This is a genomic window from Exiguobacterium sp. GL_137 (assembly GCF_057834585.1).
In genome coordinates this window covers 1072312-1129982 of record NZ_CM174406.1, presented here as the reverse complement: position 1 = coordinate 1129982, position 57671 = coordinate 1072312, and the positions used below count along the sequence as shown (strand labels likewise).

57 protein-coding genes and 1 other annotated feature (2 of these 58 only partly in view) are annotated in these 57671 nt (G+C 48.6%); of the genes, 16 read left to right on the top strand and 41 right to left on the bottom strand.

Features of this window, described 5'->3' with window-relative positions; genetic code table 11:
• The 6 genes from AC3IRK_RS05810 to yneA all read right to left on the bottom strand — a co-directional run.
• Positions 1–563 carry the 5' end (the start) of an ABC transporter transmembrane domain-containing protein gene (locus AC3IRK_RS05810; protein WP_131502970.1) on the bottom strand. The gene continues 1195 nt to the left of window position 1, outside the view, so only the first 563 of its 1758 coding nucleotides appear in the window; the start codon lies at positions 561–563; its stop codon lies off the left edge, out of view.
• Positions 564–681: 118 nt separating this feature from the next.
• Positions 682–912 carry a YneF family protein gene (locus AC3IRK_RS05805; RefSeq protein ID WP_012370001.1) on the bottom strand — a complete coding sequence of 77 codons (231 nt, stop codon included), beginning with the start codon at positions 910–912 and terminating at the stop codon, positions 682–684.
• Positions 913–1020: 108 nt separating this feature from the next.
• Positions 1021–3009, bottom strand: coding sequence for a transketolase (gene tkt / locus AC3IRK_RS05800; RefSeq protein ID WP_131502971.1), 1989 nt, complete (start codon positions 3007–3009; stop codon positions 1021–1023).
• Between the two features lie 195 nt (positions 3010–3204).
• Positions 3205–3441 (bottom strand): DUF896 domain-containing protein, encoded by a 237-nt coding sequence (locus AC3IRK_RS05795; RefSeq protein WP_012369999.1) that lies wholly within the window; start codon positions 3439–3441, stop codon positions 3205–3207.
• A gap of 112 nt (positions 3442–3553) precedes the next feature.
• The gene (locus tag AC3IRK_RS05790; RefSeq protein WP_026828734.1) at positions 3554–4207 is read right to left on the bottom strand and encodes a YneB family resolvase-like protein; all 654 of its coding nucleotides are present in this window, start codon (positions 4205–4207) and stop codon (positions 3554–3556) included.
• Positions 4208–4252: 45 nt separating this feature from the next.
• Positions 4253–4540: a cell division suppressor protein YneA gene (gene yneA / locus AC3IRK_RS05785; RefSeq protein ID WP_026833384.1), complete on the bottom strand. Its 288-nt coding sequence runs from the start codon at positions 4538–4540 to the stop codon at positions 4253–4255.
• A gap of 210 nt (positions 4541–4750) precedes the next feature.
• On the opposite strand from yneA, the gene lexA reads away from it, so the two are divergent.
• From lexA to glpK, 4 genes are all read left to right on the top strand, one after another.
• Complete coding sequence (gene lexA, locus AC3IRK_RS05780; protein WP_426355002.1) at positions 4751–5365, top strand: transcriptional repressor LexA; 615 nt, start codon at positions 4751–4753, stop codon at positions 5363–5365.
• Between the two features lie 30 nt (positions 5366–5395).
• A complete protein-coding gene (locus tag AC3IRK_RS05775; protein ID WP_426355000.1) occupies positions 5396–5866 on the top strand; it encodes a metal-binding protein in 471 nt (156 codons plus the stop codon).
• 186 nt (positions 5867–6052) lie between these two features.
• The gene (locus AC3IRK_RS05770) at positions 6053–6757 is read left to right on the top strand and encodes an MIP/aquaporin family protein (protein ID WP_131502972.1); all 705 of its coding nucleotides are present in this window, start codon (positions 6053–6055) and stop codon (positions 6755–6757) included.
• A gap of 37 nt (positions 6758–6794) precedes the next feature.
• Complete coding sequence (gene glpK, locus AC3IRK_RS05765; protein ID WP_131502973.1) at positions 6795–8312, top strand: glycerol kinase GlpK; 1518 nt, start codon at positions 6795–6797, stop codon at positions 8310–8312.
• A gap of 105 nt (positions 8313–8417) precedes the next feature.
• Here the strand turns inward: glpK and dhaM are convergent, their stop codons facing one another.
• Genes dhaM through dhaK form a run of 3 tightly spaced genes read right to left on the bottom strand, consistent with a single transcriptional unit; the run spans position 8418 to position 10367 of the window.
• On the bottom strand, positions 8418–8783 hold the full coding sequence (dhaM, locus tag AC3IRK_RS05760; protein WP_131502974.1) for a dihydroxyacetone kinase phosphoryl donor subunit DhaM: 366 nt from the start codon (positions 8781–8783) through the stop codon (positions 8418–8420).
• Positions 8780–9379, bottom strand: a complete 600-nt coding sequence (gene dhaL / locus AC3IRK_RS05755) for a dihydroxyacetone kinase subunit DhaL (RefSeq protein WP_131502975.1) — start codon at positions 9377–9379, stop codon at positions 8780–8782. Before dhaL ends, dhaM begins: the two co-directional genes overlap by 4 nt.
• A gap of 19 nt (positions 9380–9398) precedes the next feature.
• Complete coding sequence (dhaK, locus tag AC3IRK_RS05750) at positions 9399–10367, bottom strand: dihydroxyacetone kinase subunit DhaK (protein ID WP_489170491.1); 969 nt, start codon at positions 10365–10367, stop codon at positions 9399–9401.
• A gap of 166 nt (positions 10368–10533) precedes the next feature.
• On the opposite strand from dhaK, the gene AC3IRK_RS05745 reads away from it, so the two are divergent.
• Together AC3IRK_RS05745 and AC3IRK_RS05740 are read left to right on the top strand one after the other, a co-directional pair.
• The gene (locus AC3IRK_RS05745) at positions 10534–11229 is read left to right on the top strand and encodes an AzlC family ABC transporter permease (RefSeq protein WP_131502977.1); all 696 of its coding nucleotides are present in this window, start codon (positions 10534–10536) and stop codon (positions 11227–11229) included.
• A complete protein-coding gene (locus AC3IRK_RS05740; RefSeq protein WP_131502978.1) occupies positions 11214–11540 on the top strand; it encodes an AzlD domain-containing protein in 327 nt (108 codons plus the stop codon). The genes AC3IRK_RS05745 and AC3IRK_RS05740 overlap by 16 nt, the downstream gene beginning before the upstream one ends.
• A gap of 85 nt (positions 11541–11625) precedes the next feature.
• On the opposite strand, the gene AC3IRK_RS05735 is transcribed toward AC3IRK_RS05740, so the two are convergent.
• From AC3IRK_RS05735 to hflX, 6 genes are all read right to left on the bottom strand, one after another.
• A complete protein-coding gene (locus AC3IRK_RS05735; protein WP_188005316.1) occupies positions 11626–11895 on the bottom strand; it encodes a GNAT family N-acetyltransferase in 270 nt (89 codons plus the stop codon).
• On the bottom strand, positions 11895–12107 hold the full coding sequence (locus tag AC3IRK_RS05730) for a (4Fe-4S)-binding protein (protein ID WP_131973105.1): 213 nt from the start codon (positions 12105–12107) through the stop codon (positions 11895–11897). Before AC3IRK_RS05730 ends, AC3IRK_RS05735 begins: the two co-directional genes overlap by 1 nt.
• 91 nt (positions 12108–12198) lie before the next feature.
• Positions 12199–13545 carry a type I glutamate--ammonia ligase gene (gene glnA, locus AC3IRK_RS05725; RefSeq protein WP_114596190.1) on the bottom strand — a complete coding sequence of 449 codons (1347 nt, stop codon included), beginning with the start codon at positions 13543–13545 and terminating at the stop codon, positions 12199–12201.
• Positions 13546–13590: 45 nt separating this feature from the next.
• The gene (locus AC3IRK_RS05720) at positions 13591–13989 is read right to left on the bottom strand and encodes a MerR family transcriptional regulator (RefSeq protein ID WP_012369985.1); all 399 of its coding nucleotides are present in this window, start codon (positions 13987–13989) and stop codon (positions 13591–13593) included.
• 140 nt (positions 13990–14129) lie between these two features.
• Positions 14130–15407: a methionine gamma-lyase family protein gene (locus tag AC3IRK_RS05715; protein ID WP_131502983.1), complete on the bottom strand. Its 1278-nt coding sequence runs from the start codon at positions 15405–15407 to the stop codon at positions 14130–14132.
• Positions 15408–15409: 2 nt separating this feature from the next.
• Complete coding sequence (hflX, locus tag AC3IRK_RS05710; protein WP_188005315.1) at positions 15410–16651, bottom strand: GTPase HflX; 1242 nt, start codon at positions 16649–16651, stop codon at positions 15410–15412.
• Between the two features lie 136 nt (positions 16652–16787).
• On the opposite strand from hflX, the gene AC3IRK_RS05705 reads away from it, so the two are divergent.
• On the top strand, positions 16788–17762 hold the full coding sequence (locus AC3IRK_RS05705) for a tyrosine-type recombinase/integrase (protein ID WP_114596192.1): 975 nt from the start codon (positions 16788–16790) through the stop codon (positions 17760–17762).
• Positions 17763–17825: 63 nt separating this feature from the next.
• Here the strand turns inward: AC3IRK_RS05705 and hfq are convergent, their stop codons facing one another.
• The 4 genes from hfq to AC3IRK_RS05685 form a co-directional block, all read right to left on the bottom strand.
• Entirely contained in the window at positions 17826–18077 is a 252-nt protein-coding gene (gene hfq / locus AC3IRK_RS05700) for an RNA chaperone Hfq (protein WP_114596193.1), read from the bottom strand.
• Positions 18078–18123: 46 nt separating this feature from the next.
• Positions 18124–19062: a tRNA (adenosine(37)-N6)-dimethylallyltransferase MiaA gene (gene miaA, locus AC3IRK_RS05695; RefSeq protein WP_131502985.1), complete on the bottom strand. Its 939-nt coding sequence runs from the start codon at positions 19060–19062 to the stop codon at positions 18124–18126.
• 451 nt (positions 19063–19513) lie between these two features.
• Complete coding sequence (locus AC3IRK_RS05690) at positions 19514–20512, bottom strand: ABC transporter permease (RefSeq protein ID WP_131502986.1); 999 nt, start codon at positions 20510–20512, stop codon at positions 19514–19516.
• Entirely contained in the window at positions 20505–21425 is a 921-nt protein-coding gene (locus AC3IRK_RS05685) for an ABC transporter ATP-binding protein (protein WP_131502987.1), read from the bottom strand. Before AC3IRK_RS05685 ends, AC3IRK_RS05690 begins: the two co-directional genes overlap by 8 nt.
• Before the next feature lie 126 nt (positions 21426–21551).
• Between AC3IRK_RS05685 and AC3IRK_RS05680 the strand changes: the two genes are divergently transcribed.
• Positions 21552–22316, top strand: coding sequence for an SGNH/GDSL hydrolase family protein (locus tag AC3IRK_RS05680; RefSeq protein ID WP_131502988.1), 765 nt, complete (start codon positions 21552–21554; stop codon positions 22314–22316).
• Between the two features lie 62 nt (positions 22317–22378).
• Here AC3IRK_RS05680 and AC3IRK_RS05675 read toward each other — a convergent pair whose 3' ends face one another.
• Positions 22379–22735 carry a DoxX-related protein gene (locus AC3IRK_RS05675; protein ID WP_131973107.1) on the bottom strand — a complete coding sequence of 119 codons (357 nt, stop codon included), beginning with the start codon at positions 22733–22735 and terminating at the stop codon, positions 22379–22381.
• A 193-nt stretch (positions 22736–22928) separates the two neighbouring features.
• Here AC3IRK_RS05675 and AC3IRK_RS05670 point away from each other — a divergent pair, with 193 nt between their 5' ends.
• Both AC3IRK_RS05670 and AC3IRK_RS05665 read left to right on the top strand, forming a co-directional pair.
• Entirely contained in the window at positions 22929–24077 is a 1149-nt protein-coding gene (locus AC3IRK_RS05670; RefSeq protein ID WP_489170490.1) for a S1C family serine protease, read from the top strand.
• A 78-nt stretch (positions 24078–24155) separates the two neighbouring features.
• Positions 24156–25403 carry a lysine N(6)-hydroxylase/L-ornithine N(5)-oxygenase family protein gene (locus AC3IRK_RS05665; protein WP_426354990.1) on the top strand — a complete coding sequence of 416 codons (1248 nt, stop codon included), beginning with the start codon at positions 24156–24158 and terminating at the stop codon, positions 25401–25403.
• A 61-nt stretch (positions 25404–25464) separates the two neighbouring features.
• Here AC3IRK_RS05665 and AC3IRK_RS05660 read toward each other — a convergent pair whose 3' ends face one another.
• Together AC3IRK_RS05660 and AC3IRK_RS05655 are read right to left on the bottom strand one after the other, a co-directional pair.
• The gene (locus AC3IRK_RS05660) at positions 25465–26325 is read right to left on the bottom strand and encodes a DUF4003 family protein (RefSeq protein ID WP_131973108.1); all 861 of its coding nucleotides are present in this window, start codon (positions 26323–26325) and stop codon (positions 25465–25467) included.
• 130 nt (positions 26326–26455) lie between these two features.
• Positions 26456–28168, bottom strand: a complete 1713-nt coding sequence (locus AC3IRK_RS05655; protein WP_131973109.1) for an ABC transporter ATP-binding protein — start codon at positions 28166–28168, stop codon at positions 26456–26458.
• 215 nt (positions 28169–28383) lie between these two features.
• On the opposite strand from AC3IRK_RS05655, the gene AC3IRK_RS05650 reads away from it, so the two are divergent.
• A complete protein-coding gene (locus AC3IRK_RS05650) occupies positions 28384–29817 on the top strand; it encodes a C40 family peptidase (protein WP_131973110.1) in 1434 nt (477 codons plus the stop codon).
• A 44-nt stretch (positions 29818–29861) separates the two neighbouring features.
• Here the strand turns inward: AC3IRK_RS05650 and AC3IRK_RS05645 are convergent, their stop codons facing one another.
• Positions 29862–31049, bottom strand: coding sequence for a helix-turn-helix domain-containing protein (locus tag AC3IRK_RS05645; protein WP_131502995.1), 1188 nt, complete (start codon positions 31047–31049; stop codon positions 29862–29864).
• 121 nt (positions 31050–31170) lie between these two features.
• On the opposite strand from AC3IRK_RS05645, the gene AC3IRK_RS05640 reads away from it, so the two are divergent.
• Entirely contained in the window at positions 31171–32442 is a 1272-nt protein-coding gene (locus AC3IRK_RS05640; RefSeq protein ID WP_131973112.1) for an MFS transporter, read from the top strand.
• Positions 32443–32465: 23 nt separating this feature from the next.
• On the opposite strand, the gene AC3IRK_RS05635 is transcribed toward AC3IRK_RS05640, so the two are convergent.
• Complete coding sequence (locus AC3IRK_RS05635) at positions 32466–33479, bottom strand: LLM class flavin-dependent oxidoreductase (RefSeq protein ID WP_131973113.1); 1014 nt, start codon at positions 33477–33479, stop codon at positions 32466–32468.
• Positions 33480–33641: 162 nt separating this feature from the next.
• Between AC3IRK_RS05635 and AC3IRK_RS05630 the strand changes: the two genes are divergently transcribed.
• From AC3IRK_RS05630 to AC3IRK_RS05620, 3 genes are all read left to right on the top strand, one after another.
• On the top strand, positions 33642–34130 hold the full coding sequence (locus tag AC3IRK_RS05630) for a pyridoxamine 5'-phosphate oxidase family protein (RefSeq protein ID WP_131502998.1): 489 nt from the start codon (positions 33642–33644) through the stop codon (positions 34128–34130).
• A 126-nt stretch (positions 34131–34256) separates the two neighbouring features.
• Complete coding sequence (locus AC3IRK_RS05625) at positions 34257–35228, top strand: cation diffusion facilitator family transporter (protein ID WP_131502999.1); 972 nt, start codon at positions 34257–34259, stop codon at positions 35226–35228.
• On the top strand, positions 35225–35512 hold the full coding sequence (locus tag AC3IRK_RS05620; protein ID WP_489170489.1) for an MGMT family protein: 288 nt from the start codon (positions 35225–35227) through the stop codon (positions 35510–35512). Before AC3IRK_RS05625 ends, AC3IRK_RS05620 begins: the two co-directional genes overlap by 4 nt.
• 43 nt (positions 35513–35555) lie before the next feature.
• Here the strand turns inward: AC3IRK_RS05620 and AC3IRK_RS05615 are convergent, their stop codons facing one another.
• The 9 genes from AC3IRK_RS05615 to AC3IRK_RS05575 form a co-directional block, all read right to left on the bottom strand.
• A complete protein-coding gene (locus tag AC3IRK_RS05615) occupies positions 35556–36068 on the bottom strand; it encodes a pyrophosphohydrolase domain-containing protein (RefSeq protein WP_131973115.1) in 513 nt (170 codons plus the stop codon).
• A 79-nt stretch (positions 36069–36147) separates the two neighbouring features.
• Positions 36148–37794 (bottom strand): aromatic amino acid hydroxylase, encoded by a 1647-nt coding sequence (locus AC3IRK_RS05610; protein WP_489170488.1) that lies wholly within the window; start codon positions 37792–37794, stop codon positions 36148–36150.
• A 59-nt stretch (positions 37795–37853) separates the two neighbouring features.
• Positions 37854–38057: a binding site (T-box leader), on the bottom strand.
• A 64-nt stretch (positions 38058–38121) separates the two neighbouring features.
• Positions 38122–39267, bottom strand: a complete 1146-nt coding sequence (locus AC3IRK_RS05605; RefSeq protein WP_114596212.1) for an FUSC family protein — start codon at positions 39265–39267, stop codon at positions 38122–38124.
• 117 nt (positions 39268–39384) lie between these two features.
• Positions 39385–41319 carry a PTS fructose transporter subunit IIABC gene (locus tag AC3IRK_RS05600; protein ID WP_131503003.1) on the bottom strand — a complete coding sequence of 645 codons (1935 nt, stop codon included), beginning with the start codon at positions 41317–41319 and terminating at the stop codon, positions 39385–39387.
• A 16-nt stretch (positions 41320–41335) separates the two neighbouring features.
• Positions 41336–42256 carry a 1-phosphofructokinase gene (gene pfkB / locus AC3IRK_RS05595; RefSeq protein ID WP_131973117.1) on the bottom strand — a complete coding sequence of 307 codons (921 nt, stop codon included), beginning with the start codon at positions 42254–42256 and terminating at the stop codon, positions 41336–41338.
• The gene (locus tag AC3IRK_RS05590; protein WP_012369959.1) at positions 42253–42999 is read right to left on the bottom strand and encodes a DeoR/GlpR family DNA-binding transcription regulator; all 747 of its coding nucleotides are present in this window, start codon (positions 42997–42999) and stop codon (positions 42253–42255) included. Before AC3IRK_RS05590 ends, pfkB begins: the two co-directional genes overlap by 4 nt.
• A gap of 231 nt (positions 43000–43230) precedes the next feature.
• Entirely contained in the window at positions 43231–44058 is an 828-nt protein-coding gene (locus tag AC3IRK_RS05585) for a fumarylacetoacetate hydrolase family protein (RefSeq protein WP_131973118.1), read from the bottom strand.
• 99 nt (positions 44059–44157) lie between these two features.
• Positions 44158–45603 carry a SulP family inorganic anion transporter gene (locus AC3IRK_RS05580; protein WP_214853870.1) on the bottom strand — a complete coding sequence of 482 codons (1446 nt, stop codon included), beginning with the start codon at positions 45601–45603 and terminating at the stop codon, positions 44158–44160.
• Positions 45604–45672: 69 nt separating this feature from the next.
• Positions 45673–46581: a TetR/AcrR family transcriptional regulator gene (locus AC3IRK_RS05575; protein ID WP_114596216.1), complete on the bottom strand. Its 909-nt coding sequence runs from the start codon at positions 46579–46581 to the stop codon at positions 45673–45675.
• A 164-nt stretch (positions 46582–46745) separates the two neighbouring features.
• Between AC3IRK_RS05575 and AC3IRK_RS05570 the strand changes: the two genes are divergently transcribed.
• Complete coding sequence (locus tag AC3IRK_RS05570; RefSeq protein WP_131973120.1) at positions 46746–48221, top strand: DHA2 family efflux MFS transporter permease subunit; 1476 nt, start codon at positions 46746–46748, stop codon at positions 48219–48221.
• 50 nt (positions 48222–48271) lie between these two features.
• On the opposite strand, the gene nrdG is transcribed toward AC3IRK_RS05570, so the two are convergent.
• The 8 genes from nrdG to mutS all read right to left on the bottom strand — a co-directional run.
• The gene (nrdG, locus tag AC3IRK_RS05565; protein WP_131503007.1) at positions 48272–48730 is read right to left on the bottom strand and encodes an anaerobic ribonucleoside-triphosphate reductase activating protein; all 459 of its coding nucleotides are present in this window, start codon (positions 48728–48730) and stop codon (positions 48272–48274) included.
• Positions 48705–50543 carry an anaerobic ribonucleoside triphosphate reductase gene (locus AC3IRK_RS05560; RefSeq protein ID WP_131503008.1) on the bottom strand — a complete coding sequence of 613 codons (1839 nt, stop codon included), beginning with the start codon at positions 50541–50543 and terminating at the stop codon, positions 48705–48707. The genes nrdG and AC3IRK_RS05560 overlap by 26 nt, the downstream gene beginning before the upstream one ends.
• Before the next feature lie 267 nt (positions 50544–50810).
• On the bottom strand, positions 50811–52850 hold the full coding sequence (locus AC3IRK_RS05555) for an ATP-binding protein (RefSeq protein ID WP_131503009.1): 2040 nt from the start codon (positions 52848–52850) through the stop codon (positions 50811–50813).
• A 63-nt stretch (positions 52851–52913) separates the two neighbouring features.
• Entirely contained in the window at positions 52914–53489 is a 576-nt protein-coding gene (locus AC3IRK_RS05550) for an AAA family ATPase (RefSeq protein WP_131503010.1), read from the bottom strand.
• Positions 53490–53533: 44 nt separating this feature from the next.
• Complete coding sequence (locus AC3IRK_RS05545) at positions 53534–54214, bottom strand: LrgB family protein (RefSeq protein WP_489170487.1); 681 nt, start codon at positions 54212–54214, stop codon at positions 53534–53536.
• Positions 54207–54596: a CidA/LrgA family protein gene (locus AC3IRK_RS05540; protein ID WP_131503012.1), complete on the bottom strand. Its 390-nt coding sequence runs from the start codon at positions 54594–54596 to the stop codon at positions 54207–54209. The genes AC3IRK_RS05545 and AC3IRK_RS05540 overlap by 8 nt, the downstream gene beginning before the upstream one ends.
• A 176-nt stretch (positions 54597–54772) precedes the next feature.
• On the bottom strand, positions 54773–56596 hold the full coding sequence (mutL, locus tag AC3IRK_RS05535; RefSeq protein ID WP_214853876.1) for a DNA mismatch repair endonuclease MutL: 1824 nt from the start codon (positions 56594–56596) through the stop codon (positions 54773–54775).
• Positions 56597–56610: 14 nt separating this feature from the next.
• On the bottom strand, positions 56611–57671 hold the final stretch of the coding sequence (mutS, locus tag AC3IRK_RS05530) for a DNA mismatch repair protein MutS (protein ID WP_489170486.1). Its footprint extends 1471 nt past the window's final position; the window shows 1061 of its 2532 coding nt (coding positions 1472–2532); its start codon lies off the right edge, out of view — the gene reads right to left on this strand; it ends in the stop codon at positions 56611–56613.

Below are 57671 nucleotides of genomic sequence, written 5' to 3'. Positions count from 1 at the left end.
TCGTGGAATCGGGAGTGCAGCATCTTCCCGTACCGTGACGTCAAATAAACCATCAGCGGCATCGGTAACAACGAAACAAGCGTCAGTTTCCAACTGATCGTCGTAATCATCGTGATGATGACGAAACTGCCCATCGTCACGGAATCGACGAGTGTCAAAATACCGGCTCCTGCCGTCATCGAGACGGCTTGTACATCATTCGTCGCATGAGCCATCAAATCCCCGCTGCGGTACTTCTTGTAAAATGATTGATCCAGGTCCGAAAAATGACCATATAGCTGACTTCGCAACAACCGGCCGAGCCGGATCGACGCTCCGAAGATGTAAAACCGCCAAAAATAACGAATCACATAGGTCGATACCCCGATCAACACCAGTGTCGCGACCAGTTTCCATAAATCATTTTTCGTCAAACTGCCTTCGCTCAGTCCGTTGACCGTCGAACCGATTACTTTCGGCGGAATCAGTTCCAGTCCGGCAACAAAAATTAAAGCAATGATGCCTAAACTGTATGCTTTCCATTCGAGTCGGAAAAACCAACTCAGTTTCCTGAAGACTCCCATACAAGTCCCCCCTTTTTAAATCGATTGAGTATTTCTAATAGTCTCACATTTTAGATTAGCCATCTTCCTAAAAAATAGCAAACAAAAGGAGACCAAATTGGTCTCCTTTTACAAGTCGTTATTTTTTCGGTGATTTCATTGAACCACTCATTGAACGCATCACTTGGTTGACTTTCTTTTGTGATGGCTTTTGACCCATTTGCATCATCAATGTCTTAATCATATCTTCGTTGATTGGTGGGTTTTGCTCCAAATAGTTCATCATGTATCGACGAGCGATATAAAAACCAAGGGCGACACCAGCTACCAAGCAAAGAAGGGCAATTAAAATCCAAATCCATGTAGCCAAGTTGCTTCCTCCTCTAACTTCAAACGTCGCTTTTTACTATACTATAATTTAAAGCCTTTGCATAGATAATGCAAAAAAAAGGTGCGCGCGTTTGCGCACCTTTCTTCATTAACCGAGTTGCTTGACTGTGTTCAAGACATTTTCGACAGACATGCCGTACTCTTTTAACAGAAGATCTCCAGGAGCCGAAGCACCAAAGCGATCGATTCCGATGACTTGTCCTTCTGTTCCTACATATTTATACCAACCGAGTGAAGCACCGGCTTCAATCGCAAGACGCTTCGTGATGCGTTTTGGTAAAACTGATTCTTTGTATTCTGCTGATTGCGCTTCAAACAATTCCCATGATGGAAGTGAAACGACTGCTGCCGTTTCGCCAAGTTCTTTTTGTGCTTCGACTAACAGATGCACTTCAGAACCTGTTCCCATTAAGATTGTATCCGCTTTGTTGATGTCACCCGCAATGACGTATCCGCCTTTTTCAGCGCCTTCAACCGTCGTACCTTCAAGTTCAGGTAATCCTTGACGTGTCATGACGAGAAGTGTCGGTTTGTTTGTTGATTGAACGGCTGTTTTCCATGCGGCAATCGTTTCTTTCCCATCTGCCGGACGGTAAACTGTCAAGTTCGGCATCGCACGGAAACTCATCAAGTGTTCAACCGGCTCGTGTGTTGGACCATCTTCACCAACAGCAATCGAGTCATGTGTCAGGACGAAAATCGACTGGATACCCATCAACGCTGCTAAACGAACTGCAGGACGGAGGTAATCCGAGAATACGAAGAATGTCGCACCGTAAGGAATGACACCACCGTGTAACGCCATACCGTTGACAGCTGCTGCCATCGCAAACTCACGCACACCAAACCAGATGTTACGGCCGCTTGGATCGATGTCGAAGTCAGCTTCGCCTTTGAGCATCGTGTTGTTTGATCCTGCTAAGTCAGCTGAACCACCGAAGATTGACGGGATGTTTTTCGCAAGAGCGTTCAAGACTTCACCACTTGTCTGACGTGTCGCTTTTTTCGATGTCAGATCATATGTTGGCAGGTCTGCTTCCCAGTTGCTTGGCAATTCGTTGTTGATGGCTTGAACAAGTTCAGCATGCAATTCTGGATGCGCCGCTTTGTATTGTTCCATTTTCTCAGTCCATGCTGCTTCTGTATCAGCACCACGTTTGACAATGCGTTCTTCGAACAAGTCTTTGACTTCTTCCGGGACGTAGAATTCTTCGTGATCCCAAACGTAGCTTGCTTTCGTCAACTTGATTTCCGCATCTCCGAGTGGTGCACCGTGTGAAGCCGATTTACCTGATTTGTTTGGTGAACCAAATCCGATGACTGTTTTCACTTCAATCAATGTCGGTTTTGTTGTTTCAGCTTTTGCTGCTTCGATTGCTTTTGAAATCGAATCAAGATCCGTTCCGTCTTCGACACGGATGACTTGCCAGTTGTATGCTTCAAAACGTTGTTGAACGTTTTCTGAGAATGATTTATCGAGATCGCCATCGAGCGAGATATCGTTTGAATCATACAGAACAACCAATTTGCCAAGACCTAAATGTCCTGCAAGTGATGCCGCTTCTGCCGAAACACCTTCCATTAAGTCACCGTCTCCGCAAATCCCGTATGTGAAGTGATCGACGACGTTTAACTCGTCACGGTTGTATTTTGCTTCCAAGTGACGTTCTGCCATCGCCATACCGACAGCCATCGCAATGCCTTGTCCGAGTGGACCAGTCGTCGCATCGACACCTGCTGTGTGACGGTATTCCGGGTGACCCGGTGTTTTTGAGTTCCATTGACGGAATGACTTCAAGTCATCCATCGCGAGATCATAACCTGATAAATGGAGGAGTGAGTAGAGAAGCATTGAACCGTGTCCTGCTGAAAGTACAAAACGGTCACGGTTGAACCATTCTGGATTTTTAGGGTTATGGTTCATATGATCCGCCCATAATGTAAATGCCATCGGTGCTGCACCCATCGGCATTCCCGGGTGACCCGAGTTCGCTTTTTGTACTGCATCAATTGATAAGGTACGAATCGTATTTACTGCTAATAATTCTACTGTTGTCATGTTCGTCAAAACAATCATCCTCTCTCTTTTTCACAAATTCCTCCTCATTTTAGCATACCCACAAATGTGATACAACTTTTCTAAATAGTATGTCACATTGAAATGAATGCGCTCTCTATTGCCGTTTTCTTGGCACTTTCGTGATACATATTACGAACGTTTCACCAAAAAAAGCTACGCCACTCATCCCAATGAGTGACATAGCTTTTGTCATTATTGTTTGTTCCGTTCTTCTTCCTGTGCTTGCTTCAGTTTTTCAGGTGTTACGTCGGTTCCTTCTTCATCGACGATTTTGATGCCCATCATCTGATTTTTGAACGAACCACGGAATGCTTCCAGATAGGCAGTCCGTAATTCTTTTTGTTCCGCTGTTTCTGCATCAGTCAGCGGTTCGACTTTTGATTTATTGGCTAATTCGTTAATCCGGTCCAGTTGTTCTTGTGATAACATGATATCCCTCTTTCTGTTGACTCAAAGTTGAGCTTTCAATAGTAACCTTACTGTAAAAGACACGAAAAAAAAAGCAAGTTTGATGCGCCGCTGAGGCATCAAACTTACTTCCTTATTCGTACGTACTGACTACTTCTTTATATTCCAGATAACGCCGGTTGACGGTCGCTTTCGAAATGTCGTGTCCCATCCCTCTTAATGTCACCGCGATGTCGGCGAATGTCAGTCCTAACTCACGTAACCGGACGATTTCTTCAATCGGGACTTCCTTTCGGCTCCGACCGGCATTTTCACCTTGACGGTTGAGGTTCTGCTCGGGACGAAATCCATTTTCGACAGCCCGTCGCATCCCGCGGGCAATTTTCGCATTATGCAGTTTCCGTTGATACTCTTCGACGAGCGATACAATTTCAAGAACCATCGCTTCGGCGTCTGCCAGTTTATACTCGCCATCCGATTCCATCGTCATCAGTTGAACCTGATGTTTTTGGAACGTATGTAAAATGGCGATTTTGGCATTCCCGCGTCCGATCCGCGTATCATCCGTCACGAGAACGGCATCCACGGCTTGACGTGTGACGTAATCGAGAACGGATAACATCCCTTCCCGATCAACGTCATAACCACTTTCCTTTTCCGTGATGATCTCCACGACTTCAAATCCTTTTGTTGCAGCGAGTCCCGACAGTTCCGATCTTTGCCGCTCAAGCGAGCTGTCCTGTGCTTCTTTTTCCGTCGAGACGCGACAGTAGATTACTACTTTCACTGTACTTCACACCCCTGTTCGTTCTTTGACAACCTTTACAGTTTGTCATTGTTGCGCGATTGGTACAACGATTTTGTTTTTCGAAATGACATGAGTCGTCTTCAGTTCATTATTCTCGATCAACCACTCGACATATTCCTGATCTGTCATCGATCCGTCATTATAGACTTCGGCGACCTGTTCGACGGTCGCGTTTTGATCGACTGTGACAGAAGCCGTCAAGAGTTGCTCGACCTTCTCGTCCGGTCGAGGTGTTAAAAGGAAAAGAATGAAAGCCAGGCTGAGCGTATAAAAAACAATGGAAAAGGCATGGGTACGAATCGTATGCATCATGATAAATCCCTCCAGTTAAAAATGTTTTTAGAATAGATGTTCTCGGAACAATTGTTCGCATAACTCATCTTAAACCAAGAACCGGTGTTCGGTCAACACAAAATGTCGAACAATTGTTTGTACGCTCATTTGTTCTATGTTATAGTGATTTTAGAAACATGTATTCCTATAACCTTCAAAAAACCAATCCGGAAAGAGGTGGCAATTCATATGCGGAAAATGTCGAAACGACAACAAGAAATCCTTGACTACATCGTTGCTCAAGTAAAACTGAAAGGGTATCCCCCTTCAGTTCGTGAAATCGGTGAGGCTGTTGGTCTTGCTTCAAGCTCAACGGTACACGGTCATTTGGATCGTCTAGAAAAACGCGGACTGATTCGCCGTGACCCAACTAAGCCACGTGCGATTGAGATATTGCTTGATAAAACTGATGAAAATCACGAAGCCATCGTTCATATTCCCGTCATCGGGAAAGTAACGGCCGGTTTTCCAATCACGGCCATCGAAAACATTGAAGAACATTTCCCGCTTCCTGCCCATTACGTCGGGAACGAAAATGTCTTTATGTTGACGATTGATGGTGAGTCGATGATCAACGCAGGTATTCTAGACGGTGACCGGGTCATCGTTCGTCAGCAAAACACAGCAGAGAATGGTGAAATCGTCGTTGCTATGACCGAAGATAGCGAAGCGACCGTCAAACGGTTCTTCTTAGAAGATCAACAAGTACGTCTCCAACCAGAAAATGATTCGATGGACCCGATGTATTTCGATAACGTCTCGATTCTTGGCAAGGTCATCGGCGTATATCGGACGATCCACTAAGCGAGGGACCAGCACAGCTGGTCTTTTTTTATGCCTTCTGGAAATGTACACGATACAGTCAATACCGTTGCTTTAACCGGCTATGTTGCGTATTCGGTCGCAACCCAGCAGACGGATTGGCTTCCAACCGCTGTCGGCATCGCCGTCGGCACCCTTTGGCTTTCACCAGACCTCGACTTGAAGTCCGAACCTTACTACCGGCACGGTCCTTTACGGGTCTTTTGGATGCCTTATGTCAAAATCATGCCCCACCGCTCCATCTGGTCGCACGGTTTGATCATCGGCGATCTCATTCGCCTGATGTACAGCGCCGCTTTTCTGATTCCGCTTTTATTTTTGGCGCTGTACCTGAAAATCATTGAATCGAGTACGGTCGATTCCTGGTTCGCGTCCATGCCTGCTTTCATCATCGGCGTCATGGTTGCCAGTACGATACATATTGTCCTTGATCACTCCAGCAGCTTCTTTCGAACAAAAAAGAAGCGGAAAAAGCGTCGTTGAAAATCCTTCGTTCATTGTAAAAATGAACGAAGGATTTTTTTAGTATCCATTATTCATTTTTTTAAACATAAATTAAGGAAATTTTAATCAAAGATTTGAATTAATTGTATTGAAAACGTTCTCAATTAGATGTAGGTTTAAATGGAAAGGCCATTATTTGCTTTAATCCAAAGGGAGGGTTTTTGCATGAGTAACTTTACAAGTGAGCTGATTGGAACAATGATTCTGATTTTGCTCGGCGACGGAGTCGTTGCAGGGGTTGTCTTGAGAAAGACGAAATCTGAGAACGGCGGCTGGATTGTCATTACATTCGCTTGGGGTCTCGCCGTCATGACGGGAGCATACATTGCTGCCTCGAGTGGTGCACATCTCAATCCTGCATTGACATTGGCGCTTGCCATGAATTCCGATTTACCGTGGGCAGACGTACCTGTCTATATCGCCGGTCAATTAATCGGAGCATTCATCGGTGCAGTACTCGTTTGGCTTCATTATATGAAACACTTTGAAGCGACTGATGATCAAGCAGCAAAACTGGGTGTGTTCGCAACAGGTCCGGCGATTCGCCATACACCGTCAAACCTGATTTCAGAAATCATCGGGACGTTTGTCTTGGTATTCGGAATCCTGTCATTTGGTCTGACAACATTTGGTGACGGACTGAAACCATTCATCGTCGGTCTTCTTGTCGTCGTCATCGGTCTCTCGCTCGGTGGTACAACAGGATATGCCATCAACCCGGCCCGTGACCTTGGTCCGCGGATTGCACACGCTATCTTACCGATTAAAGGAAAAGGTTCATCTGACTGGGGTTACTCGTGGATTCCAATCGTTGGTCCGATCATCGGTGGTGGAGTAGCCGTCTTGCTGTATCAACTGCTGCAAAACTGATTTTGTTTGACACCTACATCTCAAGGGGGATTTCAGCATGGAAAACAAGTACATCTTAGCACTCGACCAAGGAACAACAAGCTCACGCGCCATTATTTTTGACCACGATGGTCAAATCGTGAACTCTGCGCAACGTGAATTCAAACAATACTTCCCGCAACCGGGCTGGGTCGAGCATGATGCCAATGAAATTTGGGGATCAATCCTCGCTGTCATGGCGGATGCTCTCGGAACGGCTGATATCAAACCGAGCCAAATCGCAAGTATCGGAATTACGAACCAACGTGAGACGACGGTCGTCTGGAACAAAGAAACAGGTAAACCTGTCTATCACGCGCTTGTCTGGCAATCCCGTCAAACATCCGGTATCTGTGATGAGCTGAATGCACAGGGTCTGAACCAAACATTCCGTGATAAAACAGGTCTTCTGATTGACGCCTACTTCTCAGGGACAAAAGTGAAGTGGATTTTGGATAACGTCGAAGGGGCACGGGAACAGGCAGAAAACGGAGAACTTCTATTCGGAACAATCGACACATGGCTCGTTTGGAAGCTGTCTGGTGGAAAAACGCATATCACAGACTATACAAACGCTTCCCGGACATTGATGTACAACATTTACGAACAAAAATGGGATGATGAGTTGCTTGAAATCCTGACAGTTCCAAAATCAATGTTACCGGAAGTCCGTCAATCAAGTGAAGTGTATGACAATACCGTTCCGTATCACTTCTTCGGCTTCGAAATTCCGATTGCCGGAATTGCCGGTGACCAGCAAGCTGCTCTCTTCGGTCAAACATGTTTCGAACCGGGTGAAGGAAAGAACACGTATGGTACAGGTTGCTTCATGCTCATGAACACTGGTGAAAAAGCCGTTTCGTCTGACCACGGTCTACTGACGACAATCGCCTGGGGTGTCGACGGAAAAGTCGAATATGCACTCGAAGGATCAATCTTCGTTGCCGGATCCGCGATTCAGTGGTTGCGTGACGGCTTACGGATGTTGAAAAACGCGAAGGATTCAGAAGGTTATGCGTTAAAAGTCGATTCGACAGAAGGCGTTTACGTCGTTCCTGCCTTCGTCGGACTCGGTGCCCCGTACTGGGATAGTGACGTTCGTGGCGCGATCTTCGGCTTAACACGCGGAACGGAGAAAGAACATTTCGTCCGCGCGACTCTCGAATCCCTTGCTTATCAGACACGTGATGTCTTGACGGCAATGGAAAAAGATTCAGGCATCGAACTAAAAACGTTGCGTGTTGATGGTGGTGCGGTTTCGAATGACTTCTTGATGCAGTTCCAGTCGGATATCTTAGGTGTACCGGTTGACCGTCCGGAAATCAATGAGACAACAGCTCTCGGTGCTGCATATCTTGCTGGTCTCGCAGTCGGTTACTGGAAAGACAAAGCTGAAATCAAAAAACAATGGAAACTCAACCGTCAGTTCAAACCAGAAATGAAAGAAGACGATCGCGAACAGCGTTATGCCGGATGGCAAAAAGCGGTCGAAGCGACAATGGCGTTTAAACCGAACAAAAAAGAAGTCAACGCCTGATTTCTTTACTGGTATTCCCTCGCGGAATACCAGTTTTTTTGTTTTCCCTAAAAAAACAGGTTCGCTTCCTCTTCGGAAACGAACCTGTTAGTCGGATTACCTGTTTTACGAAAATTCTGCTTTGACGCCTGTTACGATATCATCCAGCGTTTTTGATTGACCACTTAAGACCGCTGCCAAAAAAGCGCCCTCTACCAGCGGTGCTTCGACGAACTGAACGTTCCGGTCCCCACTGTATAATTCTAAGGCCAGTTCCGCGTTCATCGTCGCCGATCCGATGTCGGTCAAAATTAAGCCGTCATCGTTCAACTCATTCATCGTCTCTTCAATTCGGGACGCATCGGTCCCGATACTGCCGTCCGCAAGCCCAGCTGCGAGTAACACGGGTGTATCCGGAGCCATTTCAGCCAATAGTTCCTTTAGTCCGGTCGCAAGCTTTTCACTATGGGAGACTAAAATCAAATTAATCATGACAAGACCTCCACAATCGAACGTAATAACAGTGAGCTTGATAACGCACCGGGATCCTGGACACCGACCGTTGCATCCCCAAAATAAGAAGCCCGTCCTTTTGTCGCCACACGCTCTTTTGTATCTGCCAATGCTTGATCGAGTGCTGCGTTCAAATCACTCTCTTGTTCCAGTGCTTCGTAAAACGGTGTCCAAATATCGACCATCGTTTTTTGTCCAAACTCTGATTTCCCGCGCATTTTAATCCCATCCGTCGCTTCTTTAAACGCCGCTGCCAGTTCCGCCCCTTCAACTTCTCTTTTCCCTTTAAACGCTCCGGCAAATTTAACGAATGCCGTACCGTAGAGCGGACCGGATGCACCTCCAACGGTTTTAATCAAGGTCATTCCGACTTGTTTTGATAAGACACCTAGATCTTCATACTCTTCTTGCGCCTCAAGTTCTTTTTGTACAGCCTGGAAACCGCGCGACATATTGATGCCGTGGTCGCCGTCACCGATTTCCCGGTCAAGATCCGTCAATTCATCTTTATGGTGTTCGAGATCGGCAGCCGCTTTAAGCAATGCTTTGCGGAATTCTTCAGTCGATAACTTCATCTATCTCACCCTCTTTTAATTAGAATCCGATTGCGTTCGTTTTTGCATCCAAGTAGCCGACCAGTTCATCGTCAACCGGAAGCAGCGTAATTGAGAAACCGTGCATTTCGAGTGATGTCATATAGTTGCCGACGAACGGACGAACAATCTCGTATCCTTTTGCCTGCAATTGTTCCGCGACATATTTATAGGTGATGTACAATTCCGATTCAGGCGTTCCGCCCATTCCGTTGACCATGACCGCTACTTTTTTATCGGTTACTTCCGCTGTCAATCGATCGAGTAATTCCGTCACGATGGCTTCGACGGAGGCAATCGGTTTCCGCTCCAGACCCTTTTCACCGTGAATCCCAATTCCGATTTCCATTTCATCCTCGTGCAAATCAAAACCGGGTTTACCGCTCTCCGGCATATAACATGGGGACAACGCCATTCCGATTGACCGGACGCCGGCAATGACTTTCTCAGCGACTGCTTTGACTTCAGCAAGTGATTTGCCCTCTGCTGCCGCAGCTCCGGCAATCTTGTGGACAAAAATCGTGCCAGCGACTCCGCGGCGGTCTTCTTCTTTTTTGATGGCGATATCATCCTGGACGATGACCGTCTCGACTTCGATGTCTTCGAGTTCGGCCAATTCTTTCGCCATGTCGAAGTTCATGACATCTCCAGAATAGTTTTTGACGACGAGCAGCACCCCTTTCCCACCGTCTGCCGCCTTGATTCCTTCAAGCACCATGTCAGGTGTCGGAGAAGTAAAGACTTCACCACAGACAGCAGCTGCGAGCATACCGTCCCCGATAAATCCGGCATGCGCCGGCTCATGACCGCTTCCCCCACCGGATACAAGGGCCACTTTCCCGTTCAACGGTTCTTTTCGTTTAATGACATTGACTCCGTCGACTTTTGCATAAAGATCAGGATGTGCTAAAACGAGACCTTCCACCATATCTGAGACAAACCGGTTCGCATCTTGCATTAATTTATCCATCTTGAACGCTCCTTCGTCTAACGAATTTTGCCGTACCACTTACTCTTTACCACAAATCGAGACGACTTATGTCAAGGAAACATATGAAAATATTGACCAGTTCATTTCCAATCCGTTTTGATGATGCTATGCTGATAACACATCATCGCGAGAGGAGTCACCTTCTATGAACGCTTCGTTTCAAGCAGGTATCAAAGCCTGTCTGCCGACCGTCCTCGGTTATCTCGGCATCGGATTTTCTGCCGGCATCGTCGGACGCGCCGCCGGACTCAGTCCGCTTGAAATCGGATTGATGTCCATCTTGATTTATGCCGGCGCTGCTCAATTCATCATTACGAGTCTACTGTTACTAAACAGTCCGTTTTCTGCCATCATCTTGACGACGTTCATCGTCAATTCCCGGCATCTTCTGATGAGTATGACGCTCGCACCGCGTGTTAAAAGCCGGCATTTCTTCGATCGGTTTGGAATCGGCGCTCTCTTGACAGATGAGTCGTTTGCCGTAGCCATGAATACTTCCTTAAAACGGCCGCTTGATGCACCATTCATGCATGGATTGAACATAACCGCTTATCTGAGCTGGATTGCCTCGACAGTCCTCGGAGCACTCGTCGGCAGTTGGTTCCCGGATCCGGAACGATTCGGACTGGATTTTGCTTTAACCGCGATGTTCATCGGGTTATTGTACCTGCAGTTTGAAAGCGAGCGGTCCCGCATCGCTCTAAATGGTCTGTTGCTCGTCCTTGTTTTCCTGTTGTTGTACATATCAATGCGCTATCTGTCACCGGAACTCGCCGTTTTATTCGCGACGATGATAGCTGCCAGTATAGGAGTTGTAATCTCACGATGGAAATCCGCTTAGAACTATTCGTCCTTTTTGCTGCCTGCGGTCTCGTCACGTTGATTCCGCGGATACTGCCGTTTTTGTTGATGCATGGTCTGACGTTACCCCGTCTGCTGACCGATTGGTTGTCGTTTATCCCGGTTTGTTTGTTAAGTGCTTTATTCTTTCAAAACTTACTAGTGGCACGAAACGGAGACTATCCGACACTCTCCCTTCTCCACCTCGCAGCATCCGTTCCGACCGTCCTCGTCGCCGTCAGCAGCAAAAGCCTTTCCTACACTGTCATCACCGGTGTCCTGTCGATGGCGTTGCTTCGTTTGTTTCTGTAAAACTTGTTCACAATAAATCAAAAAGACGAGGAGAACGGATCCGATGATCCGCTCTCCTCGTCTTTTGATAATTACACGCTTTCGATTAAGCCGATACATCTGCATAGTCCGGCGTCTGCTCGAACTCCCGTTTCGCGAACGGACAGAGCGGCAACAGCTTGACGTTTTCTTCGCGTGCCCACTCGACCATGGCTTTGACCAGTTGTTCGCCGATTTGTTGATTCCGATGATTCGGGTCGACATACGTATGATCAATGATCCACTTGCCGCCTTTTGTGTCACTGTACGTGATTTCCCCGACAACTTGCCCCTCTTGATAGGCTTCAATCTTTTGATCCGCTCGTTTAAATTCCATCATGCTTCCCTCCGTTCATACGATAAGGCGCCGCTCGGACAGCCATCGATGACCCGCATGACATCTTCGGCCGGGGCCCCGTCCGTTTCAATCCATGGACGCTTTTTAACATCAAAGACGGCCGGTAAACTCTTCACACAATGACCGGAATGGATACAGACTTCGGCATCAAAATAAACGGTGATCCCTTTTCCTTCATACGCCTTTTTCATTTAAAACGCCTCCTTGGTACAGAATTCGCTGTTACTGCTCCGAATTCCTCTACAAAAAAACGCCCGAACCAAGTCCGGACGTTTCAAGAGATTAGAACAAGACCATGTACTGATCGCGTTCCCATTCCGTGACTTGCGTCCGGAACATATCCCATTCGATTTCTTTCAGTTCAACGAAGTGCTCTGCGATGTGCTCGCCAAGTGCGTGCATGACGACGTCATCCGCTTTCAAGACTTCGAGTGCGTGGCTGAGTGTTGACGGAAGATCGTCAATGCCGTTTGCGACACGTTCCGGTTTGTCCATCACGTAGATGTTACGGTCGATTGGAGCCGGTGCTTTCAAGTTGTTTTTGATTCCGTCAAGACCTGAAGCGAGCAAGGTCGCAAGTGCCAAGTACGGGTTTGCTGCCGGGTCGACTGAACGGACTTCGATTCGTGTCGAGAGACCGCGGGCTGCCGGTACACGTACGAGCGGTGAACGGTTACGCGCTGACCATGCGACGTAGCAAGGTGCTTCATAACCAGGCACAAGACGTTTGTACGAGTTAACTGTCGGGTTACAGACAGCTGTGAAGGCACGGGCGTGCTTCAGGATACCGGCTGTGAACGCACGGGCATCATCCGACAATTGCATGTTGCTGTTCGCTTCGTCGAAGAAGACGTTTTCGTTGCCTTTAAAGAGAGACATGTTGGCGTGCATTCCTGAACCGTTGACACCGTAAAGCGGTTTTGGCATGAATGTCGCGTGTAAGTTATGTTTCGCTGCAATCGTCTTAACAACGAGTTTGAACGTTTGGATGTTATCCGCCGTTGTGATCGCGTCAGCGTATTTGAAGTCGATTTCGTGTTGTCCCGGTGCGACTTCATGGTGAGATGCTTCGATTTCAAAGCCCATGTTTTCAAGCTCGATGACGATTTCCTTACGGCAGTTTTCACCGAGATCGACTGGTGCTAAGTCAAAGTAACCGCCTTGGTCATTGAGTTCAAGTGTCGGACGGCCGTTAGCATCCTTCTTGAACAAGAAGAATTCTGGTTCTGGACCAACGTTGAATGAAGTGAAGCCAAGCTCTTCCATTTCTTTAAGTACACGTTTGAGTTGACCACGCGGATCTCCAGCAAACGGTGTGCCATCCGGATTGTAGATGTCACAGATGAGACGTGCGACTTTACCCGTTCCGTCTTCTGTCCATGGGAAGACCACCCATGTGTTGAGGTCTGGGAAGAGATACATATCTGATTCTTCAATGCGGACGAATCCTTCGATTGACGAACCATCGAACATCATTTTGTTATCAAGTGCTTTTTCCAATTGGCTCACTGGAATTTCAACGTTCTTGATCGTACCGAGGATATCTGTGAACTGTAAACGAATAAAACGTACATCCTCAGCTTTAGCGATTTTCATAATGTCTTCTCGTGTAATGTTGCGACGTGTCATGTGACAAATCCCCTCTCCGGCTCTTTTTTATATGGTAACAGGTGCTTACTTGAAAAATCGTCCGAGCTCACCTTGGATGAGTGACGTTTTCCCATGTCGCCCTGCTTCCTGCAATTCATTTTTCAGGAGTTTATACAATTCGCCATCTGATAATTCCGGACGGGCCGTAACGACCTTCTCCGCAACTCGTTCGCGCTTGACAAGATCATTGTCAAAAATCATTTTAATCCCTGCGATATTCAGTCCCTGGTCCAGATATTCCTTGATCGATAACAAGCGATCGACATCGTTGAACGAATAGAGGCGACGTTTCGTCTCTGTCCGCTCCGGCTTGATCAATCCTTGTTCTTCGTAATATCGGATTTGTCGGGCAGATAACGCGGTCAACTCTTGAACGACTCCGATGGGGAATAGTGGCTTGGACTGTCGTGATAAGTCTGCCATTTCGTTCCTCCTTTTTCCTTACCTCATGAGAATAAACCTCTGTGAGGCAAGTTGTCAAGAGATGTAAGGAAAGTTAACATGACTTTCTTACAAGTCAGACGTCCTGCGTAACAGAGGTCTTTTCACATCAAGCTATTTTTTTAAACCTGTTGCGGTTGAATCAATTGTTGTTCCATTAATTGATTGACGGCCGAGACAATCGCGATTCTGACGTGACTGTAAGTCAGTCCGCCCTGGACATAGGCCGTGTACGGTGCCCGGATCGGACCATCTGCCGATAACTCGATCGATGATCCTTGAATGAACGTTCCGGCAGCCATGATGACATCATCTGCATATCCCGGCATATAATCCGGAATCGGCAAGGCTTGCGCATTGACGGGAGACGCCGCTTGAATCGCCTGACAAAAGGCAATCATCGGCTCAGGTGCATGGAAAGAGACCGACTGGATCAAATCCGTCCGTTCTGCTGCATAGTGCGGTGCTGTATCGAATCCGAACTGTTCCATCATGCTCGAGGTGAACATCGCCCCCATCAGTGCCTGACTGACCGTATGCGGGGCCATGAAGAACCCTTGATACATGTCCTGCAGCGAATAAAGCGACGGACCGGCCTCGGCACCGATTCCCGGTGTCGTCATTCGGAACGACGCCCGTTCAATCAAATCGCGGCGTCCGACGAGATAACCGCCTGTCTTCGCGAGACCGCCACCCGGATTCTTGATCAGTGAGCCGGCCATCAAATCCGCTCCGACATGGGTCGGTTCGATCGTTTCAACGAATTCGCCGTAACAGTTGTCGACGAAGACGATAACGTGCGGATGTTGCGCCTTGATGGCTTCAATCGCTTGACCGATTTCTGCGACAGGCAAGCTCCGGCGTGTCGCATACCCTTTTGAACGCTGGATCCCGACGACTTTTGTCTTGTCCGTGATTCGGGCGAGGACAGCATCCAGATCAATCGTCTCTGCCTGTTTCATCTCGACGACGTCATACGTGACACCGAGTTCTTTTAACGAGCCGCGGCCGTCACCGCGGATACCGACGATTTCTTCGAGTGTATCGTACGGTTTACCGGTGATGTACAGCAGTTCGTCTCCCGGTAACAGCAAACCGAACAACGCGATGCCGATTGCGTGGGTCCCGCTGATGATCTGCGCCCGGCAGAGTCCGGCTTCCGCTCCGAAGACCGCTGCGTAAATCCGTTCGAGATTATCGCGGCCCTCATCGTTGTAGCCGTAACCTGTCGACGGCATGAAGTGAAAGTCACTCACTTTATGCTCACGGAAGGCATTCAGGACACGGAACTGATTCTGTTCCGCGACTTGTTGTGCCTTGCGAATACCGGGTGCGATTTTTTCTTCCGCCCGCTCGACGAACGGACGGATTGTTTCATAATGCGTTAACTCTGTAAACATGCTTACACCTCGTATTGTTTCAATGTCGAGTACAGACGTGTATCTTTGCGCAAGTAGCCTTTCAAGGTCACGGAGCCGTCCTCTTCATATTGTTCTGTTAAATTCATCATGACTTCTTTTGCCGGATTGTAATGGGCAAATGCGTTGACCGGAATCCGGATCTCGAGATATTCGAGAATCTCACTGATCGCTTTTTCGATTTCGACGGTCAGGCGTTCGATATCTGCCGGATCGAGTGCCGAAATCAACAGTTTTCCACCTGTGAACAATTTCGTTAACCGGTCTTTTTTATTGAAGACTTCAAGTTGCGGGATATCCCCGGCACCGAGCTCATCGAGAACATCATTGGTCGTCTGCATCTGATTGAGATAATGTTCGCTTGACGCATCGATGACATGAATGATCAGGTCTGCCTCAAGCACTTCTTCGAGTGTCGACCGGAATGCGGCAATTAGTTTCGTCGGCAAATCCTGAATGAATCCGACGGTATCGGTCAGGAGGATCTGTCCGCCTTCCGGTAAGTCGAACTGACGCGTCAACGGATCGAGTGTCGCGAATAATTCATTTTTTTCGTACGTGTCGGCATTGGTCAACCGGTTGAAGATGGTGGACTTCCCGGCATTCGTATATCCGACAAGGGCGATTTGGAACGTCTGGTTTTCCTTCCGGCGTTCGCGGTAGCGGGCACGGTGGGCAACCGACGTTTCGAGCTGTTTCTTGATTTCGTCGACACGGCGGCGGATGTGCCGGCGGTCTGTCTCAAGTTTTGATTCACCGGGACCACGAGTCCCGATCCCGCCGCCGAGGCGGGACAATTGTGTTCCTTGTCCGCTTAAGCGCGGCAACAGGTAACTCATCTGGGCGAGTTCGACCTGGAGCTTCCCTTCCCGCGACTGGGCACGGCCGGCGAAGATGTCGAGAATCAACTGGGTCCGGTCGATCAATTTGATCGATTCCGGATCTTCGAGGGCAATCCGGATGTTTTTCATCTGCCCCGGCGTGACTTCGGCATTAAAAATAATCAAATCCGGTTCGAGTTCCTGTGCCAATGCAACCAGTTCCTCAACCTTCCCTTTTCCAATAAACGTGCGGCGGTCGATCGATTGACGTTTTTGATCGAGTCGTCCTACCACGACGGCGTGCGCAGTCGTAACGAGTGCTTCGAGCTCCGCGACCGATTCTTCATAAATATGATCCGGTACACCGGGGAGCTGACAACCGACGACGATAACGCGTTCTGACATAGAATCATTCCTTTCAAAATAACAAACCTTCTGCGTCCCTAATCATACCACACGGACCTGCCGTCTGAACATTTTTGGACAGGAAACATCCGTTCGGTTTATCATAAAGAAAAGTACTTTACACAGGAGGTCCGTGATGGCACGAGAACGACTCGACTATACCTTGCCGGAATTCATCGAACGGTATCTGTTTTTCCTCAGCGCGAGCGGCAGACAGGACTCGACGATCCGACGGTACCGCTACGATTTAATTGAAATTCATCGTTATATGACGGAAGTCGATCAGCCGCTCGAGACGATCGACGATTTCAAGGCGATTCCGCTCGAAACGTGGAAAACGTTCATCAACGACTATCTGATCGAGGAAAAATTGTACCAACAGGCGACGGTCGCCCGGATTGTCACCGTCCTCAATCAGCTGAACTACCAGATTCGTCAGACAAAATCGAAGCTGATCGAGTATGCCCAGCCGACGCATGAGTTGACGCCGCAGCATGTTGCGTCCCTTGCCGAATATGAGCAACTGATCCGGACGAACCGGTCCGACCGGGGTTTGACGGACCATCAGCTCGTTGCGCGGCCGTATCTGATCGACCGCAATGAATTGATTTTACGACTCTTTTACCGGTATGGTCTTCGCGTCCACCATATCATTGGTCTGAAGATGCAGGACTTGAACTTTGCCCAACGGGAGATGACGGTTCATGACCGGCTCGGTAATGCCTACCTGCTTCACCTCGAGCGGGACGATCAGGATCTGATGCTCGCGTATTTAAAGACAATCCCGGAACCGGTTCGTCCGCGGTATCATTCGACCGATCCATTTTTTGTCGCTTTTGATTTCTCACGGATGACGTTCCGCTGGGTCTACAGCAAAAATGCCCCGAAACAATTGTCGATCGTCATGATCACGAAGATGATGCGTCAGTTAAACGAACGGTCCGACAATAAGCGGATCATCACCCCATCGATGTTGCGGAACAGTTTCATTCTCGGAACGTATCTCGAGGAGTTGACGAAAGAGGAACGGTTGACGAAGACCTGTCTGTATAAGGAAGTCTCCCTCCGTCGGTATGCGGAAGCAGTTGACGAACTGAAAGATTTACTGTAACAAAAAAAGGAACAACGCCATGGCGTTGTCCCATCGAGTAGGCGGCCCCCCGGCCGTCTTTTTTTAACGTGTGACTTCTTCCGTTTCCGCCTCTTGTTCATACAGCGTCACATTCCGTGCCGGTGCGAATGTCGAGATGGCATGCTTGTAAATCAATTGTTGTTTGCCTTCTGATTCCAAAATGACGGTGAAGTTATCAAACGACTTGATCAATCCCCGTAACTGATACCCGCTGATTAAAAATACTGTCGTCGGAACTGAATCTTTACGCAATTGATTTAGGAAATAGTCTTGAATGTTGTACGTTGCCTTCATAAGCCCCCGTGCCCCCTCTATTTTTATCTGTTTTTTTTACTTCAGGCTATTCCGATTTAACCGCTTTCAGAAACCCTACTGTTCTATCATAGATAATTTTGAAGTTTTCTTCAAATGAAAGCCTTCCCATTTCAATCCAATTTCCGTCAAATTGATGGCGGAACCATGTTAATTGCCGTTTTGCGAAGCGTCGGGTATTCCGTTTCAATTGCTCAACAGCCGGTTCGAGCGGCGCTCCTTCAAGAACCGGGACGATTTCCTTGTAGCCGATTGCCTGCATCGCTTTGGTTTCTTTATAACCAGCTGCGACTAACTGTCCGACTTCAGGGACGAGCCCTTGATCGAGCATCAGATCGACCCGTTGATCGATCCGCGTGTACAGCTGTTCCCGGTCTTCCATATGTAAGACGAACAACAGACTGTCATACAAACTCGGTTCACTGCCGGACGTCTGCGTTTGTCCGCTCATTGCGACCTCAATTGCCCGGACGACCCGTTGAATATTGTTCGGGTGGATCTCGTCCGCCCGTTTCGCGTCCAGTTGCCGCAGGCGGTCATGAAGAGCTGCAGCTCCTTCCGCTTGTGCAAACTGTTCCAGTTCCTCGCGCAAGACCTTATTTTCTGCCTGAACGGTAAATTGATAATCATACAGGATCGCACGGATATAAAGTCCGGTTCCGCCGACGATGATCGGTAACTTGCCTTTTGCCGCAATCTCATCGATCGCCGTCCGGGCTAACGTCTGAAAACGGGCGACACTCATCTCGTCGTCCGGATCAACCAGATCGAGCAGATGGTGCGGTATCCCGTCCATTTCTTCATGGGTCACCTTCGCGGATCCGATATTCATCTGTTTATAGACCTGAACGGAATCTCCTGAAATGATTTCTCCGTTTAACCGTTTTGCTAATTCAATTCCTGTCTTGGTTTTTCCGACGGCAGTCGGTCCAACGATGACAATGACGGGCTGTTTACTCAATGACATCACCATTCCTAGTTCATACATTTTTGTAGTCAGTGTATCATATCCGGACAAGCGGACGACAGGACAAAAAAACGTCTCCCACTAAGGAAGACGACTCAGTTGCTTCTGTTAGACCCGACGAATAAAGTCGTCATATACTGCACTAAATACACACCATCCGCAAATCACTAAACCGGTCAGCATGATTCCCCAATCTGTCATGTCGGGCACCTCCTCGTTGTCTTTAGATACCTTTTGACAAATCCGGGATTTCGTAAACCCTTTCAAGCAGGTTTGACACCAATTACTGGAATCGCTATGATAAAAGTACGATTGTTACGTAGCGCAGAAGCTGACCTGCATCGGCTTCTTTTAAGAGGGATTCCCCTCTTGATTCCACGCAGATGCCCGACATCTGCAAAAAGTCCCTTTTCCATTACGGAGAAGGGACTTTTTTTCATTCAGGTTAAAATCAGTACATATCTTTTTGCGTAAAGTTCCAAAACGCGACGACCAATGCTCCAATCGTCCAGCAGAGGAGAACGGCGAGCGAGAACGGTAACGTCATCCCTTCGATTGGTGGTGCTTGTCCATCCAGGTAGTTGATTAATCCGAAGTTGACGTTAACGAGATATTTCGAACTCGTCCAACTAGAACCGAGTGTCGTCAACAAGGTACCGGAAATCAGGACAGCCATCATGATGCCGATCCCGGTTGCCGTGTTTTTGACCAATACGGACACCATCAAGGCAATCGTCGCAACGACTGCGGTCACAATCCAGGCAAGGCCAATCGCCATCAACAGATACTCCCACATCGGAATCGTATGCACGAATTCGGTCGAGAACGTTCCGCTCGGTGACGCTTGGAACCCGGTCAGAATCGGTGCGGTCCATCCGTCATATCCGAGGACGATACCGGAAATCGCATAACAGACGGCGGCAGTCAACGCCATCAGCATCGACGTATACAGCAACGTCGTCAGCCATTTCGCCATTAAGATTTTCCAGCGCCTTACGGGACGGGACAGCAACGTCTTAATCGTTCCGTCATTTTGCTCCCCGCTGACGATATCGGCCATGATGACGATGATGAACAGCGGCAGAATCAACGTCAATCCTTGCGAGAAGAAAATCCGGATGAAGGTCGGTGCCCCCGGATAGTTCGGATTGATATCATTATCGAGATAATACTGGTTTTGTTTTAAATCAAACTCCAAAAATTGTCGGAATTCGTCTTGAATACTGCTTGATGCCAAACGGTTTTGTGTGTCGACGATATCCTGTTGCAGTTCGACCCGCCAGTCGAGTGTGCCCTGTTTCTTGATTTGCTCCTGAATATCACGGTACTGGGCATACGTAAACATTGAAACGAGGACGACCAGGATGATCGCAACGACGGCAAAACGTTTTTTCGAAGCAATCTTCATGACTTCGTTTTGAATCAAGCCGAGCATGTTCGGATTACGCAATATGATCTCCTCCTGTCAGTGTGATGAAGAGATCTTCGAGTGTCTGGACTTTACGTTCGATCGTCCACACTTCGACACCCGCTTCGAACAGCTGTTTATTTAAGGATGGTGTCTTGCTGGCATCCATCAATGTATGGACCGTATTGGCATCGACGATTTCCGAGACCTGGACGTCAGGCGACGCCGACAGGATTTCGTTTGCTTTGAACGCATCGTCGACACGCCAGTCGACACCAGGTGCGAGCGACTCGACCAGTTCCTTGACCGTTCCGACCTGGACGATTTTTCCGTAACTCATGATGGCGACACGATCCGCCAGCATTTCGATCTCCGCCAGGATATGACTCGAGACGAGCACGGATAAACCGGTCTCATCAACCAGCTTCCGGATGAATTGTCGTAAATCACGAATTCCCATCGGATCCAGCCCATTCGTCGGTTCATCGAGAATCAGGACATCGGGACGTCCGAGCAGGGCTTGGGCAATCCCGAGACGCTGACGCATCCCGAGCGAATACGTCCGGACTTGATCATCGACCCGTGCTGTCAAATCGACCAGATCAATGACTTCTTGAATCCGGGCATCGTCAACACCTGGCAACATCCGTGAAAACACTTGTAAATTTTCACGTCCCGTCAAATATTTATACAGCTCGGGATTTTCAACGATCGAGCCGATTCGTTGCATCGCTTGGACAAACTGTTTCCGGACATCAAAGTCGCAGACCGTGATTTTACCGGATGTCGGTTTAATTAACCCGACAAGCATCCGAATCGTCGTCGTTTTCCCGGCACCGTTCGGGCCGAGGAATCCGAATACTTCACCGGGGAAGATTTCAAATGAAATATTGTCGATGATTGTCTTTTTTCCAATGACTTTTGTGACTGATTCTAATTTTACAGTTGGTTTCACGTCTCTCACCTCTTAGTATCCATTCTAGCGGAATAATGAATGATTTACCTTATCGGAACACTTCAAAACCGCACATTCCAAAAAGGTTTGCTACAATCATAGTAACAGCAAAAGGAGGAACGGTTCATGAAACGATATCTTTGGCCACTTTTTTTAGTAGTTTCTCTAATTTTAACGGCAGTCTTCGGGTACGGTTTCGCCAGTGCCTATAACGATGTCGTCAATCCACCGAAACGGGCCGTCTTGACGCCGACAAAGGAAGAACCCGTCAAAAAAGGCGGGACGTATGTCGCGCTCGGTGATTCATTGACGCGTGGTGTCGGTGCCTCAAACGGAAACAGTTATGCAGCCATCGTTGGTCGCGACCTTGTCAAAAACGACCGCGTTGAACGTTTCCAAAATCTTGCCGTCAGCGGTGCACGGACGGAAAATCTCTTAAAACAATTGGAACAAAAAGAAGTCCGTCGTACGTTGTCCCAAGCAAAAGTCATTTCCGTGACGATTGGCGGAAACGATTTGTTTAACCGTGGCGAAGGTGTCGCAAACTTTAATGCAAAAAAAACGGCCGCCACGATTGAAAAGGCTCAAGACAATCTGGCAAAAACGTTCCGCATTTTACGTGAAGAAAATCCGGATGCCGTCATTTTCTATGTCGGACTCTATAATCCGTTCCGCGCCAGCGAAAACGGAGAAGCATTTGACGCAATCGTTCAAGAGTGGAACGCTAAATCCCGGACACTTGGTCTAAAACATGATATCGAAATCATCGATACGTTTAACCTCGTCCGTGACGTCAAACGTGATCTTTCAAGCGACCAGTTCCACCCGAACGACTCGACATACGAAGACATTGCGAATGCAGCCATCCTCGCCGTCGAAAAACGGTTTTAATGGAACAACAAAAAAGGGTTACCCGGTGCGATTCAACTGCTCCCGGTAACCCTTTTGTCTCTTCATTTTAAGCGTTTAGCAAAAGCAATCAAGACCCACTGTAACGGCAAACGGCCCCATAATCCCCAAGCCGGCAATGTTTTCCCGTTAATCGGTTTCGGATTGACCGCCATGTTGATATTTGCCGGTAAAACGGCATATAAAAACGCCGGTAACGTCTTCCGGACGAGATCAACGCCACGTCCGGACAGCAACATCAAACCGTACAGAATTTCGATGACCCCCGTCACCTGGACGAAAAAACGTTTGAACGGGATGAAAGCGGGCATAATCTTAACAAATCCCTTTTCATTCCGGAAATGACCGATTCCGGCGAACAATAAACCGGCACCATATAAAATACGCAGTAAATACTTCATCTGAATCTCTCCCTTTGCGACTAAGTCGGTTGCTTAAGTACGAAACACACTCAGTGTACCGAACTGACCGGCTCGACTCAACTGTTTGAGATTGTTGTCGAATTATGGGGAATGATGAGGCATTTTGGAAAAACCACCGTAATTTCATTCCGTTCGGTGAAATCTGATACATTAATCTTAGAAAAGACACCACATGAAGGGATGGATTTCGATGGCAGGAAAAACAAGACAACTCTTACCAGGACTTACCGGAGGCATCATCGGTGCTGTACTTACCGCGACGGTCGCCTTTCCGATTTTAATGGACCAAGAACAGCAAGTCGCCGATACACCACTCTCAAACGGCATGCCAAAACAAGTTTCGACGACAACAAGCGATCCGGTGACGAACGCTGTAGCGACAGCGCAAAAAGCCGTCGTTACGGTCACGAACTATCAGGCGGGTAATGCGATGAGTCAGGAAGAAGCAGCCGCAGGTTCCGGCTCAGGTGTCATCTATAAAAAAGCAGACGGCAAAGCCTACATCATTACGAATCACCATGTCGTCGACGGTGCGTCCAAACTCGAAGTCACGTTAAACAACGGAAAAACACTCAGTGCCAAATTATTGGGTAGTGACGAAACATATGATTTAGCCGTGTTGGAAGTCAACGCCAGTGACGTCCCGTCCGTCATCACCCTCGGAAAATCGGCTGACTTAAAAGCCGGTCAAACCGTCCTTGCGATCGGGAATCCGCTCGGTGAGTTCCAAAACTCCGTCACCCGCGGAATCGTGAGCTCAAACGACCGGACCGTTCCCGTCGATACGAACAAGGATGGACAGGATGATTTCAATACGACGGTCATCCAGACCGACGCCGCTATCAATCCGGGGAACTCCGGTGGTGCCCTGATCAATGAACAAGGGCAACTGGTCGGAATCAACTCGATGAAGATTGCCGAGACCGGTGTCGAAGGAGTCGGTTTCAGCATCCCGATTGATGACGCTCTGCCGATTTTGAAACAGCTCGAAACAAACGGTGAAGTGAAACACCCGACGCTGGGTGTGTCCCTGCAGGACGTCTCGGCTTTCCCGGCCGGCTATCTGCTTGATCAAGTTAAATTACCGGAGTCCCAAAAAACAGGTGTCGTCGTCATGTCGGTTGAACCGAACAGCCCTGCTGCTTCCGCTAAATTAAAAACCGGAGACGTCATCACGAAAATCAACAAGGAAGAGATTAAAAGTTTTGTTGATATCAAGACGGCACTCATCAAATCTGACGGTAACGTCACCTTGACCATCATCCGTGACGGCAAACAAATGACAGTGTCGACGCAAACGACAACGACGGATCAACTGTAAAGAACTGACAAGATACGTTTCAACACCCTCCCATATCGGGTATTGTTTTATAACAATATCGATTGGGAGGCTTTTTTTATGTATGATTTGATTGGCGTAGGTATCGGACCGATGAATTTAGGCTTAAGTGCCCTGGCTCATCCGACACCTTTACGGACATTATTTTTTGATGAAAGCGAACAATTTTCCTGGCATCCCGGGATGATGATTAAGGATTCAATGATGCAGACGAGCTTCATTTCCGATCTCGTCACACTGGCTGATCCGACCAGTCCTTTTACGTATCTCAACTACTTACGATCCATCAACCGGTTGCATACGTTTTATTTTTATGAAAAACTACTTATTTCCCGACAAGAATATAATGCGTACTTGAAATGGGTTTCAACGCAGCTCGATGATTTACATTTTTCGACCCGTGTCATCGACATCCAGGATACAGGTGACAGTTACGAAGTATTGGTGGAAGAAGTCACCACCGGGAAACGGACGACTTATGAAACACGCAACGTCGTGCTTGGAACCGGTTCAAAACCGTCGATTCCGGAGAGCTTCGATAAAGGTGTCATTCATAACACCCAATACGTCATGGAAAAAGAGACCATCCTGCAACAGGATAAAGTAAGTATCGTCGGTTCCGGTCAAAGTGCCGCCGAAATCTTCCTTGATCTGTTAACGAGTGACCGGAAAAAGACATTCGAACTCGAATGGATTTCCCGCTCGACGATTTTTGAAACGCTCGAAACCGGTAAACTGGGTGAAGAAATCTTCTCTCCGAGTTACGTCCGTTATTTCAACAGTCTGCCGTTAGCTGTCAGACAAGAGGCCGTCACAAAATTCGCTCGGTCGCAAAACGGGATTAGCCCGGAAACGTTGCAAGCTATCTATGAACATTTGTATGATCTATCAAATGAAGAACAGAATCGCGTAAAGATCCGTGCCAATCTGGAAGTCGATCAGATTTCGTACGAGAACGACTTTACCATCACGATGCGGCATACTGAACTGAATGACCAACGGACTTCAACAACCGGTGCCGTCGTCGCTGCGACCGGCTTCGTCCCGTCTCTCCCCCGCTTCATCAACCGACTCGAGATCGAGTTTGAAGGGGAACAAGCGTGGAAGGTCGATGCCAACTACCGGATCAGCCGAAGCGTTTCGGCGAATCATCACTTGTATGCGACAACGAACCTCGAACTGTCACACGGTCCGGCAGCCGATAACCTCGGCATGTCCGTTTCGCGCAATCAGCTCATCTTAAATGATGTCGCCGGCAAAGAATTGTATCCGGTGGAACAACATGCCACCTTCACGACGTTTGATTAATCAGCAGACACACCAAAGGATCCTCGGTTGATTTTCCGAGGATCCTTTTGGGCTGTTATTTTCATGGTTTTTTCGTCAGTTCCAGCGTCGCTAAAATCAGTAAGGCCGATTGCAGACGACTTTTGCCGCTTTTCGCGAGCAACAGATGAAACGCAATCAACCAGTTGACCTCATCTGAAAAGCGATTGCGGGACCGCTCCCGGTCGACGACACGCGTCACATAAATCATATCAACCCGTTCGGTCGTCTCAAGTAACGCCAGTAACGGAAAAATCCGATCCCAAATCCGGAGCTCCCGTTCTTCCATCATTTCGCACCAGACCTGAATCCGTTTTTTTTGACTGTCAATTGCGTCGGATGCAGCTAAAATCTGAGCTGTCATCAAACGTTCGCTTGAAGGGTTCATCCATCGCTCCAGCCATTTTTCGGCCTGTTCGACGGTTTCAACGAAAGAGTCAGGTAATTGCCCTGTCTCCATCAGCGTCGAAGTCACCACATATTGTTTTGCCAGATTGAGGACGGGACGTGTCTGTCGCAGTTGTTCCACGATCGGAAAGGCGTCGATTCCCTGCTCACGGTTTAAGACTTCACCAAGTGCAAAGAACGGTCGGACTGCCTTTTCTTTAATGAAGCGTCGTTTGATGTGTCGCTCCGCCTCGATGACCCGTTCGAGCAATCGCTCCGGTTCAGGACTGTTTAACTGGATATGTGAGATCAAGAGCGGCGTATACCGGCTGCGTAAGGCTGAAAACCGGGTCGTCTTTTGTTTGACGATCTGCATCATCCGATCAAACGCGGTTTTGTCAAAGACTGTATCATGAATCGTATAAGATAAGGCAAAAAAACGGTGGAAATCATGTGAAGATTCCCCGTGTAACGTCGAATAGGTCTCATCATAGTTTTCGCAAAACAAACCATACATCTTCCCATCCTCCCTTCCCTTATATGTTCCCGGTTCTTGTGAAATCATTCCGCCTTTCTTCCACGATAATGAAAAAGACGACAAAACCGGAAGCCATGATCATCCTGATGATGAGTTGACTTCCGGTTTTTCAGACGCGTTGCCGGTCAAGGAGTCGTGAGAAATATCCTCCGTTTTCGACCAATTCTTCATGTGTCCCGTCTTCGACGATTCCATCTTTCGTCACGACCAGGATGCGGTCTGCTTGACGAATCGTCGCCAGGCGGTGCGCGATGATCAGCGTCGTCCGATTTTTAGATAATTCAGCAAGTGACTCCTGGATAATGGCTTCCGTCTCGGTATCAAGAGCTGACGTCGCCTCATCAAGAATCAGGATTGGCGGATTTTTCAAGAACATCCGTGCAATCGCCAGCCGTTGTTTTTGCCCGCCGGACAGCTTCAACCCCCGCTCACCAATCTCGGTATCGTATCCATCCGGTAAATCGGCAATCATCTGTCCAAGATGCGCCCGTTCTGCCGCCTGGATGATGTCCGTCCGGCTTGCCGTCAAATCCCCGTAGGCGATATTGTCAGCAATCGTCCCCGAAAACAGGAAGACATCCTGTTGAACGATTCCGATTTGTTGCCGCAACGACGACTTCGTCATCTGGCGGATGTCGATTCCGTCAATCGTAATCGCACCGTCCGTGACATCATAAAACCGCGGAATTAACGAACAGATCGTTGTTTTCCCCGCACCCGACGTCCCGACGAAGGCAATCGTCTGTCCCGGTTCGATGGACAGGCTGATGTCTTTTAAAATCAACCGTTCGGCTTCATAACCGAAGCTGACGTCATCAAACCGAATCGCCCCGCGTAATGCCGACACATGAATGGCATCCGGTGCATCCTTCAGTTCTTCGTCATGATCAATCATCTCGAGAAAACGTTTGAAGCCGGCCATCCCTTTCGGATAAAGTTCCAAAAGTGCCGTAATTTTATCAATCGGTTTCAGCAGGATATTCATATAAAGAATGAATCCAACGAGTTCCCCGTAAGTGAGTTTCTCTGTATAGCTGAGATAGGCACCGACGACGAGGACAGCAAGCGTCATCAGACGTGTCGTCAGATAAATGCCGGATAAACTTGTACTCATCACTTTATAGGCATTGATCTTTGATTGCCGGAACGTCGCATTATCTTTTTCGAACCGTGCGACCTCATGGGCTTCATTCGTAAACGATTGAACGACACGGATTCCGGACACACTGTCCTCAACCCGCGAATTGACTTCGGCAATGTTACCGTACATCCGGTCCCATGACCGGTTCATCCGGACATTGGCATAACTGATCAGCCAGATTAGGAACGGTACGGCAATGATCGTGACGAGTGCGAGAGGCACATTGATCGTCATCATGATCGAAAAGGCACCGAGCAGTGTCATGACGGCAATGAAAGCATCTTCCGGACCATGGTGAGCCAGTTCACCGATATCAAACAAATCGTTCGTAATCCGGCTCATGATATGCCCCGTTTTGGTGTTGTCAAAAAAACGGAATGATTGCTTTTGGACGTGACCAAACAATTGCCGCCGCATATCCGTCTCGATGTTGATGCCGAGCTTATGCCCGAAGTAGTTGACGACGAACTGCATCAGCGTACTGATGACATACAAGCCGAGCAATCCGACACTAACTAAAATAATCCAGTTCAACTCTCCATCTGGTAGCAATGAGTCGATGAACCATTTGACAGCAAGCGGAAAAGCCAGCTCGAGCAGGCCAACGAATAAGGCGGACGAAAAATCAAGCCAAAACAATCGTTTGTGCGGTATGTAATACTGATAAAATCGTTTTAACATGTGAGTCCTCCTTTCAAATTATCTTTAGTGTACAGGATTACTGAAAATAATTCTCGTTTACAAACCGTCGTTCTTTTTTTGAAAACGAATCGAATTTCTTTCTCAAAAAATATATTTTAAAATCAGGTGAATTCCCGGCTTCTTATGACAAAATGGTAACAACGATTCGATCCATGATCGAACTAGATTCATCATTTGGAAGGGAGCCACACTACGTGAAAAAGACTTTTCTCACTTTGACGACACTTGCGCTGATCAGTTCAGCCACTGGCGTCGAAGCCGCATCAACGACACTCATCTTGACAGACAACGTCAATATCCGGACTGCTGCCACTACTTCCGCTCCTGTCATTACGACTCTCAAAAAAGGAACGACGGTCACCGCAGTCAAGAAGACCGGTTCCTGGTACGAGATTCGTCATCAATCCAAAAAAGCCTTTATCACTGCCGCTTACGTCAAAACCATTCCAGCAAAAGCACCGACAACCACGACCTACATAACGAACACCTCATCCGTCAACGTGCGCGAGAAAGCAACGACCACTTCGAAATCGCTTGGTAAACTTGCGAAGAATGTCAGTCTTTCCGTTAAAAAGAAAACCGGTGAATGGTACGAAATCAATTACAAAAATAAGTCCGCTTATGTCCATACGACACTCGTCACAGCTAAAACATCGACAGTGACGACAGGATCAAAACCTCCGGTCACGAAGCCGGTGACACCGCCTGTTTCCACTGCCGTCAAAGCAGTCGATTCGTCCAAACAATATGAAGTCAATGCAAAAGAAGGGTTAAATGCCCGTCTGTCAGCGTCAACGACCGCTAAAATTTACAAGACGTTAGCACATAAAACCGTTTTAAAAGTAACTGGATCGCTTGATAAATGGTATCAAATCCAGCTCGATGGAAAAGATCTGTATGTCGCTTCGAGTTATGTTTCAGCGACGGCCAAGGAGACACCACCGCCTACACCGGGTGTCTCGGTCACACCGGTCGATCAATCGAAGACGTATAAAGTGGATGCGCCGACCGGCTTAAATGTCCGGACGGCTCCAAGTACAACTTCGACGGTCTTTACGCAACTCGCACACGGATCAACTGTTCAAGTCTCCGGTGAAACGACGGGAGCATCTGCGGGCTGGTACCAGATTAAAATCGGCACTGCGTATTACTACGTCGCCAAAACTTACATTACGACAGGATCCGTCACGGCTCCTGTGACACCACCGGTCACGCCGCCAACGACGACAATTCCAGCGTCCGGCATCATGGAAAAAGCCATCTCCATCGGACAACAATATCTCGGTACTCCGTACGTTTGGGGTTCAAGCAGTCCCGTTAACGGTGGTTTTGATTGCTCCGGTTTCATCAACTATGCGTTGAATACGGCCGGCTACAAAGTGGCCCGGACCAATGTCAACGGTTACTGGAACAACGACGGCTACCTTGGTCAAAAGTTATCGAAATTACGCCAACCGGTCCGCGGCGATATCATTTTCTTCGAAAATACGTATGCAGCCGGTCCGACTCACATTGGCATCATGTTGAACAACGATCAGTTCATTCATGCCAATACACCGTCACTCGGGATCAGTCGCCTGTCTGAAAAATACTGGACACAAAAGTTACTTGGTTTTAAAGCACTTTAATCCAACAGGACCAATCGGGATGATACCCGGTTGGTCCTTTTTTTTTACGTTAATGCTGTCAAGGTTTGTTCAATTTTTTGTTTGAAATGACCGGGTGACAGTTGTGTTGTCAATTCTTCTACTTCTGCTTGACGGTCCAGTCCAACTCCGGCCCGCATGGCAAACGCGAGCGCATATAACATCATCGCATGATCGTACTCACCACCAGCCCGCCATAAGTGTGCATTCCTCCAAATTTTAGAAACGGCGCTTTGCAGGTCAAATGTGAGTTCCTCTTTTGAATCATTCCACAAACAAAGGTAGACTTCGAAATACCCGATGTAATGAAGGCAGGCTTCAATCTCGACTTCGATCAGCCGTTCCCGTGCCTCACGAATTCCGGCGTAATCCTTCCGGTGGACCGCGATGGATCCTTTTGTCAGGTCGACAAGGATTTGATCAAACGCTGTCGCTTCCGTAAATAAAAAGAAGTGCCGCAATTTTTCGAGTTCAAATTCTGCTGCTTCATAGTCCTCTTCTAAGCTTAAAAATAAGGCGAGGAGCCGGTGGTAGTTCCTGACATCACTGTAGACGCCCTTTTCCCGCATATAGCTGATCCCTTCCCGTAAGAAAACGATTGACTGACTCCAGTTATCGTTAATCACACTGACACGAATCGCCTGTAACATTTGATAGTCCAAAAACGTTTCGTGCGCGAGCGGGACATCCTGAAAAATCATCATCCCGTCAATCTTTCGGTACGCTTCTTCATAACGGCGCAGGAAAAATAAAAAATAGACTTTTGAAATCTGTACTTTAATCTGTTCATCCCGCAATCCGAGCTGTTTAAATACGTCTTCTGCCAGATCGAAGTAATGTAAGCCTTTTTCCGTATCGGAAAAACGTAAAGCACTTCCATACTCGTAATATATTTGTCCTTGCCAGTAAGAATTGATGGCGGGCTCCAAATACGGTGCGAGCATCATCGCAATCTGTCCCTCTGCATAATAACCGCTTGCGGTCGAATTGATTTTTTCAATCACTTGCTTCATTTCAACGGCGCGCGGATCAATCAATAACTCGTCGATTGAGACATGCAGACGATTGGCAATCGACTGTAAGGCCGGTAAGGACGGTGTCGCCTTTCCGTTTTCGATCATACTGAGCATCGACTTCGTCATGATGCCGTCTGCGACATCAGACTGCGTCATTTTTTTTGCTTTCCGTAAACTTTTAATGCGTTTTCCCAGCATCGTTGTCACCTCAATTTATTAAATAAGTTAAATTAAATTTAACTTTTACATTTACAATATTTCCCTATTCCTCTAGTATAAAGGAAAGTTCAATTTAATTGAACAAAAAGGAGGAATTATGATGTCTAAAAATTTACAAAGGTTATTATTCGGCAAGTTTTGTTCATTGTTCGCCGCCAGTCTGTTTACGTTCGTCGCCGGTCTGACTGTTTTACGGGAAACGTCATCCGGGCTTCAATTCGCACTTGTCTTACTCGCAGGGACACTGCCGCGGATTCTGTTATCTCCCGTTGCCGGCGTTCTGTCTGATCGCTGGAACCGGAAAAAAATCATCGTCACGACCGAGGTATCAAGTGCCTTCATACTTGCCATATTTGCAGGTTACGCGACCTTTTTCCCTGTCCACACGATGCATTACATGATCGTCAGCGCCCTTTTGACTGCTCTTTCAACTTTCCTTTCCGTCACCTTAATGAGTTCGTTGACACGATTGCTTGATGATGCGGAATTACAGCGTGGTAATTCCCTCATTTCAAGTATCAGTTCCCTTTCATCAATTGTTGCTCCGATGCTTGCCGGTTTCCTGTTAGCCTTTGCACCGATTCATCTCTTCACCCTCTTACCGTTAAGCTTGTTTTCCTTCGCCGCACTTTGGAACATGCGGCTGACGTTCCGGGTCATCCCTTTTACCCGTGAAGAAAGTTCGCCTTCACTCTGGACAGACTTTCAATCAGGCTACCGTTATTTGTTCAAACAACGTGTCCTGACGACGCTCATCTTAATGGCCCTTGTTTTGAATTTCTTTTTCATCGCCTTGGAAGTCATCTATCCGATCATTTTACTCGATCATCTCAAATTTACACCCTTCCAGTTCGGAACAATTGAAGCCGCTTTAGGTGCTGGTCTCTTACTTAGTTCACTGATGCTTGCTCTGCCTCGCTTTACGATCAAACGTCCGTTGATGACTTTATTTCAGTCAATCGCTTTAGTCGGTATGCTGTTTCTTTCACCTCTGTTGCCGTTACTCGACATCGTTCCATCGAACTGGACATTTGGTTATTTTCTCATTTTCTCCTTCACGGTAGGGTTCATCATCCTCCGCTCAAACATTCCGATTCAACTGCTCGTTCAACGTCAAACAGACCCTGCATACTTAGGTCGTGTCATGGGTGTCATGGAATCACTCGCGATGGGGATCATTCCGCTCGGTATGTTGTTATTCGGCTTCTTAAGTGATCACGTCTCGCTCACTCTGATACTCGGGATCAGTTCATTCGGTTTACTCGTGACCGTCAGTATCGGATTCTTTCATTTGCGGCATGATGTTCGGGCAGAATGCTCAGAAGAACTCACGTCGCTTGAAACAAAAAAAACGTCCACCTCAGCGAGCTGAGATGAACGTCCTTGATCATTCGTTTAAACCGTTGCTTTGACTGCGTCCATGATCAGACGGAGTGATTGTTGTTTTGCGTCCTTGTCGGCAATCATCGAAGCAATCATCACTTCATCTGTTCCGTACGAATCGGCGAGATTCTGCAACTGACGCGCGACGTCTTCCGGATTTCCGACGATCATCCGTTTCCGGTTTTCGGCAATCCGGAACTGGTCTTGGAACGAGTACTGGTAAGCGGCTGCTTCTTCCGGAGTCGGTGTGCCTGTTGACGAGATACCTTTCTCAAGCAGGAGCAATGACAAATCAAGACTCGAAGCCAATCGTTCCGCTTCTTCCGTTGTCTCCGCACATGTCACGAAAATCGAGACGAGCGTTTGCGGTGTCTCATTGAACGACGTCGCCATGAAGTTATGACGGTAGTAATCCATTACTTCCTGACCGCCCTGTCCGTTGATGAAGTGGGCAAAGGCGAATCCGAATCCGCGTTGCGCCGCATTCAAGGCGCTGCCGCCGCTTGATCCAAGCAACCAGGCTTCCGGTGTCGTATCGACTTCCGGTGTTGCGACGAGTCCTGCAAACCGGTGATCAGCCGGTGCCCCGTCTTTTAAATAATCGACGAGATCATCGAGTTGTGCCCCGTAGTCTGCTCCGCCGAATCGTGGGGACGATCCTTCCTGGAGTGCACGGGTTGCGAGCGGCATACCGCCCGGTGCCCGGCCTAGTCCTAAATCAATCCGGTTTGGTGCCAGTCCTTCGAGGACACGGAAGTTCTCTGCGACTTTGTACGGACTGTAATGTGGTAACATGACGCCCCCTGAACCGAGACGAATCTGTTTCGTGACCGCTGCCATGTAAGCGATTAAGACTTCCGGGCTTGATCCGGCAAGTGTTTTGGCAAAGTGGTGTTCCGATACCCATAATCGTGTATATCCGAGTTCATCGGCAATCTTCGCAAGTTCAACTGTTTCATGTAAAGCTTCTGACGGGGTCTGTCCTTTTGAGACCGGTGATTGGTCTAAAATACTTAATTTCAATATAATCTCTCCTCTGATGTTGACTTCATGTCTAAACTGTACGCCTGTCTGATAATCGAATGCAATTAAACTGCCTGTTTACCCGATGGCGACGTTTTCAATTTGAAATTCAGGGAACATTCTTAAAGTAGCAGCAATTAAAACTTAGAGGATGAGGTGTTTTTCATGTCAACGAACCATACATCAAATCAAGAAGCCGTTGAAACGGTCAAAAAATTAATCGATAAAATCGAAACAGCCATGCTGACGACGATCTCTGATGAAGGTCTTGTCTCACGTCCGATGCAAACTCAGGATATCGAGTTCGATGGCGATCTCTGGTTCCTTACATCAAAAGATACAGGCAAATATAATGAAATTCTTAAAAATCCGAACGTCAACGTCGCCTACGTTGATAAATCTTACGTTTCGATTCGCGGGAAAGCAGAATTCGTCGAAGACGTGGCCCGTAAAAAAGAATTATGGAGCCCGCGTTATGAAGCGTATCTCGGAACGACATATGAAGATCCAAAAGTCGTCTTGATCAAGGTCAACACGGAAGGCGCTGAATATTGGGAAACCGGCAACACAACAAAATCCGTTAAGCAACTGTTGAAAAAAGCAGTCGGCAACGATGACTCGAACGAAATCAACAAAAAAGTAGATTTGACATAAGTCTCTTTTAGACCAAATCGTCTTTCGGCGATTTGGTCTTTTTTTGTTTGAATTGGTTTTATCGGGACCATCTGGTGTAACATACTACTATTAGTAATCAAGTTTATTAGCTAAAGGAGACACATCATGGGAGAATTCATTACATTATTAAAACGGGGCAATCGTTCTGCTCTGACGGCCGGCATCGTCAACTCGGTCATCGCCATCATCAAAGCCGTCGCTTATGTCTTAACCGGCAACGTCGCGATGTTTGCGGAAATGATGCACACGATTGGGGACGCCGCCAACCAATTTTTTGTTTTCATCGGTTCCGCCCTCAGTAAAAAGGCACCGACGAAACGGTTCCCGAACGGGTTTGGCCGTCTCGTCAACCTCGTGTTGCTCGGCGCGATTTTATTCGTCGGCATCATGGCCTACGAAACGATTCATGAAGGAATTGCTCACATCATCCAACCAACCGAATCAACCGGTTTCTGGATTACCTTGTCCGTCTTATTCGTCGGTGTCGTCCTTGAAAGTGGTGTCTTTTATAAAGCGATGCAGGAAATCGCACATGATGCCCGTATCACGACAAAAGGTCCGAAATTGATTCTCGACAGTTTCCGTGCCTTAAAGCAGGCAAAACCGGCGACACGCCTTGTCTTCCTCGAAGATTTAGTCGCAACGGCCGGCGGACTTGTCGCAATGATCGCCGTCATCATCTCGCATCTGACACCGTTTCATCAGGCGGAAGGCATTGCCTCGATCATCATCGGACTGATGATGTTTTATGTCGTCGGCAACGTCTTTTTACAAAATGCAGCCGGCGCCCTCGGAGAAGCAGACGAAACGATGGCAGCACGGCTCGGCGGGCTTATCATGCAAGATGCCGATGTCCGGGACATCAGCAAACTCGAAGTCATCAAGGAAGGCGATCATTTCCATGTCGAAGTCGAGATTGAAGTCGATCCGGCGTTGACGATTGCCCAGGCCGATGACATCAAAGACCGGCTCGAACTGCAAATCCGGCTTCAGCAAGGAATCACTGATGTCACGATTGGATTTGACGAAGATGACAAGATTCAACAATACATCGTCTCGACCAACGAAACCCCTTGATTCCGTTCACACAAGAAGTCGTTGAGGTCATTCGTTCAATTCCGGCAGGACGCGTCATGACGTACGGTCAAATCGCCCGCCTTGCCGGAAATCCGCGGGCTGCCCGACAAGTGGCCCGGATTCTTCACAGCCTCAGCCGGACGGAACAGTTGCCCTGGCACCGCGTCTTGAATGCGAAAGGTGAGATTTCACTCGACGGTGACGAACAGCAACTGGCACTCGAGGCGGAAGGCGTCGTCTTTGAGCATCCCGGGAAACTATCATTATCCTGTTATCAGGTCTAACAAAAAGGAAGTAAACCGCATCGATGCGGCTTACTTCCTTTTTTTATGCTTTTTCCTTCATTTGGCGTACTACTTCTGCCTCGAGCTGCGGTTCCGGCGGCAACCAGCCGTCCGGTTTCATGACCTTTTGGTCGGATTCCCGGAAAATCGGCTGACCGTCCGGACCCAGTTTCGCCATGTTTGCCTGTTGGACGATTTCAAACAACGGACCCGGTTCAAGACCTGCTTCAACAAAACTGCCCATGATGAAGTACAGGGCATCCGTCAACGCATCGCCTTGACCGACCAACCGTTCGACTTCCGTCGTCGGGTAGGTTTCCTTCAATGATTTTTGAACCGCCTGATCAAGTCCTGTCTTAAACGTCTCGATGGCTGCCAAAAAATCGGTTTCGTTTTGCGACGACTGGTGGAGAAACTCAACGACTGCTTCTTCCGCTGTCCAGGTCGCCCGTTTGACACCCCGTTCGAGCGGAATCGCTGTCGGCTGTTCAGCACCCGGATGACGGAACGTCTGATGAAATTGTTTGACGTCCTGATAATAATTCGGTTGTTTCATATCGATCACTCCCCTGTTCCGTATCACTTTCACACGGTTTCCATTCTAACAGGTTTCAGGAGATTTCTCGATGCCTGAATTACCGGACAAGATCCAGCAGACGCATGCCGCGGCTGATCAGCTCGTCCCGTTCGGCCGACGTCTGCTTCAGACGGTCTAAATCCGCGATTAACCGGGGCTGATCGACTTCATCCGCCAGTTCCAGTAATTCAAGACGCAACAACCAGGCATCCGGTAATTGAGTCAACGTCCGGTCAATCAGTTGCGGCAACAGTTGACGATCGACCCGTCCTTCCCGCATTTCCCGAATGGCTTCAAAAATCGGATCAGCAGCTGTCAACGGACGTTCGATCCGTTCGAATTCGACTGTCTCCGGAATCGGTTTTAACGCTTCGACTTCTGTTCCCGGGAAAGCCGACGTGATGTCTCCGACGACTAACTCCATCCGGTCCATTGCCGTCGTTTGACCGTCGTTCGTTAATTGAGCGTCTTCCAGGACGACGAGTGCCCGGTGACCGTTGACGTTTTGAATCGCTGAAATTTGTCCTGTGACGTGAACTGCACCTTCTGTCCAGTCCAGCTCTTCCCCGACTTTGACCTGGAGCAAGACTTCGTTCAGCTCCGGTCCGTGAAGGAGTGTAAATCCTTCTGGATGATCAGCCAGCCCTTGACCTGTCATGACTTCACCTTTCGCAGCCAGCGCCGTCGGACCGGTCAGCTTGACGATGTGCAGGGTTTCATGGATTTCCTGTGTTGCCGGTACACCGACAAGCGAGACGCTGCTGTCAAAGACAAGCGTCGAAAGGTTGCCTGAATCGACGGCTTTCGTTAATCCGTGGATGCCGCCGCGGACGTATGACATCGTCTGCGCGAACTCTTCCAGGGCTTCCCGGAGCTGTTCGAATGATTCGCAGACAAACAGTTCTTTTTGCATGCTCGTGACGTCATGTTTCGTCGCCAGTGCTTTTTCAAGTGAAAACGGATGTTTGACGACCGCGTCTGTCAGACAGTGACGGCTCTCGCCGACCGATGACAGGAGACCAGCTCCGTAGATTTGTGGATTGTCGATATCGCCAATCAGACCGAATTCGACCGTCCACCAGAACAGACGTGAAATTTCATTCGCTTCCGAGATTCCCGTCACATGGGTCCGGGTTTCAGCAAGGGCGATTTCCGCCTGCTCGATGTCAGCCGGTGTCGAAAACGGGCTTTCTTTGACAATCGTCAATTTTTTTAACGCTTTGAAGACGTCGTGCTCCGCTTTATGGTTAAAGGCATGGGCACCGATCTCACCGAACCGGCGAACGAATTCTGCGTACGTCGGATTCATCAGGATTGGTGCATGTCCCGCTGCTTCGTGCAAGATGTCCGGTGCCGGTGTGTAGAGAATGTTATCGACCTTGCGGATATCCGTTGCGATCGGTAACAAGCCGTGTCCCTGGAAGTCAAAGAATGCGACGCCCGGTATCAGACCGTCAACGGCGACCGTTCCCCAGCCGCCCCGGCTCAAGTTGGCCGTCATCTCCCGGACATCCGGAATCCGTTCCGGACTGATGCCGGATGCAGCGAGTCCTTCGAGGTATGCCGGATGGGCTGTATCTTGTAACGTCTTTAAATTCAGTCGCATGACGTAACGCCAGACCGCGTGATCCGTCGGCGTGTAATCGTCGTAGTGTTGCGGTGCAACGTGTGGTTGTAAGTGACTTGGAATGATTGGTGTAGACATATGAATTCCCCCTTGAAAGTAGATGAACAACAAAAAGTCCCTGCCGAACAAAGATGTTCGACAGGGACGACAAAAGGCCGCGGTACCACCCTGATAATCTACGTAGACATAGATCGCTTCATTACGGGATAACGGTTTTCTCCGCTTGCATGGCAAGAGACTCGGAAACTGTAATTCGATTCAATCTGTGTACACGTTCGCAGCGCCACGTGCTCTCTGAAACAGGGAGATTGTTTCTACTTCGGTTTCGTCTTCGTCCAACTTCTTTTGTTCTGTTATGCTGTTATGCTGTTAGCAACTAAAGTGTTGTTAAGAAGGACTATACGCTTACTTTTGACTTTCGTCAATCGCTTTTTTTCGTTTAAAGCGGTTAAAGGTTTTATCACGGACTGATTTCTGTTCGATCGACAGCGACGTCACATGGCGACGAAGCGCCCCGTTCAGCCGTTTCTCAAACAATTCCAGTTCCTGAATCCATTCGTTCATCGCAACGACGATCGGCAGGATTTCCATGATGATTTCTTCTTCCAGTTCATCCCGGTCGAGAAACGAGTGTTTGACGAAAGCGATATTTTCTTTGACGAGGTCTTCCATCGCGAGTGGTTCTTCCGTCAGTAACAGATCGTACGTCAGCAAGACTTTTTCCTGACGCTGGGCGATATGCATCAGGTGATAGAACAATTCGCTCCGTAACTCGTCAGCAATCGAATTCAACGCCTTCTCCCGCTCCCGGAACCGTTCAGCGGTCGCAACCCCCCGTTCCAGACACGACTGCATATGTTGCAAAATGATCAAATTCCGCAATAACGAGACGTGCCGTTGCCGGGATCCGCGAATTTCTTCCCGGTGCAGATTAAATAACGTCTTTGTCTCGAGCATCGAACGGCTCATTTTGTCGATCGCTGACCGGTACGGTGTGACTTTCCCTTCAAAGGCAATTGCCCGGGTCACGACAAGCAGCTTCTCGAACAGTTTCGAGGCTTTCTGATAATAGACGTTCCCGTAACGCGGCGGGAAAATCAGCGCATTGACACCGAGGGCACAACCGATCCCGAGCATGACGAGTAAGTAACGGATCAGGACGATTTGCCACAACGGATCCGTCGCCCCTTCAACACTTTCCAGGATGACGATGATCATCAAGACGACGTGGGGAATCGTCCGGCCGAAACCAAATGCCAGTAAAATCGAGATGGCAGCCATGATGACGATTCCGATTGCCAGTGGATTGGCCGGGTTGTCACCTAGAATCCATAACGAGACGAGTGTCAGGAAGGCTCCGATCAGGTTGGCTTCCGCTTCCTCGAGGAATTGTTTCCATGTCTGATACACGGACGGTAATAACGTTGTAGCTGCCGAAATCGCAGGTAGGATCGGGCTTAGATTAAACAGGTTACTGATAATCAGCGCCAAGATGACCGCAAGTCCGGTCTTGATGGTACGTGGTCCGATTTGTAAAGACTGACCGCCCATATACAAACCTCCTTCATAGTGGGGATACGCCCCCTATTCTTGCTCTAATACCCGAAAAAGGCAATTAAAAAATCACTCCAAGAAGTCTTGGAGTGATTTTTATCGAATCTTTTTTTCTTATGAAGCTTTTGTTCCCGTACCAGAAGTCATTTCTTTTTTCGCAACTTCTTGATCGACGAGCGGTTTTTTCAAGATCGAGAGGATAGCAGCTCCGACAAGTGATCCGATTAAGATGGCACCTGCGTAGCTGAGAACGGCCATCCATGTGCCTGATGGTCCGTCAAGTAATGGGAAGACGAACACACCGCCGTGTGGTGCCGGAAGCAACACACCGAAGACGATTGTCAATGCACCGGCGATTGCTGAACCGATGACGCTTGCCGGGATGACACGAAGTGGATCGGCTGCTGCGAATGGAATCGCACCTTCTGTGACGAATGACGCACCCATTGCGTAAGCAGCGATACCCGCTTCGCGTTCTTGCGGTGTAAATTTCTTACGTGCGAACAATGTGGAAGAGAAAGCGACGAGAAGCGGTGGAACCATACCACCTGCCATGACGGCTGCCATGACTTCCGTGTTTCCTGCTGTTAAAGCGGCTGTTCCGAAGACGTAGGCCGTTTTGTTGATTGGACCACCCATATCGATTGCCATCATTGCTGCGACGAGCATACCGAGCAGGATGGCGTTACCGCCACTTAGACCGTTGAGTGAATCTGTTAACCATGTCATGAAAGCAGCGATTGGCTCGTTGATGACAAGCAACATGATCATACCTGTGATGAACGAACCGAACAGCGGGTAAAGCAAGACCGGTTTGATCCCTTCAAGAGCTTTCGGAAGACCTTGCAAGACTTTGATCAGTAAGAGAACAACATAACCGGCAAGGAAACCGGCGATCAATCCACCGAGGAATCCGGCATTCCCTTGGCTTGCGAGGAAACCGGCAATCAAACCTGGTGCAAGACCCGGTTTATCGGCGATCGACATCGCGATGAATCCGGCAAGAATCGGAATCAGAAGACCAAAGGCTGCTTTACCGATCGACATCAATTGAGCGGCAAATTCGTTGTATGATGGATCTTCCGGGTTCGCTGAGTTGATGCCCCAGAAGAAGCTGATTGCGATTAAGAGTCCGCCGGCAACGACGAGTGGCAACATGGCGGAAACCCCGCTCATCAGGTGTTTGTAGAAACCGCCGCGGGCTGGTTTCGAGCTATCGCTTGATCCACTGCCTTTATACACCGGTGCATCCTGTTTAACGGCACGGTCAATCAGTTCTTTTGGTTTCCGGATTCCCTGAGCGACCGGAACTTCAACAACGTGTTTCCCGTTGAAACGATCCATCTCGACAGCTTTATCCGCAGCGACGATGATTGCTGTGGCTTCTTGAATATCTTGACTTGTCAGACCGTTTTTCACGCCGGTCGAACCGTTTGTCTCGACTTTGATGCGGACACCCATTTCTTCCGCTTTTTGACGGAGAGCATCTGCTGCCATATACGTATGGGCGATACCGGTCGGACACGCTGTGACGGCAAGAATGTATGGTGCGTCCTGTGCGACGTTTGGCGATGAGACGTCGACCGGACCTTCTTCTTCCCGTTCTTTTGCTTCGATCGCAGCGATGACTTCATCTTCCGAACGGGCGGAAAGAATCGTATCACGGAACTTCATGTCCATCAGGTAGACAGACAGTTTTGATAATGTTTCAAGGTGCGCGTTGTCGGCATTTTCGCCGGCAGCAATCATGAAGAACAAGCGGCTTGGTTGTCCGTCGAGTGCTTCGTAATCGATTCCTGTCGAACGTCCAAAAGCGATGGCCGGTGATTTGACGGCTGCCGTCTTCGCATGCGGAATCGCGATTCCTTCACCGAGTCCGGTCGTACTTTGTGCTTCCCGGGCCAGGATGGCTTCGCGGTAAGCCGAGCGGTCATTTAATTTCCCGGCACGATCGAGTACATCCACCAATTCATCGATGACAGCTGCTTTATTCGACGAACGTAAATCGAGTTGGATCGTATCACGGGTTAACAGATCTGTAATTTTCATGAGTTTGTCACTCCTTTTAGGATTGAATGAGTTCAACGACTTGGACATCGGTCAATAAACGGTCAATATCTTCTTTTGTACATAAACCAAATGAGTAAGCGGACGCACTGCCTGTCGTGACCGCATAGCGAAAAGCTTCTTCCGGCGATCGCCCGAGGGCGTAACTGGCGACGAATCCTGCGACGAGTGAATCTCCGGCACCGACTGAATTAATCAGCTTACCGGCCGGTGTGTTCGCCGTGTAGGCCCCTTGCTTGTTGACAAGTAACGCTCCGTCACCTGCAAAAGAGATGATGACATTTTCCGCACCGCGTTCAACGAGTTGTTGCGCATACGGGACAGCCATTTCTTTTGACGTGATGTCGACATCAAAAATTTCACCGAGTTCATGATGGTTCGGCTTGATCATGAACGGACCGAGCGGTAAGACTTCAAGCATGGCTTCCTTCGTCGTATCGACAGCGAACTTCACGCCTCGTTCCGTCAGGACTTGCGCAATCTTCCGGTATAAATCCTGCGGCAGACTGCTTGGAATGCTACCGGCGAAGACGACGATGTCACCCGGCTGCATCGTTTCGAACGCTGCCAGTAACTCCTGCAATTCTTCATCCTTGATTTGAGGACCTGCCGCATTAAGTTCCGATTCCTGATCGGCACGGATCTTAACGTTGATCCGCGTTTCATCGGCAATCGGTGTGAAGGCTGTCAGGACGCCTTGTTTTTCCAGTTCGTCACGAATGAACTGTCCCGTACTGCCACCTAAAAATCCAAGAGCTTCCGTCTCGACGTCGTAATTTCTTAAGACCAACGAGACATTGATTCCTTTACCGCCTGCTACTTTTTCCGCTTTTTCCACACGATTGACTTGTCCGGCCTCAAATACGGGCAACGTGACGTAATAATCGATCGATGGGTTGAGTGTCAGTGTATAAATCATTTCGCGTTCACCACCTCTGTATATTGACTGTATTTCGCTTCCTGTTCACTGGATGTCATCGTGATAATCGTTGCCGCCCGCAGTGACGCGACCCGGCTGAAACTGATGTCATCCAGTTTCGTCTCATCGACTAATACATAAGACTTTTTCGCTAACTCAATCGCGGTCTTCTTAACGAGTGCCTCTTCCGGATCTGGTGTCGTGAAACCTTGAGTCGGATGAACACCGTTCATCCCAAGGAAAGCGACATCAAAATGGTAAATCAACATTCCTTCACGCGCATTGTAACCAACAAGTGCTTGGGTCGAATGCTTGAGTTGCCCTCCGACGACGAACGTCGGGATACGGTGATAGAGTAACGTGTTCGCTAGAGGAAGACTGTTCGTCACGACTGTAATCGCCTTTTGTTCGAGATAAGGGACGATGGCTAGTGTCGTCGTTCCTGCATCGAGATACACGTACATTCCGTCTTCGATCAGGTCGGCCGCTGCTTTTGCGATCCGGTCCTTCTCTTCGACGAAACGGTCACTTTTCTCGAAATAACTCGGTTCATCAATCTGCATATGGTTGGCGGTTGCCCCGCCGTGAACCCGCCGTAAGTGACCAGCCGATTCAAGTTGTGATAAGTCGCGGCGAATCGTTGATTCACTGGCTCCCGTCTGATCAACAATGGTTTGCATTTTGACGACTTCTTCCCGGGCGAGCAGCTCGAGAATCAGTTGATGGCGTTTTTTCGTTAACATGAGTTTCCCTCCACATCCTTAATATAAAGCGTTTACATTCAAAAATCAATCAAAAACATTCACTTTTTTATGTTTTTCGTTAAAAAACCTTCAAAATATGACTTTATTCGACAATAACATCTTGTTATACGTCTATTATACATCAAAAACGGTCATAATATGACCGTTTACGCAAAAAAACCGCTCATTCTCTGAGCGGTTTTAAACAAGACGGTCATCAAGTATTCATTTTTAGGCTTTGACGTGATTTTGCAGATGACCGATTCCTTCAATCGAAACATCCACGACGTCCCCATCCTGAAGATACGTCGGCGGCTTCATCCCGTGTCCAACGCCGGCCGGTGTTCCTGTTGCAATGATATCCCCTGCTTCAAGGGTCATCCCGCGGGAAACTTCCGTTAAAATCGTCACGACATCCCGGAGCATCAGCTTCGTCGAACCCGATTGCCGCAGTTGACCGTTGACGCGCGTCTCAACCAGTACATCGGCCGGATCAAAACTGTCTTCCGTCACGATGACCGGCCCGAACGGACAAAAACCGTCGAGTGATTTACCGCGGAAAAATTGAACATGCTCTTTTTGCAGATCACGTGCCGTCACATCATTGACGATACTGTAGCCGAAGACATGATCCAATGCATTTTCCGGTGTCAGGTCACGACCGGTTGTCCCGATGATGATTGCGAGCTCTCCTTCATAGTCGAGTTGCTGTGTCAGATCAGCATGCCGTTCGATTGCCTCAAACGGACCGACGATGGAACTCGGTGCTTTCGTAAATAAAACGAACTTCCCGGCACCTGCCGTATCCATCTCCTTGATATGATCGGCATAGTTCTTCCCGACACAAATCACATTACGAGGCGGTATGTACGGTGCGAGTAACCGGATCTCATGGTTCAGCCGCGGTGCGACATCCAAATCAAGATCCATCTCGAAGCCCCGTGCGATGACTTCAAGCAACGAATCCGTATAGACCTGCGCTGTCACGTCATACCGGTAACCTGCTTCCTCGATCCCAATCCGTGACTCTCCTTCTTGCTCAAACCGAAACCATTTCATGACTATTCCCCCTTTTTTTCCAGTATACCGAAAAGTCTCTCCAATCGTCTGCTTTCACGAAAAAAGAACCATCCGAAATACGTCTCGGACGGTTCCTCTTCAGGCGATGCGACGGGCTAACCGGTCAACAAGCGCCTGTGATTCTTCATTTAAAGAAACCAAGTCGACTGACACACCTGCCGCCTGATATTTCAAGACGACCGTTTCAATCGCCTCCGTTGCCGAATCATCAAACAGATGGGCTTGCGTAAAATCAAGCGTAATCTGTTCGAAGTCGCGATCTGCCGGCAAATCGAATTGTCCGACGAACGCCGTCGTCGACGCAAAGAAGATCGGTCCGTTGATCCGGTAGACGACGTTTTTCTCTTCGGCATGTCGTTTCACATCAATCCGCGAAATTTTCGACGCGAACAGAATCGCGGCGAGCAGAATCCCGACCAGCACACCCATCGACAAATCATGTGTCAGGACGGTCACGAGGACCGTCGCCAGCATGACGGCAGAGTCACTTTTCGGAGAATTTTTCAGCATTTTAAAGGATCCCCAGTCAAATGTCGCATAGGACACGAAGAACATGACACCAACGAGTGCCCCCATCGGAATCGTCATCAGTAAATCATTCATCGTCACCATCAACAGCATCAGGAAAGCCCCTGCCGTAAACGTCGACAATCGGCCCCGTCCGCCTGACGTGACATTGATGACCGATTGACCGATCATTGCACAGCCCGGCATACCGCCAAAGAATCCGGCCACGATGTTGGCGATTCCTTGTCCGCGTGACTCGGTCGCTTTATTCGATGTCGTATCAGTCATCTCATCGACAATCCGCGCCGTCAACAACGATTCAATCAGACCGACGAATGCGAGTGACAAGGCATACGGGAAGATGATTTGCAGTGTCTCAAGCGAAAACGGAACATTCGGCAGGAAGAAACTTGGGAGTGAAGCTGAAATTTGTCCCATGTCGCCGATGACGCGGGTATCCAGCGAAAAGGCAACCGTCAGGATCGTCATGATTGTAATCGCGACGAGCGGTGCCGGAATCACTTTCGTAAACCGCGGGAAAATCAGGATGATGGCGAGAGATGCCGCGACCATCGCATACATGATCCAGTTCTGTCCTTCAAACTGCGGCAATTGTGCCGAAAAAATTAAGATCGCCAAGGCATTGACGAATCCGACCATGACGGCGCGGGGAATAAAACGCAATAACTTGGCGACACCTGCGACGCCTAAAAGAATCTGGAAGATTCCGGCGAGAATTCCTGCTGCCAGTAAATAATCCACACCATGATCTTTGACGAGTTGGACGACGACAAGTGCCATCGCACCGGTCGCTGCCGAGATCATCCCCGGGCGGCCGCCGGCAATCGAGATGATGATGGCAATGATGACGGACGCATATAAGCCGACCATCGGATTGACGCCGGCAATCAAGGAAAACGCGATGGCTTCCGGAACCAGTGCCAAGGCAACCACGATTCCGGATAACAAATCCGCCTTCGGTTGCAGGACCCATTCTTTTCTCCATTGTGATAACATCTAATTCCTCATTTCTTGGTTTGAACATATTTTTTCATTATAAGACGTTTCATCTGAAGCGATAAGCCCTTATTGTAACAGTGTCCGGATCCGGACGATTTCGTCGACCATGTCCTGATAACGGACCATGATTTCCTGACCGGTGAAGATCGGATCTTCCTGCAACGTTTCGAGTGCCCGCTTCAACAGATGGATCTTCGGTTTTTTCCGTTCCAGTAATTCTTCATAAATGAAATCGAGCACTTCATCATGCGCTTCTTTTGATTCGTCTGAAATCGCGGACAGCGTGATCAGCCGCTTCATATGGGCATTCGTCTTTTCGAATAAATCTTTCCGGATGACGACCTCATCTTGCGGACGATCGAGCCAGACCGATAAAAACCGCGGCGGAATCAATTGTTCTTCCGTCCGGCTGACATCTTCGACGAGATGGGTCAACCGGTTAAAGACATACCGGACGACCCGTTCCGGTTGCGTGTTTGGTTCCGATTGCCGGAAGAAGTACATCGCATACTGTAACATTCCGGTATAGATGACAGCTAAATCGAGCAGATACGGTGTTTTCGCTTCCCCGAATAAATCACGCAGACGATGGTACGTCCATTCGATTTCAAGCAACCGGTTATTTTCCATGAATGCTTTTAATTCTTTTTCATTAGAAGCAATCGCTTCTTCAAACAACGTATACAGTTTATATTTCTGCATCAATTCGAGGTAACAGTTCCCTTGCCGGATAAACGTTTCATAATCCGAGACGTCACGGCCGACTAAAATTTCTTTGCGGGCATTACGCATCTTTTCGAAAACCGTATTGAAGACATCAATGAACAATTCATTTTTTGATGAAAAGTAATTATAGAACGTTCCTTTGGAGACGACACTTTGATCGAGTATGTCCTGGATCGAAGTCGACTGGTAACCTTTTTCGACGAACAGTTGGTAGGCAGCATCAAGGAGCTGTTTCTTTTTCGGGTTCATAACATTATCCTTTTCTTTAAATGATCTGTTTTTCAAAAACCACTCATTTACTTTAGTGTATAAAGCAAATAATTTGTAATGTTTTGCTTGAGACGGTAAGATAGCTAAGTTGTAGAATCAGTGTATAACAAACTAGACTTACTGTACAAAAGGAGCATAACGAAATGCAATCAACGAAGCAATCATCTCGTCTTTATTTAATTTTAGCGGTCTTGATGGCCGGCGCCTTCGTCGCTGTCCTGAACTCGACGCTGTTAAATATCGCTTTACCATCCATCATGAAATCATTCAACATTGAAGCAAGCACCGCTCAATGGCTGACAACGGGTTACATGCTCGTCAACGGAATCATGATTCCGACGTCCGCCTTTCTTGTTCAAAAGTTTTCGACACGCCAATTGTTCTTAACGGCAATGGGATTGTTCTCGATCGGCACAATCGTCGCCGGTCAAGCCGATCTGTTTCCGGTCCTGCTTGGTTCGCGGATGTTGCAAGCATCCGGTTCCGCCATCATGATGCCGCTTCTCATGAACGTTCTGTTAAACGGCTTCCCGATTGAGAAACGTGGACAAGCGATGGGCATCTTCGGTCTTGTCATCACGTTTGCTCCCGCCATTGGCCCGACGTTGTCCGGCTGGGTGCTTGAACATTACGAATGGCGGATGCTGTTCCATATCGTTACACCGATTTCCCTGCTGGTCCTCGTCATCGGATTCTTCTTATTAAAGAAAGAAGTCGTCACGAGTACACTGCGTCTTGAAAAACTTTCACTGGTCTTATCAAGCTTCGGCTTCGGCGGATTACTGTACGGTTTCAGTTCAGCCGGGTCTGCCGGTTGGGGATCTTGGACCGTCATCGGTGCTCTCGCCATTGGTGTGATCAGTCTCGCTTCGTTCATTATACGCCAATTCCGGCTCGATGAACCGATGCTTGAGTTCCGAATCTTTAAATACCCGATGTTCGCTCTATCGCAAGGCATTTCAATGGTCTTGAACATGTCGATGTTCTCCGCCATGATCCTGATGCCGATTTACGTCCAGACGATTCGCGGTATTTCACCGTTCCATTCCGGTCTCTTGATGTTGCCGGGTGCACTCGTCATGGCATTCATGTCACCAATTACCGGTCGTCTGTTTGACCGCTTTGGTGCCCGGGTCCTTGCCATGATCGGTCTGTCTTTGACCGTCCTGACAACTTTCTTCTTCAGTCGTCTGACGGCGGATACAGCGTATTCGTTCCTCGTCATCATGTACACATTACGCTTCCTCGGGATCTCAATGGTCATGATGCCGGTTATGACAAACGGATTGAACCATATCCCGCAACATTTGACACCGCACGGAACGGCACTTAACAATACGTTGTCGCAAGTATCCGGTGCGATCGGTTCAGGACTGCTCGTTACGGTCATGACATCACGGACCGCTGACTATGCCAAAGAACTGACGGCAAATGCAACGCCCGGGACGAATCCGCAAACGATCATCACACAATCGATGGTCGAAGGCATCAATGATACGTTCTTCATCGCCACGTTGCTCGCCTTACTGGCTTTAGGATTATCGTTCTTCATTAAGAAACGGAAAGTCGAGCAAGACGTCGTTCACATTGATGAAGCACGTGAAAAGAAATATGCTTAAACCTCAAACAGGTCGTTTCCTCTCTATCATGAGAAGAAACGACCTGTTTTTTATCCTAGAAAAGTCTGAAGCTGTTCCCTCGTCAAGATACGTTGATTCGTACTGCCACGAATCGACAGGGAAGAATCATGAAGGGTTTTGATATACCGCCCGTCAACTAAACCATCAATCTGTGACAGAATCTGTCGGGCTTGCGCATCTTCCAGCAACTGTTCAATCCGGTAACCGGTAAACAGATAGATGTCGCAGCCGGCTAACGCGTGAACCAGTTCTGCCAGGGCAGTACGTTGCAAAAACGGTTCCCCGCCGGAAATCGTAATCCGGCGTGAACCGATGCCTTCAATCTGTTCTAGGACTTGGCGAACCGTGTAGTCTGCGCCGCCATCCATCGCCCAAGACTCCGGATTATGGCACCCCGCACACTGGTGGGGACAACCGGCAAAAAAGATGACCGTCCGGAGGCCGGGTCCGTCGACGACGGAATCAGCGAGAATGTGGAGTAGTCGCATGTTTCACCCGATCCCGTTCTTCCGCCCGCTTCGCAGGATTCCACCGGTCCATCGTTCCGACCAGGTATCCGGTAATCCGGCGAATCCGTTCAATCTCTGTTCCGCCGCACACCGGACAGGAGGTTTCAATCGTCTGCTCCGTCCGGCACGTCAGACAGCGGTCAATCGGATGATTGATCGACCCGTATCCGATACCGGCTTCTGCCATCAGGCGGACGATGTCTTCGATTGCTTTTGGATTTTCCGCGAGAGCCCCGTCCGTCTCGACATACGTGATATGTCCACCGTTGCATAAGGCATGAAATGGTGCTTCCAAACGAATTTTTTCACGGATGGTCACCGTCGTATCGACCGGCAGATGAAATGAGTTCGTATAATACGGTTTATCGGTCACACGTTCCATTACACCAAATCGCTCGGCATCCGCGGCCGTGAATTTTCCGGATAGTCCTTCCGCCGGTGTTGCGAGCAGAGAAAAATTCAGTCCGGTTTTTTCCCCGTACTGATCGACAACCGTCCGCATCAATCGAATCAAGGCTTGACCGATTTCGTGGGCAAGTTTCGACTCCCCGTGATGTTGCCCCGTCAGGACGATCAACGCTTCCGCCAAACCGATGAACCCGACGGATAACGTTCCTTGCCGTAAGACCGGTTCGACCCGGTCTGATTCAGCCAGCGTCTGTCCGTCCCGCCAGATATGCCGATATAAAAAGGTAAACTCGTCTGCCGTCCGGTTGGCTTGGTAATGATAGCGTTCCAGTAATTGTTCGCAAATCACTGCCGTATAAGCGGAGACCGCTTCAAACATCCGATCGAGACTCTGCGTCATCAAGGCAAGGCGTACAAGATTCAGACTCGTAAATGACAGATTTCCCCGTCCGACGACAGAAGCTCGACCTTGCCGGTTCTCAAGCACACGTGTCCGGCACCCCATGTAGGCCACTTCTTCGTCCGGTGTACCAGTCGATTGGTTAAACGGCGCATCGAGAAAAGCAAAGTTCGGAAACAGACGTTTCCCGGTCACTTCCGTCGCCAGTTGAAACAAATCATAGTTCGGGTCCTCCGACTGAAAATTGACTCCTGTTTTAACCTTAAAAATCTGGATCGGAAAAATCGGCGTCTCCCCTTTTCCAAGTCCTGCCCGAGTGGCTTCAAGCAGTGCCCGAATCAACAGCCGGCCGAACGTTGAGGTATCTGTTCCGTAATTGATGGAAATGAACGGCACTTGGCCGCCACCGCGTGAATGCATCGAATTCGTATTATGAATAAACGCTTCACATGCTTGATAGGTCATCTCATATGTTTCAGACATCGCATAGGCCCGCTTGCGTCGATTTGACCATTTCGGAACCAGTTCCCGGATTTTCTTCAGTTGCCGCTGAAAGGTTTTTTCGACAAACGGAGCCAGATCATAATCAAACATCGGATAGGACTGTCCGCCGTGTTGCATATTTTGATTCGCCTGCATGATGATGGCAGCGAGTGCCAGGGCCGACCGGATATCCTGTGCCGGACGGATCGATCCGTGGGTCATCGTAAAACCGTCCGTTAACAATCGCCCGAGCGGCAGTTGAACACAGGTCGTCGTCCCGGTCACATAATAGTCGGCATCGTGGACATAGATGATATTTTCAACAAGTGCCTGTTTCGCTTCTGCTGATAACAACATGTCCTGCATCATCTGTTTTGCCGCGACACCGGCAAGACGGTTCAGCTTTCCGAGCGGCGATTTCCCATCGACATTCGCATTTTCCTGCATCTCATCCGTTGACGGATCCTGAACGATTTGTTCATATAACGTCTGTATGTCCATCTTCATCTCTCCCTAAATCGTGTGGTTTCTATCTGTATCCCCACTATAGCGAGAGCTTTCCAAGACCGACAATCCCTGCATATCTGAAACGATTTGCAAGGAAAACAGCCGTTTCGTCACCAAATGTTTTCAGAAAATCGCATGGAATTTGCTCTCATCCACTTTTCTTCTATCCTCTCCCGGTATGAGAAACCTCACTGTTCACGAAAAACAGGACAGGATACGCGGATGATTCTTTTCCGCACTTCCTGCCCTGTCCTATTTGATTTAATTCATTTCAATCAATGTATCGGAGACACTTGGTAACAACACCTTAAACACGGTACCTTCCCCTAAAATGGATTCGACATCAATATTGCCGTCATGTGCCCGGACAATTTCTTTACAGATCGAGAGACCTAAGCCCGTTCCGCCGATTTTACGGCTGTCGGAATTGTCGACCCGGTAAAACTTGCTGAACAGATGTGGCATCGCACTGCTTGGAATCCCTAATCCAAAGTCACGGACACTTAACTCAATCTGATTGTGGTGATGCGTCAGCGAGATGACGACATCGCCGCCGTCCGGTGAATATTTGATTGCATTATGAAGTAAATTACCGAGCAGTTGTTTCATGCTGTTTTTATCCGCATGAATCAAAAACTCATGGTTCTCATCGACATCCAGCTGCAGACGATGTTGTTCGGTTGACGCCTGATAAAAACGTGTCTGTTCCCGGACCGTATCAATCAGATCAAACACTTCTTTATCGTAGGACTGTTTCCCGGACTCCATCCGTTGAACATTTAAGAAATCGCTGACAAGATCCGTCAATCGTTTCGATTCATCATGAATCGTCTGCAGGTAGCGTTTGTTCCGTTCCGGATCCAACTTCCGTTTCAGCATCAGTTCCGTGAACCCGTAAATGGAAGAGAGCGGTGTCCGCAGTTCATGTGAGACGGTCGAGACAAGTTCCGACTTCATCCGGTCAACTTCCGTTTCCGCCGTCACGTCCCGGAACACAAGAATCGTTCCTTTCGCTTGTTCACTAAGCATGATTTCTTCCGCGTAGACCTGAATGAAGTATTCCCCTTGATCAATCGATAACGAAAACATCCCTTCCGGAATCTGACCCGATAAGACTTCTTCAAAATACGCTTCAAATGCCTCTTTTTGATCGACCTGCTCAAACATCGTCTCCGGCCGTACTTCGAGGAATGTCATCGAATCGTTGTCTTCTTCGATCTGTAACGATTCGAAGATATCAAATAACGCCTGATTTCCAAGAATCGTTTTTTCGTCATGTTTGATATAGAGGATGGCTTCCCGGACTGAATTCAGCAGTTGGGCTGTCTCTTTTCGTTCGTATTCCATTTGTTCATACAGTGACATCCGCATCAAGGAAATTGCAATCTGTTTCGAAAACGATTCCAGTTCATTCAATTCTTTTATGTTAAAGGATTGATCGAACCGTGCCAGATAGAGACAAGCAATCAGTTCATCTTTCGCCTGATCCATGACGGGGATGACGGCTTCATAAATGTAATACGGGAAACCAATCAAACTGTCATTGGCGACTTTTTTCGAAGAATTGGCACGTTCTTTCGAAATCATGACCCGTTTGAGCAGTAACGATTCGGTTTTCAGGCTCTCCTGCTGTTCTTCCGTCATTTCTTTTGGAACGACGGATGAGATCACATTGTTTTTAATCAATAACAGGGCTCCAAACTCGGTTTTCGTCAAACGGACAATCGTACTGATGACCGATGAATAATCAAACAAACTTTCCTTCGAAGCAAGTGTTTCAATCAGTTCATTGCGGTCCTGCAGATGCAGTTCGTTCGAACGTGTGACTTCGAGTGCCTGTTCCAGTTCCGTTTGTTTACTTTTAAGGGCTTCTTGATTCTGTTCCATCAACTGATTTTTTCGTGACAGCTCCGTGTGTTGCGAGGAGATTGAACGGGCCATCCGATAAAAGGATTCCGTCAGCTGTCCGACTTCGTTCTCCACCAGTACATCGTGTTCGAGCGAAATTGATTTTCCTTCCGCGAGTCGCTGACTTTTGATATTCAGTTCATGTAACTGCATCGTCAGCCGGCCAATCAACGGTCGGACGATGAATAATAAGCATAAAAGAAAAATCAATAAGTTCAAAAACCAGAACCACTGGGTTTGTTGCAGTTGAGCAAGTACTTGTTCCTTCGTCTGACCAGCCGAATTGTCGATATAAAGATAACTGGCGACAGATGTGAGTACACTCCAGGCAAACACGCTGTAAAATACCGCCATCAGCTGTCTCCCTAGTTTTTCAGTCATCCATTGTTTCATATTGCTAAAGCCTCCTACTAAAACTATAAAAATAAAGGTGTGATGCGAGACTTTCGTTTCGCATCACACCTTTATTTCCCTCAATCCTGCCGTTTCAATCCTGTCTCTTACGCTCCGTGGCGGCAATAACCGGAGATTACAGACTAATCCGATGGCATCAACGATTTGCTGTTTCGACATCCCGTCCGTCTGGAGATGATGCGAGAAGAGCGGATGGGAAAGCTCACGCAACCGGTCCTCGGCTTGTTTCCCGCCCCAGGACTGTCCGCGTTCAAACCGGCTTCGCAACCGTCGTCTGACGGTTTTCGGACTCGCCATCAATGCTACATGGTGAACATGGTGTCCGTTTTTTCTTAACGTCCCGATGATTTCTTCAAAATACGTACTATTTGTTAACGTCATCGGTACGATGATGACGGCAGAACCTTGATCCAGTTGTTCGAGCATTAACAAATTCAACCGGCGCCAAAGCGGCTCATCTTGAAAATCATCAGCCTGGTTCTCTTGCGGAAGCTGTTGGCGTAACAGTTGACCTGTCAACTCAGGGTCAAATAAATACGAGCCTGTGATTCGTTGCTGTAATCCTCGGGCAGCCGTCGTTTTACCGACACCGAATGTACCATTGACCCAAATAATCATTGTCCGGATATACCACCTTTATCTTTCCTCGGTAGGAGTTTCCTTTAATATACAATTTGAATGATCCACGGTGCAAGGACGCTGGCGAGAATTGCCGTCAAAATCATCGTCAGTAAACCAACCGCCCCTTCCCGCTGATCGAGACTCATTGATTTCGTCGCTCCCATGACATGGGCAATCGATGCCAGTCCGACACCGCGTCCGACAAAATGACGGATCCGGAGCCCTGTCATCAGGCACGGACCGACAATCGAACCGACAAGCCCTGTCACAAGAACAAAGGTCGCGGTTAAAGCAAGCGTGCCGCCGGATCGTTCCGAAATCGCCAAAGCAACAGGCAATGTCACCGACTTTGGTAACAAAGCAAGATTGGTCGTCCGGCCAAGATGCAATAACAGACCAAGCAGTAAGTCGGATGTCAGGGCAATGATGGTTCCAATCCCGACACCAAGTGCGATTTCCGGTAAAAACTTCCGGACATGATGCCGGACCTGATACAACGGAATCGCAAATGCTGTAATGGCCGGTCCGAGCATCCGTGATAAATACTTTCCGCCTGACATGTATACAGCGTGCGTCGTACCGCTGAGCGATAAGATGACAATCACGGCCGCCGTCACGGTCAAAATCGGCAGCGTCCAGACAAACGGAAACGCCCGGTACAACCAAAACGCGCCGCCAAACAGCAAAGTCGTCAATACCAGCCAAAATAGTCCTTCACTCATGGGCATCGACCCCCTCTTTGCGTCGGGCCAATCGATCGACGAGAAAAGCGGATCCGGTTAATGTCAACAGACTGCTGATGATCAGGATGATCAGGACCTGAAGGCCGGATTGACGCATGAAAACCGTGTAATCCATGATACCGGATAAGGCCGGTACAAAAAATAGCGGCATGACGAGCAACAGGACCCGTCCCCCGTGCTCGACGTAGCTGATTTTGAGCAGCCGGCTTTTTAATGCCAGATACAATAAAATCAAGCCGATGATATTTCCGGGTAACGGCAACTGCAGTCCTGTACTCACAACATCCCCGATCATGGCGAAACAGGAAATGAGGACAATCTGCAGTAGGATTGTCACACTCAATAATAATTTTGAACGCATAATGATTTCCCCTTGTTTAACGTATTCGGGTACTATTATCCGCCTCAGTTTGTGAACAATCAATGAAATTACCCGGATTTATATAAGTAACCGTTCTCACAGCAGTTCCCTTCTTTTTCTGTCCTAGCACAAAAAAAGAAGAGCCTCCTGTCGTAAGACAGATGCCTCTTCTTTCGTCACATAATCCGTTTAAACAGTTTTTCGAGTTCATACGTCGTCCATTCGATGATGACCGGTCGGCCGTGCGGACAAGTGAACGGCATCTCGGTTTTAGCGAGGTCGACGATCAACTGCCGCATCATCTCATGATTCAGCGGATGATTGGCTTTGATCGATTTTTTACATGCCATCATGATCGCCGCATCTTCCCGGTACGTTTCCAGGTCGACTTTTCGTTTCATCAGGGCTTCATCCATCAATTCCTGGATTGTCTCTTCCTGCCGGTGCGACGGGAACCAGGTCGGGACTTCCCGGACGATGAAGCTTTGTGGACCAAAAGCTTCGAGTTCGATCCCGACATCACGCAGTAGCGGTAAAACTTCCTCCATCCGCCGCATATCGTCACTCGCAATCTCAAAAGTATACGGCAACAACAACTGTTGCTTCTGCTCAAGCGGACGACCGAACATGACCTTATAGGTCTCATATTTAATCCGTTCCTGCGCGGCATGCTGATCAATCAGATACATCCCGTCCGCTCCCGAACAGACGATATAAGACGAATGGAGCTGTCCGATGACATCGAGATGCGGAAACTTCGGACCCGTCGCGGCCGGCTGTTCCACTTGTTCCGGGACTGGTTCATGCAGTACTTCGATTGATTGGTCCGGTTTTTGAATCCGGCTGCCTGACGGGACAGGCTCGTTCCCGGCTTCGGTCCGTTTCGGAATCGGATAATTCCAGACAGACCGGGAAGACAATTCCTCGACCGGCTCCGCCACATAGGAAAATTCTAATTTTTCCTGCGCACTCGGATCTTTTTTAGGTTTCGGCGGTGTCACTTTCGGAATCAACGTCTGCCGGCTGAGCGTTAAGCGGATTGTCTCCTGAATCAATTGACAGAGTTCCGCCTCCTTTGACAGACGGACTTCCCGTTTCGCCGGGTGGACATTGACATCAATCAACAACGGATCCATCGTCACTTCGATGACAGCAATCGGAAAACGCCCAATCGGCAACAACGTGTGATAGCCGTTTAAAACGGCTTGCGTCAGGGCAAAGTTTTTGACCGAACGTCCGTTTAAGATCAAGGTGATGTAATTTTTCGATGCCCGGGTCACTTCCGGCTTCACAAGATGACACGTCAACTGATAATCAGCCGTCGTACCGGTTGCGACAAGCGTTCCCTGAATCGTCTGATGCCCGTAGACACTGGCAAGTGCCTGCCGGACGTCACCCGAACCATTGGTCTGAATCAAGACTTTTCCTTCGTGAACCGCGTACAGTTTGACTTCCGGATGGGCAAAAGCGACCCGGTTCAAAATGTCCGTGATGGCGGCCAGTTCCGTATGTGTCGTCTTCAAATACTTCAGTCGGGCCGGTGTATTAAAGAACAGTTGCTCGACCGTCAGCTCCGTCCCCCGGTTCATGGCAATCGCCGACCGATTCGTCAGCCGTCCGCAGTCAAGTGTCAGCTGAATCCCTTCCTGCTCTTCCCGTTTCGTCTTTAAGGTGACTTTACTGACAGATGCAATCGACGCCAAGGCTTCGCCGCGGAATCCAAGCGTCTTGATGCGGAATAAATCGTGTTCATCCTTTATTTTGCTTGTCGCGTGCCGGACAAACGCCAGTTCCGCGTCTTCCGGATAAAAACCGTGTCCGTTGTCGCGGATCGTCATCCGCTTCATTCCCGCTTCTTCCAGTTCGACATCGATTTGTGTCGCACCCGCATCGAGCGCATTTTCAACCAGTTCCTTGACGACGGAGGCAGGGCGTTCGACGACCTCACCTGCCGCAATCCGGTTCGCAAGCGAATCGGATAGTTCCCGAATGATTCCCATGCCTGACGTCCTCCTTATTTTCTCGCTTCCGCCTGCAGACGGTACAGCGTGTTTAATGCTTCAAGTGGTGTCATATTGATTAAATCCAGTGTCTGTACCGTCTCCCGGACCGGATCCGTCTCAGCAAAGAGACTCAGTTGATCAACGGGTTCCGCCTGAACTGTCATTTGTTTGGGTGGTACGACCATCCTTTCATCGGCTTGTTCAAATTCAGATAACAGTACTTCCGCCCGGGCAATCAAGGCATCCGGTAAATCGGCTAAGCGCGCGACATGGATACCGTACGATTGATCGGCTTTCCCGTCCCGGACTTCGTGTAAGAATACGACCCGTCCATCCTGTTCGACAGCCCGGACATGGACATTCGCGAGACGCGGCATCGAGTCCTCAAGGACCGTCAGTTCATGATAATGGGTCGAGAACAAGGTTTTTGCGCCGACGTGCTCTGCAATATGTTCGACGATGGCCTGTGCGAGCGCCATTCCATCGTACGTCGACGTTCCTCGGCCAATCTCGTCCAGGAGAATCAACGATTTATCGGTTGCCCGTGTCAACGCTTCTTGCGTTTCGACCATCTCGACCATGAAGGTCGATTGACCGCTGACTAAATCGTCCGCTGCCCCGATTCGCGTGAAGATTTGATCGAAAATCGGTAACTCGGCCCGGCTTGCCGGGACGAATGATCCGATTTGATGCAGTAAGGCAATCAAGGCAAACTGGCGCATATACGTCGATTTACCGGACATGTTCGGTCCTGTGATTAACAGCATTTCCCGGTCTTCATTCAGATTGATGCCGTTCGCAACATACTCCCCGCGTGGCAATACCGTCTCGATGACGGGATGTCGCCCGTTTTCGATCGTTACGTTCCGACCGGTCAACGTGATTGGTCGGACGTAATCATACCGTTCGGCGGTTTCCGCCAAAGCGACGAGAACATCGAGTTCGGCAATCCGCCGGCTGACCCGTTGCAGACTTTCGATGTGTGTCTTCACCTGATCACGGACCTGACAGAACAGTTCGTATTCCAACGTGATACTTTTTTCCTCAGCTCCGAGAATCAGTGCTTCCTTCT

Coding starts and splice junctions, on each gene's coding strand:
- tkt (WP_131502971.1), bottom strand. CDS start 3,009: ATGATTGTTTTGACGAACATGACAACAGTAGAATTATTAGCAGTAAAT.
- AC3IRK_RS05795 (WP_012369999.1), bottom strand. CDS start 3,441: ATGTTATCACAAGAACAACTGGACCGGATTAACGAATTAGCCAATAAA.
- yneA (WP_026833384.1), bottom strand. CDS start 4,540: ATGATGCATACGATTCGTACCCATGCCTTTTCCATTGTTTTTTATACG.
- lexA (WP_426355002.1), top strand. CDS start 4,751: ATGCGGAAAATGTCGAAACGACAACAAGAAATCCTTGACTACATCGTT.
- AC3IRK_RS05775 (WP_426355000.1), top strand. CDS start 5,396: ATGCCTTCTGGAAATGTACACGATACAGTCAATACCGTTGCTTTAACC.
- AC3IRK_RS05770 (WP_131502972.1), top strand. CDS start 6,053: ATGAGTAACTTTACAAGTGAGCTGATTGGAACAATGATTCTGATTTTG.
- glpK (WP_131502973.1), top strand. CDS start 6,795: ATGGAAAACAAGTACATCTTAGCACTCGACCAAGGAACAACAAGCTCA.
- dhaM (WP_131502974.1), bottom strand. CDS start 8,783: ATGATTAATTTGATTTTAGTCTCCCATAGTGAAAAGCTTGCGACCGGA.
- dhaL (WP_131502975.1), bottom strand. CDS start 9,379: ATGAAGTTATCGACTGAAGAATTCCGCAAAGCATTGCTTAAAGCGGCT.
- dhaK (WP_489170491.1), bottom strand. CDS start 10,367: ATGGATAAATTAATGCAAGATGCGAACCGGTTTGTCTCAGATATGGTG.
- AC3IRK_RS05745 (WP_131502977.1), top strand. CDS start 10,534: ATGAACGCTTCGTTTCAAGCAGGTATCAAAGCCTGTCTGCCGACCGTC.
- AC3IRK_RS05740 (WP_131502978.1), top strand. CDS start 11,214: ATGGAAATCCGCTTAGAACTATTCGTCCTTTTTGCTGCCTGCGGTCTC.
- AC3IRK_RS05735 (WP_188005316.1), bottom strand. CDS start 11,895: ATGGAATTTAAACGAGCGGATCAAAAGATTGAAGCCTATCAAGAGGGG.
- AC3IRK_RS05730 (WP_131973105.1), bottom strand. CDS start 12,107: ATGAAAAAGGCGTATGAAGGAAAAGGGATCACCGTTTATTTTGATGCC.
- glnA (WP_114596190.1), bottom strand. CDS start 13,545: ATGACACGTCGCAACATTACACGAGAAGACATTATGAAAATCGCTAAA.
- AC3IRK_RS05720 (WP_012369985.1), bottom strand. CDS start 13,989: ATGGCAGACTTATCACGACAGTCCAAGCCACTATTCCCCATCGGAGTC.
- AC3IRK_RS05715 (WP_131502983.1), bottom strand. CDS start 15,407: ATGTTTACAGAGTTAACGCATTATGAAACAATCCGTCCGTTCGTCGAG.
- hflX (WP_188005315.1), bottom strand. CDS start 16,651: ATGTCAGAACGCGTTATCGTCGTCGGTTGTCAGCTCCCCGGTGTACCG.
- AC3IRK_RS05705 (WP_114596192.1), top strand. CDS start 16,788: ATGGCACGAGAACGACTCGACTATACCTTGCCGGAATTCATCGAACGG.
- hfq (WP_114596193.1), bottom strand. CDS start 18,077: ATGAAGGCAACGTACAACATTCAAGACTATTTCCTAAATCAATTGCGT.
- miaA (WP_131502985.1), bottom strand. CDS start 19,062: ATGTCATTGAGTAAACAGCCCGTCATTGTCATCGTTGGACCGACTGCC.
- AC3IRK_RS05680 (WP_131502988.1), top strand. CDS start 21,552: ATGAAACGATATCTTTGGCCACTTTTTTTAGTAGTTTCTCTAATTTTA.
- AC3IRK_RS05675 (WP_131973107.1), bottom strand. CDS start 22,735: ATGAAGTATTTACTGCGTATTTTATATGGTGCCGGTTTATTGTTCGCC.
- AC3IRK_RS05670 (WP_489170490.1), top strand. CDS start 22,929: ATGAAGGGATGGATTTCGATGGCAGGAAAAACAAGACAACTCTTACCA.
- AC3IRK_RS05665 (WP_426354990.1), top strand. CDS start 24,156: ATGTATGATTTGATTGGCGTAGGTATCGGACCGATGAATTTAGGCTTA.
- AC3IRK_RS05660 (WP_131973108.1), bottom strand. CDS start 26,325: ATGTATGGTTTGTTTTGCGAAAACTATGATGAGACCTATTCGACGTTA.
- AC3IRK_RS05655 (WP_131973109.1), bottom strand. CDS start 28,168: ATGTTAAAACGATTTTATCAGTATTACATACCGCACAAACGATTGTTT.
- AC3IRK_RS05645 (WP_131502995.1), bottom strand. CDS start 31,049: ATGCTGGGAAAACGCATTAAAAGTTTACGGAAAGCAAAAAAAATGACG.
- AC3IRK_RS05640 (WP_131973112.1), top strand. CDS start 31,171: ATGTCTAAAAATTTACAAAGGTTATTATTCGGCAAGTTTTGTTCATTG.
- AC3IRK_RS05630 (WP_131502998.1), top strand. CDS start 33,642: ATGTCAACGAACCATACATCAAATCAAGAAGCCGTTGAAACGGTCAAA.
- AC3IRK_RS05625 (WP_131502999.1), top strand. CDS start 34,257: ATGGGAGAATTCATTACATTATTAAAACGGGGCAATCGTTCTGCTCTG.
- AC3IRK_RS05615 (WP_131973115.1), bottom strand. CDS start 36,068: ATGAAACAACCGAATTATTATCAGGACGTCAAACAATTTCATCAGACG.
- AC3IRK_RS05610 (WP_489170488.1), bottom strand. CDS start 37,794: ATGTCTACACCAATCATTCCAAGTCACTTACAACCACACGTTGCACCG.
- AC3IRK_RS05605 (WP_114596212.1), bottom strand. CDS start 39,267: ATGGGCGGTCAGTCTTTACAAATCGGACCACGTACCATCAAGACCGGA.
- AC3IRK_RS05600 (WP_131503003.1), bottom strand. CDS start 41,319: ATGAAAATTACAGATCTGTTAACCCGTGATACGATCCAACTCGATTTA.
- pfkB (WP_131973117.1), bottom strand. CDS start 42,256: ATGATTTATACACTGACACTCAACCCATCGATCGATTATTACGTCACG.
- AC3IRK_RS05590 (WP_012369959.1), bottom strand. CDS start 42,999: ATGTTAACGAAAAAACGCCATCAACTGATTCTCGAGCTGCTCGCCCGG.
- AC3IRK_RS05585 (WP_131973118.1), bottom strand. CDS start 44,058: ATGAAATGGTTTCGGTTTGAGCAAGAAGGAGAGTCACGGATTGGGATC.
- AC3IRK_RS05580 (WP_214853870.1), bottom strand. CDS start 45,603: ATGTTATCACAATGGAGAAAAGAATGGGTCCTGCAACCGAAGGCGGAT.
- AC3IRK_RS05575 (WP_114596216.1), bottom strand. CDS start 46,581: ATGAACCCGAAAAAGAAACAGCTCCTTGATGCTGCCTACCAACTGTTC.
- AC3IRK_RS05570 (WP_131973120.1), top strand. CDS start 46,746: ATGCAATCAACGAAGCAATCATCTCGTCTTTATTTAATTTTAGCGGTC.
- nrdG (WP_131503007.1), bottom strand. CDS start 48,730: ATGCGACTACTCCACATTCTCGCTGATTCCGTCGTCGACGGACCCGGC.
- AC3IRK_RS05560 (WP_131503008.1), bottom strand. CDS start 50,543: ATGGACATACAGACGTTATATGAACAAATCGTTCAGGATCCGTCAACG.
- AC3IRK_RS05555 (WP_131503009.1), bottom strand. CDS start 52,850: ATGAAACAATGGATGACTGAAAAACTAGGGAGACAGCTGATGGCGGTA.
- AC3IRK_RS05550 (WP_131503010.1), bottom strand. CDS start 53,489: ATGATTATTTGGGTCAATGGTACATTCGGTGTCGGTAAAACGACGGCT.
- AC3IRK_RS05545 (WP_489170487.1), bottom strand. CDS start 54,214: ATGAGTGAAGGACTATTTTGGCTGGTATTGACGACTTTGCTGTTTGGC.
- AC3IRK_RS05540 (WP_131503012.1), bottom strand. CDS start 54,596: ATGCGTTCAAAATTATTATTGAGTGTGACAATCCTACTGCAGATTGTC.
- mutL (WP_214853876.1), bottom strand. CDS start 56,596: ATGGGAATCATTCGGGAACTATCCGATTCGCTTGCGAACCGGATTGCG.